Origin of the sequence: Massilia alkalitolerans DSM 17462, assembly GCF_000427785.1 — a bacterium.
GTDB lineage: Bacteria > Pseudomonadota > Gammaproteobacteria > Burkholderiales > Burkholderiaceae_D > Telluria > Telluria alkalitolerans.
The window spans coordinates 1-55,392 of the sequence record NZ_ATYR01000014.1 but is presented as its reverse complement, the minus strand read 5'-3'; the positions used below and the strand labels follow the sequence as shown (position 1 = coordinate 55,392).

Below are 55,392 nucleotides of genomic sequence, written 5' to 3'. Positions count from 1 at the left end.
GATGCCTTTTTGATACCATTTTCCACTGCTCTGTCAAACTCAGGCACACCGCTGCTTTTCACCAGGCGCACCGACATGATTTCGCCGGTCGGCAGCTGTTCAACCTTGAACACGGCCTTCGGATTGCCCGGCATCGTGGTGCTGCCGCCATAGGCGGTGGCGCTCTTGATGGCGGCGGTGATCGCGGCCACGTAGCCGGAGTCGGCCTTCGGCGCGGTCGACTTTGCGGCCGTGCCGGTGCTGCCCATGGCGCCGGCCATGCGTTTCAGGTCTTCCTGGCGCAGCTTCTCGAGCTTGGCGGCTTCGGCCTTCTCGGCGGCGGCCTTCTGTTTCTTGGCCTCGGCCAGCTTGGCGGCTTCTTCTTTCTTTTTCTTCTCGGCTTCTTCCTTCTTGGCCAGTTCCTTCTTCTGGCGCTCGGCTTCCTCTTTCTTTTTCTTCTCGGCCTCTTCCTTCTTGGCGAGTTCCTTGCGTTCCTCTTCCTTGCGCAGCTCTTCCTTGCGCTCACGCTCTTTCTTCTCGGCCAGCTCGCGCTGTTCCTTTTCCTTGCGCTCCTTCTCGCGCTGCAGCTTGATGTCCGGCTCGACCGGGGCGGGACGTTCCACCGGCGGCGGTTCTACCGGACGCGGCGGCGGAGCGGGAACCGGCGCGGGCTCGGGTTCGGGCTCCGGTTCAGGGGCGGGCGGAGGCGGGAGCGCCGGCGCGGCGGCGCTCTGGACCGACATGTCCCAGACTTCGGCCTCGACGGCGACCGGCTCGTTGCTCTGCCAGCTGATGCCGAAATACAGGAAACCGAGCAGGACGGCATGCACCGCCACTGCCAGCAGGAAGGCTGGCAGGCGGCTCGGTTCTGGCGGCACGCGGTAGGGCGCGCCGGCGGTGGCAGGCTTCATTGCAGACATGTCACTTGGTGGCCAATCCCACCCGGTTGATGCCCATCTTCTTCGCTTCGGAAATCAGCTGGATCACGTCGTCGTACTTGCTCTCGCGGTCGCCTTCGATCAGGACCGGATAGTCCGGATTCTCTTCGTGCAAGGCGCGCAGGCGGGCGAGCAGGGCGGTGCGGTCGGCCACGTCTTCCATGGCGGCCTTCTGCTTGCCGCCGACGCCGATCGACAGCTTGTTGTCGGGCTGGACCGCGACGCGGATATAGGTGTCCGGCGGCAGCGCCGACTTTTCGGCGCTCGGCAGGTTCACCACGCTCGGCGCCTCGTTGGCCGGCACCGCCATGAAGATGATGAGCAGCACCAGCATCACGTCGATGTAGGGCACGACGTTGATTTCGGATTTGAAAGCGCGTTTGCGACCACTGCGCAGGCTGCTGTTAAAGGCCATCCCGATCCCCCGTCGATCAGCGCGCCTGGCGCTGCAGGATGTTCGAGAATTCTTCGACGAAGCTCTCGAAGCGGATCGCCAGGCGATCGATGTCGTGGGTGAAGCGGTTGTACGCCACCACCGCCGGAATCGCGGCGAACAGGCCGATCGCGGTGGCGATCAGCGCTTCGGCGATGCCGGGGGCGACCACGGCCAGGGTGGCCTGCTGCACGTTGGCCAGGCCGCGGAAGGCGTTCATGATGCCCCACACGGTGCCGAGCAGGCCGATGTAGGGCGAGACCGAGCCGACCGAGGCCAGGAAGTTCAGGTGGATGTCGAGGGCGTCGAGTTCGCGCTGGAAGGCGGCGCGCATGGCGCGGCGCGAGCCGTCCAGCACCGGACCCATGTCGTTGGCGTCGCGCGCGGCCTGCTTGCCCTTGATGAATTCGCCCATGCCCGACTCGAAGATGCGGGCCAGCGGGCCGCTCTGGTCGCGCTGGGCGCTGGCGCTCTGGTGCAGGGTGTGCAGGTTGCCGCCGGCCCAGAAGCTGCGTTCGAACTGCTCGGTCTGGCTGCGCGCGGCGCGCAGGGCGAAAGTCTTGCGGAAGATATAGGTCCAGCTGACGATCGAGAGGATCAGCAACAGGGCCATGATCAGCTGCACCAGCACATGGGCATTGGAGATCAGGGCGGTCAGCGAAAGGTCTGGAGTCTCGGTCATCGGGTGGAAGTCTGTTGTCTAATATCTTGTCAAATGAATATGCGCCTACGCGGCGCGCATTTTATCAGCAGCCTGCTCGGGAAGCGAACGCGGGCGCATGGTGGCGGTGTCGACGCAGCCGACCTTGACGCTGGCGCTGGTGAGCAGCAGCTCGCCCTTCCAGGCCTGCTGGGCGAACTGGACCGATGCGCGACCGAGCTTTTCGACCGTGGTGCGAATGGTCAGCACATCGTCCAGGCGCGCCGGCGCATGGTAGTCCAGGGAAGCGCTCTTGACGACGAACGCGGCGCCCTCGGCGTCCAGCAATTCCTGCTGGCCGACGCCTGCCGCGCGCAGCCATTCGGTGCGCGCACGTTCAAAGAACTTCAGGTAATTGGCGTAAAACACGATGCCACCGGCGTCGGTATCTTCGTAATAGACCCTGACTGTCCAGTCAAAAGCTGAAGGCATTTCCCCTGCCATTTAAATGAAAATAGGAAACATTTTACGCGATTTTTGCCCTCCCTATGTACGCAAGCGAACATATGGGAAGGAAATGGTCGGGCGTGCCTATCGGTAAGGCAATGTCGGCGCGTAATAGTAGACGTGAAACATAGCCGAAAGGCCAATAACTGTAACACTTTCTCACAATTGCCGAGCGCCCGATACACGCCAGCAAGTCGAACAGTCCAGTGGACTGTTCGACAAAGGGGCGCACCCACAGATCAGCTGCGCTTGATGGCGAAAGGCGAGAAGCCCTGGCAGGTCGGCATCAGTTCGATGCTGTTCACGTTCACGTGCGGCGGCAGGGTCGCGATCCAGTAGGCGGTGGCGGCGATGTCCTCGGCGCTCAGGGGCGTCGTCCCTTCGTAGACCTTGGCCGCGGCCGCGTCGTCGCCCTTGAAGCGCACGTTCGAGAACTCGGTGCCGCCGCACAGTCCCGGCGCCAGGTTGGTGGCGCGCACGCCGGTGCCGACCAGGTCGGCGCGCAGGTTGAGGGTGAACTGCTCCACGAAGGCCTTGGTGGCGCCATACACGTTGCCGCCCGGGTAGGGGTAGTGGCCCGCCACCGAGCCCAGGTTGATGACCAGGCCACTCCCGCGCGCCACCATGCCGGGGAGCACGGCGCGGGTCATGGTCACCAGGCCCTGGCAGTTGGTGGCGATCATGGTGTCCCAGTCTTCCAGCGGTACCTCGTGCGCCGGCTTGGTGTTCAGCGCCAGGCCCGCATTGTTGATGAGCACGTCGATGTCGCGCCAGCCTTCCGACAGGCTGCTCAAAGCCGCCTCGATCGAGGCGCGGCTGGTGACGTCGAGGGTGACCGCCAGGGCGCTCTCGCCCAGTTCGCGTGCGAGCTCTTCGACGCGCTCGGTGCGGCGCGCGGCGAGGATGGCGCGGTGGCCGTTCTGGACGAAAATGCGCGCCATCGCGGCGCCGAAGCCGGCCGAAGCGCCGGTAATGAAGACGATCATGATTTGTCCTGAGGGCAGAGGAGCTGAAAATTGTAGCCGAAATGGCCAGCATCCCGCCGGCCGCCCCGAGCTTGTTAAGACGACAGCAGTTTCCTTGCCCTAAGAGGCCCGGATCACATACAATCAGCTGAATTCACGTCTCACGTAACTGGCGAAACACCGTGCGCCCGCATCCTGAAGCGGCCACGGCAAAGGTGGAGACCCACCGGGGAACCTGAGACGCCAACTCGCCGTTCGCCTGGGCAGCCACAACTGGTATGTGTCGTATCGGGCTGCCTTGCGCCGCTGGTCCCGCTGCCCGCACTGCGCTGCCGTTGTCTGGTATTTCTCTCGATTGGAGTTTTACATGTTTGCAAAAGATCATACGCTTGCCAATGTCGACCCGGAACTGTGGGATGCCATCCAGAAGGAAAACGTTCGCCAGCAAGACCACATCGAACTGATCGCTTCGGAGAACTACACCTCGCCGGCGGTGATGGAAGCGCAGGGCTCGCAGCTGACCAATAAATATGCCGAAGGCTACCCGGGCAAGCGCTACTACGGTGGCTGCGAATACGTCGACGTCGCCGAGCAGCTGGCGATCGACCGCCTCAAGCAACTGTTCGGCGCCGAAGCCGCCAACGTGCAGCCGAACTCGGGTTCGCAGGCCAACCAGGGCGTATTCTTCGCCATGCTCAAGCCCGGCGACACCATCATGGGCATGTCGCTGGCCGAAGGCGGCCACCTGACCCACGGCATGGCCCTGAACATGTCTGGCAAATGGTTCAACGTCGTTTCTTACGGCCTGACCGAGCAGGAAGACATCGATTACGAGGCCATGGAACGCCTGGCGCGCGAGCACAAGCCGAAGATGATCATCGCCGGCGCTTCCGCTTTTGCCCTGCGCATCGATTTCGAGCGCTTCGCCCGCATTGCCAAGGAAGTCGGCGCCTACTTCATGGTCGACATGGCCCACTACGCCGGCCTGATCGCCGCGGGCGAGTACCCGAACCCGGTGCCGCATGCCGACTTCGTCACTTCGACCACCCACAAATCGCTGCGCGGCCCGCGCGGCGGCATCATCCTGATGAAGGCCGAGTACGAGAAGCAGATCAACTCGGCGATCTTCCCGGGCATCCAGGGCGGTCCGCTGATGCACGTGATCGCGGGCAAGGCCGTGGCCTTCAAGGAAGCGCTGTCGCCGGAGTTCAAGGAATACCAGAAGCAGGTGGTCAAGAACGCCAGCGCCCTGGCCAACACCCTGACCGAGCGCGGCCTGCGCATCGTCTCGGGCCGCACCGAGTCGCACGTGATGCTGGTCGACCTGCGTTCGAAGGGCCTGACCGGCAAGGAAGCGGAAGCGATCCTGGGCCAGGCACACATGACCTGCAACAAGAACGGCATCCCGAACGACCCGCAGAAGCCTTTCGTCACCTCGGGCATCCGCCTGGGCAGCCCGGCCTTCACCACCCGCGGCTTCAAGGAAGAAGACGCGGTCAAGGTCGGCCACCTGATCGCCGACGTGCTGGACAACCCGCACGACGCCGCGACCATCGAGCGCGTCAAGGCGGAAGTCAAGCAGCTGACCGACAAGTATCCGGTCTACGCGAAGTAAGCAACCCTGGGGCCGCTCGCTGCGGCCCTTTTTGAATCCCCGGCGCCCATGAAATGTCCGTTCTGCCAGCATGAAGATACCCAGGTCCTCGACACCCGCGTGTCCGAGGAGGGGGACGCCATCCGCCGGCGCCGGCGCTGCGCGAAGTGCGACAAGCGCTTCACCACCTACGAGCGCATCGAATTGTCGATGCCGATCATCGTCAAGAAGAACGGCAGCCGCACCGAGTTCTCGTCGAACAAGCTGCGCGGCAGCCTGATGCTGGCCCTGCGCAAGCGCCCGGTCGCTGCCGAGGCCATCGACACCGCGGTCGCCACCATCGAGGAAAAGCTCCTGACCAGCGGCTTGCGCGAGGTGGACACCGGCTATGTCGGCGAGCTGGTGATGCAGGAACTCAAGCGCCTCGACAAGATCGCCTACATCCGCTTCGCCTCGGTGTACAAGAATTTCGAAGACCTGGCCGAGTTCCAGGAGGCTATCGCCGAAGTCGGCCAGCCCCGCAAATAAGCGCCTAACAATTCCCCTCATGGCGGCGTTGGGTCGTCTTGCCGTACTAGCGTACTGTCTTCGACGACCCGCCTTGCCCTGAGGGTTTTGTTAGGCGCTTAGCAAGCTTCGCCACCCAAGCCCGGCAGTTCCCCGAACCCGATTGCGCCAGCTCACGGCTGGCCCCGCCACGCCTGATAACTTCGCAGCTCGCAAGCGCAAGCTGCTTGCGCAGGCTATCGAGGAAGGAGGGCGCCGTGCAGGGGAAGGCTCATGGTTTCACGCTGGCCGAGGTACTGGTCGCATTGTTCGTGCTGGCGGTCGGCATCGTCGGCGCCGGCGCCACCCAGCTCACCGCCGAACGCACCCGCCAGCAGTCGGCGCTGATGTCCGAGGCGGCCCAGCTGGCAGCCTCGCTGTCCGCGCGCATGCAGCTCAATCCCGCGGTGGCAGGCCTGCCCGACGGCGCCAATCCCTACCTGGCCTTGTCCTACGACGCAGGGAGCGGCCCGCCCGTGGCCGGCGCCAGCTGCTTCGACGCCGCCTGCACGCCGGCCCAGCTGGCCGAGTTCGACCTGCATGAAATCCGCCAGGCGGTGCATGCGCAATTCCCGCGCGGCCGCATCGCGGTGTGCCGCGACAGCGCGCCCTGGGACAGTGCCCGTGGGCGGGCGCGCTGGAGCTGCGACGGCAATGCGGACGCCCTGCCGGTCGTCAAGCTGGGCTGGCAGGGTAGCGGCGATGCGCCCGGCTACGTGGGGGTGCTCCGATGATGCGCCGCGCACACCGGGAGCAGGGGATGACGATGCCCGAACTGCTGGTCGCCATGGTCGTCGGCCTGGGCGTGCTGCTTGCCGCCGCCAGCCTGTTCATCTGGGCCAACCGCGCCTTCGCCGCACAGGTGGAGACGGCTGCGATGGACGATGCCGGACGCTACGCGCTGGAGGCGGTCGCGCGCGCCGTGCGCCAGTCGGCGGCGGCCGACTGGGAAGAGCACGGCGCCGGACCGGAGCCGGACGCGCCGGCACGCCTGTCCGGGTTTGATGCCCGCCGGGTCAGCCAGACCGGCTTCGGGATCGACAATGCGCCGGTCGACGCCGTCAACGGCAGCGACGTGCTGGCGATCCGCTTCCCAGGCACCGGTGCGCCGCCCAACGGCGACGGCACCAGCCTCGACTGCGCCGGCTTCGCCGTGCACCGCAACGAGGAAGGCTGGAGCATCTTCTACGTCGCCCGCAATGCCCAGGGCGACACCGAGCTGCGCTGCAAGTACCGCGGCGCCAGCGCCTGGTCGGCGGACGCGGTGGTCGGCGCCGTCGACAGCTTCCAGGTGCTGTACGGGCTCGATGGCGACGCCGACGGCACGCCCGAGCGCTACCTGAACGCCAGCGCGCTGGCCGGGCTGGACGCGGGCCTGGTGCTGGCAGGCAGCACCCCTGCCGAGCGCGACGCCGACCTGCGCCGGCGCACCCACTGGAAGAAGATTGCCAGCGTGCGCGTGGCCCTGTTGCTGCGCGGGCCGGCCAGCCGGCTCGCCTCGGCACGCGAGCTGGTGTACGACTTGTTCGGGCGCGACTATGGCGCGCTGGCCGGTATCGACGCCGGCACGCGCCTGCACGAGGCGGCCCTGTCCGGCGACGACGGGCCGCGCTACCGCAAGGTGTTCGGCACGACGATCGCCTTGCCCGCGCGGGTGCACTGAGGCCGGATGCGCACATCCGTCCAACCGCCATGCCGTGCCGGCCAGCATGGCGTCGCGCTGCTCACGGCGCTGCTCTTGATGCTGGCGGTGCTGTTGAGCAGCATTGCGGCGGCGCGCACGGCGATCAGCGGCGCGCGCGCCGCCGGCCATGAGCGCGACCGGCTGCTGGCGCTGCAGGCCGCGATGGCGGCGCTGGCGGATGCCGAGCACGACATCGAAGGCGGCGCGGATCCGGGCTCGGCGCGCGCCGCCGCGCTGGCGCAGGCCACCCCGGCCGCGTTCGCTCCCGACTGCGGCGGCGGCAGGCCCTATGACGGCCTGTGCGCACACGCGCCGGACGCGCGCGAGGTATTCGCCCTGCTGGCGGACGACGACGGTCCGGCGGTCCTGTTCGGCGCCTTCACCGGCGCGCTGCTTCCCGCCGGAGAGGGGGCGCTGCCAGGCCAGGCGCCGCGCTACCTGATCGAACGCATGCCGTCCCCCACCGGCGCGCTGCTGTACCGGGTGAGCGCGCTCGGTTTCGGCAGCGCGGCGACGACCCAGGTGGCGCTGCAGGCCTATTACCGCAAGCTGCCGGCCGGCCCGGCGCCGCAGCCGGAGCCGGGACCAGGGCAGGCAGAAGAATCAGGACCGCAAGCGCCGGCGCCCGCGCCGCCCGCCCTGCCGGGCACGGCGGGCGGACCCGGCATCCGGGTAGGCTGGCGCGAGATCGGCAACTGGCACGAGGCCGTGGTGGCGGGAGCGGAGGGATGATGAAGCGCTGTCGTGGGTTCACGCTGGTGGAGCTGCTGGTCGTGCTGGCGATCGTCTCGATCCTCGCCGCGATCGCCTACCCGGGGTATGCGCGCCACGTGGTCAAGGCGCGCCGGGTCGAGGCCCAGCTGGCGCTGGTCGACGCCATGCAGCGCCAGGAACAGTACCGCGCCCTGCACCATACCTATGTGGCGTTCTCGGTCGCCTCTCAGGATGCGGACAGCCGCCAGTTCCGCTGGTGGCTAGGTTCGAGTCCGCAGGACAGCGCCTATGAGCTCGACGGGCGGGCCTGCGAAGGCCAGGCCATCAGCCAGTGCATCGCGCTGCGCGCCCGGCCGGGCACCGCGAACGTCGACACCGGCTTCAGCGATCCCGACTGCGGTGAGCTGCGCCTGGACAGCACCGGTGCCCAGGGCGCGAGCGGCAGCGGGCCGCGCTGCTGGCCATGAGCAGCCCCGTCCAGAGCCGCGCCGGCAGGGGCGCCACCCTGGCCGAGCTCGCCGTGGTGCTGGCGATCGCCGCCGTGGCCTTCGCGGTCGCGGCGCCGGACCTGCACGCCTTGCTGGCTTCCCAGCAGATCAGGGCGGCGGCCAGCGAACTGCATGACGCCATCCTGCATACGCGGGCGCAGGCGATCGCCCGCAACGAACAGGTCAAGCTGGCGCCGCGCGACCCGGCCGGGGCCGACTGGACGCGCGGCTGGACCGTCTTCATCGACCGCGACGGCGACCGCCAGCCGGGAACGCCTGATGAGATACTGGCCGTCCACGGGCCGCTGCCGCAAGGGCTGCGGATCGACTTTTCCTTCACCCAGTCAGCGCCGCCCCAGTACATCGCCTACAATGGCGCCGGACGCAGCTGCAGTGACAGCAACAGCGGCGCGTCGCGGCTCGGTACGCTGTCGCTGTTCCACGGCGGGCACACCCGGCGTATTAAAATCAACATGCTCGGACGCGTACGGCAGTGCAACCCGGCGCGCGACGATGGCTGCGACGGCGCCCAGGCGCCGCCCTAGTCTCCGGCTGCGGGCACGATAGCGGAACGGAATACCTTGGCAAACGACACGGCACAGATTCACAACGATACCGACGGCATGGCGCTGGCCCTGGCCTGGGCGGCCAAAGGCATGTTCATCACGGCGCCGAATCCCCGGGTCGGCTGCGTGATCGTGCGCGACGGCGTCGTGATCGGCGCCGGCCACACCCAGCCCGCCGGACAGGCGCATGCCGAGATCGAGGCGATGCGCGACGCGCGCCGGCGCGGCCACGACGTGGCCGGCGCCACCGCCTACGTCACGCTGGAGCCCTGCAGCCATTACGGGCGTACGCCGCCGTGCTCGAACGCGCTGGTGCAAGCAGGCGTCAAGCGCGTGGTAGCCGCCATGCTCGACCCCAATCCGCTGGTCGCCGGCCGCGGCCTGGCCCAGCTGGAGGCGGCGGGCATCGCCGTCACCTCGGGCGTTCTGGCCGAGCAGGCCCATGAGCTGAACATCGGCTTCTTCTCGCGCATGCGGCGCGGGCTGCCCTGGGTGCGCCTGAAGGTCGCCGCCAGCCTGGACGGCGCCACCGCGCTGGCCGATGGCGAAAGCCAGTGGATCACCGGGCCGGATGCCCGCGCCGACGGCCACGCCTGGCGCGCCCGCGCGCAGGCGATCCTGACCGGCATCGGCACGGTCAAGGCCGACGACCCGCAACTGACCGTGCGCGGCATCGATACCCCCTTGCCGCCGCGCCGCGTGATCGTCGACAGCCGGCTCGAGATCGACCTCGGCGCGCGCATCCTGCAGGGAGAGCCGTGCTGGATCGTCGCCGCCCTCGAGGTGCAGGAAAAAAGCGCCGAGAAGGCGGCGCTGCTGCGCGCGGCCGGCCATGAAGTCATCCTGCTGCCGAATGCGACGGGCAAGGTCGACCTGCCGGCCCTGATGCGCGAGCTCGGCCGGCGCGAGATCAACGAAGTGCACGTGGAAGCCGGTTCGAAACTGAATGCGTCGATGGTGCGCGAAGGCTGCGTCGACGAACTGCTGGTCTACCTGGCCCCGAGCCTGATCGGGCCGGGGCAGGGCATGTTCGCGCTGCCGCCGCTGGCGCGCCTCGCCGACCAGCGCCGGCTGCGCTTCCACGACCTGGCGCGGGTTGGCGACGACATCCGCATCCTGGCGCGCTTCATCAACACTGACATCACTACGAAGGAATAAGCCGTATGTTTACTGGAATCGTCGCCGCCGTCGGCAACATCACGTCGGTCACCCCGCTGGAGGGCGGCTCGTTCGCGGGCGTGCGCCTGGAAGTCGATGCCGGCCCGCTGGGCCTGGCGGACGTCGCGCTGGGCGACTCGATCGCCATCAACGGCGCCTGCATGACCGTGGTCGCCAAGACCGGCCAGGGCTTCACCGTGGACGTCTCGCGCGAAAGCCTGAGCAAGACCGTGGGATTGGAAGCCCCCGGCGAAGTCAACCTGGAAAAGGCGCTGACCCTGGCCGAGCGCCTGGGCGGGCACCTGGTCTCCGGCCACGTGGACGGACTCGGCACCGTGCACAGCTTCGAGCCGGTGGGCGAGTCGCGCGAACTGGTCATCGACGCGCCGGCCGAGCTGGCCAAGTTCCTGGCCTACAAGGGCTCGGTGGTGGTCAACGGCGTCTCGCTGACCGTCAACCGGGTCGAGGATGTCGAAGGCGAGGCGGGCAAGCTGTGCCGCTTCTCGATCAACCTGATTCCGCACACGATCGAGGTCACCACCCTGAAGCACCTGAAGGTCGGGTCGAAGGTGAACCTGGAGATCGACCTGATCGCGCGCTACGTGGAGCGCATGCTGTCGGCCAGGGGCTGATTCAGCCGCCCGGCGCCGCGCTGTTGGCGCCGGAGGCCGCCACCGCCGTCGCGGCCTGTTTTTCGGGATTCAGCACCACCTGCACATAGTTCTGCTGGTTGAAGTAGCGCCGCGCCGCAGCGCGGATCTCTTCGCCTGTAATCGCCTGCACCTGCTTCTCGACCTCCAGGATCGCGCCCGGGTCGGTGCCTTCGCTCAGCGCCGACTGCAGGTGCGACAGCCAGTAGCCGTTCTCGCGCAGCGAGCCGCGGTGGTTCTGGATCCAGTTGCGCTTCACCTTGTCGAGGTCGGCAGTGTCCGGTCCCTCGGCCTGCAGGCGCGCGATTTCGGCGAAGGTCGCCGCGATCACCTTGTCCACATTCTCGGGCCCGGTCGGCAGGGTAACGCCGATCGAGTAATTCCCGTACGGGATCTTGCTCAGCACGCCTGAGGCGCCGCCGCCGTAGATCAGCGCCATCTTTTCGCGCAGCACGTCGATGATGCGCAGGTTGAGCACCTCGAGCAGCGCCGCCAGGCGCAGCTGTTCGGCCTCGCTGAACTCGGCCTTGCCGGTGAAGGTCAGCGACACCGTGCTCTTCGGCTCCGAGCCGCTGCGCACCTCGCGCTTGACCACGCCCGTCGCCGGACGCAGGCCGACGTCGCGGTAGGCCACCGTCAGCTCGGGCGTCGGCAGGCTGCCGAGATAGGTCGCCAGCAGCGGCTTGAGGGCGGCCACGTCGAAGCTGCCGACCAGGATGAAACTGAGGTCGCGGGCGCTGGAGAAGCGCTGGCGGAAGATGTCGATGCTGCGATCCAGGTCGATCTGCTCGTATTCCTCGGCCTTGAGGGTGCGCGGCGCGCGCGGGTGCATGTTGTACAGCGCCGCCATCACCGCGTCGCCGAAGCGCGCGCCCGGCTGCGCGGTCTGGTTGCGCGCCTGCTCGACCTGCTTGCCGACGTAGGAGCGGAACAGGTCTTCGTCGCGCCGCACTCCCTGGAACTTCAGCCAGGTCAGCTGCAGCATGGTCTCGATGTCGCTCGCGCCCGAGGCGCCCACCACCACATCGGTGTAGTTGGCCAGGCCGACGTTCACTTGGGCCGCCTTGCCCGCCAGGATCTTGCGCATGTCGAGCGGGGTGAAGTCCTTCACGCCCATGCTGGCCACGATCGCATTGGCGAAACGAGCATTCAGGATGTCCTGGTCGCCGAACAGGCTCTGGCCGCCGAAGCGGGCGGCACTCATCAAGACCTGGTCGTTGCGGAAATCGGTCGGCTTGAGGATCACCTTGACCCCGTTCGACAGCGTCAGGCGGGTCAGTCCGAGCGCCTTGTCATGCGACTCGGCCACGATGCTGCCCGGCTTCGGCGGACGCTCCATCAGGCGCGCCGCCACCGCCTTCTCGTCATGCGGAAGGAGCTCGGCGCGCTCGGCGCCGGCCACCGCCGCCAGCAGTTGCGCGCCTTTCGGCGTGTCGGGACGGGTCACGCCGGTGTACAGCACCAGCTTGCCCGAGTCCGCCGGAATGGTACGGCGCGCGTAGGCATTGACTTCGTCGAGGGTGATGCCGGGCAGCAGCTCCCTGACGTAGCGGTATTCGGCGTCGATGCCGGGGATCGCTTCCTGCTGCAGGAAGTTGCGGATGTATTCGGCGGCATAGGTGCCGGAATCGCTCTTGGCGCGCTCGTTCCAGGCCTGCTCGTAGTTGCGCATCAGGCTCTTCTTGACCCGCTCCAGTTCCGCCGCGCCGAAACCGTAGCGGCGTGCGCGCTCGTTTTCCTCGACCAGGGCGGTGAGCGCCGTTTCGGCGCCGCGCGGTCCCAGCGCGGCCGAGGCGTTGTACGAGCGGTAGCGCGGCGTCAGCTTGCCGAGCGAGCTGCTGGCGCCCATGAAGGGCGGCTCCGGCAGCTGCGACAGTTCCTGCAGGCGCTGGTTGAGCATGGCGGAGAAAAGCGATTGCACCAGGTCGTCGCGGTAGGCGCGGATGGTGCCGGCCTCGACCACCGGCTGGACCGGGTAGCGGATCAGCACCGCGTTGCCGGTGGCCTCGTCGTCGGTGACCACCAGGGCCTGGGTCGCCTGGCGCGCCGGGATCTCGGCATAGGCGCGCGGACGCGCCGGCACCGGGTTCTTCAAGTGGGCGAAATGCTTCTTCACCAGCTGTTCGGCCTGCAGCGGATCGATGTCGCCGACCGCCACCACCGCCATCAGGTCGGGGCGGTACCAGTCGCGGTAGAAGCGGGTCAAGACGTCCGGCTTGAAGCTGCGCAGCACCTCTTCGGTGCCGATCGGCAGGCGCTCGGCGTACTTCGAGCCGTTGAAGATCGCCGGCATGATCTGCTTGCTCATCCGGTCCGAGGCGCCTTTGCCGAGGCGTAGCTCTTCCAGCACGATGCCGCGTTCCTTCTCGATCGCATCCGGGTCGAAGCGCAGGCCGTGGGCCCAGTCTTCCAGCACCTGGAAGGCCTTGGCCACGTGCTCGGGCTTGTCGGTGGGGATCGGCAGGATGTAGACAGTCTCGTCGAACGAGGTATAGGCGTTCAGGTCGGCCCCGTAGCCGACGCCGATCGACTGCAGATAGGACACCAGCTCATGCTTGTGGAAGTTGGTCGAGCCGTTGAAGGCCATGTGCTCGACAAAATGGGCCATGCCGCGCTGGGCCTCGTCCTCGAGGATGGAGCCGGCCTTGACCACCAGGCGCAGCTCGAGCTTGCGCTCGGGGCGGGCATTGCGCTGGATGTAATAGCTCAGGCCGTTGGCGAGCTTGCCCACCTTGACCTGCGGGCCGACCGGGATCGGGGCGTCCAGGCGCAGCGGCGCTGCTGCGCCGGCACTGGCCTTGGCGGCGGGCTTCGCGGAAGCCGGGGCGGCGGCATGGGCGGCCAGCGCCTGCGCACAGAGCAGCGCGGCCACGCACAGACCGCGCATGAAATTCTTGCTCATCGGGGATCCAGTTCTAGGGATGAGCACGCATTCTACCGCGCACACCCCTGGAAACTGTTGCACAGTCGTATATGTATGTCAAACCGGGCATATCAAACCGCCACGCGCCCCTTGGCCAGCAGCGCGGCCATCTCGTGCGCCGGCACCGGGCGGCTGTACAGGTAGCCCTGCATCACGTCGCAGCCGATCAGGCCCAGGAAGTCGCGCTGCCCGATCGTCTCCACGCCCTCGGCCACGACCGACAGCGACAGGCCCTGGGCCAGTGCGATGGTGGCCTGGGCGATGGCCGCGCTGCGCTGTTCGGTGGTGATGTTGCGCACAAACGTCTGGTCGATCTTCAGCTTGTCGAGCGGGAAGCGCGACAGGTAGCCGAGCGAGGAATAGCCGGTGCCGAAATCGTCCAGCGACAGCGACACGCCCAGGGCGCGCAGCTCGGCCATCTCGGTCTCGGCCACGCTGCTGTCCCCGAGCATCACGCTTTCGGTCAGCTCCACCTCCAGGTAGCGCGGCGCCAGGCCGCTCTCCGCCAGGGCCTTGCGCACGACCGTGCTCACCGAGCCGGACTTGAACTGGTTGGCCGAAACGTTGACGGCCACCCGCACCGGCGGCAGGCCGGCGTTTTGCCAGGCCTTGTTCTGGAGGCAGGCCTGGCGGATCACCCACTCGCCGATCGGGTGGATCAGGCCCGTATCCTCGGCCAGCGGGATGAAGTCGGCCGGGGAGACCGTGCCGATTTCCTCGCTGCGCCAGCGCAGCAGGGCTTCCATGCCGACCACGCTGCCGTCGATGCGCGAGACCTGGGGCTGGTAGTGCAGGGCCAGTTCGTCGCGCTCGATCGCGCGCCGCAGGCGCGTCTCCAGCGCCAGCCAGCGCAGCGCCTGGGCGTTCATCTCGCCCTTGAAGAAGCGGAAGCCGTTGCGTCCCGCGCCCTTCATCTCGGTGAGCGCCGCGTCGGCGGCCTTGAGCAGGTCGCCCGGGGCGTTGCCGTCGCGCGGGAAGATGCTGATGCCGACGCTGCCGGTAACCACCACGTCGTGCTCGCCCACCGAATGCGGCTGGGCGATGGCGTCGATCAGGCGGCGCGCGGCCAGGATGATGTCGTCGTTGTCCTTGCAATTGGTGAGCAGCAGGACGAATTCGTCGCCGGACAGGCGCGCCAGGGTGTCGGTCGGGCCGGCGATCTGGCCGACCCGGCGCGCCACTTCGCGCAGCACGGCGTCGCCCGCCGCATGGCCCAGGCTGTCGTTGATGCGCGAGAGGCGGTCGACGTTAAATAACAGCACTGCGAGCTGGCCATCGCCAAGGCGCGCGGCGGCCATTGCCTGCTGCAGGCGGTCATTGAACAGCGAGCGGTTCGGCAGCAGCGTGAGGGCGTCGTGGTTGGACAGGAAGTCGAGCTGGTGGTGCGCCGCCTTCAGCGCCGACAGGTCGGTGGAGACCGAGACGTAGGCGGTCAGCTTGCCGGATTCGTCGTGCACGGCGCTGATGCTGAGGCGTTCCGGGTAGATCTCGCCGTTCTTGCGGCGGTTCCAGATTTCGCCGCGCCACTGGCCTTCCTGTTCCAGGCAGTGCCACATGTCGCGGTAGAAGGAGGCGTCGTGCCGGCCCGAGCGCAGGATGCGCGGGTTCCGGTTCAGTATCTCGGATTCGCGGTAGCCGGTGATCTGCTCGAAGGCCGGGTTGATGGCGACGATGCGCGCCTCGGCATCGGTCATCAGGATACCTTCCTGGGTGCTGTCGAAGACCTGGCGCGCCAGCTCGAGCCGGTGCTCGCTCTCGCGCAGGGCCTTGTCGGCGTCGGCGCGCGCCAGGGCTTCCAGCTGCAGCTGGGTGGCGTGGCGCTGCACCACGTCGTACAGGTTCAGGTTTTCATAGGCCACCGCGAGCTGGGCGGCCAGCGCGGTCGCCCAACGCTCTTCCTCGTCGGTGAAGCTTGGGGCGCCCGCGCGGCGTGCGCAGTACAGCCAGCCGTGCGGATGCTGCAGGTCGTGTACCTGCAGGCCGAGGAAACCGCCCATGGGCGGATGGCAGGACGGCATGCCGCCCAGCAGGGGATCGCCTTGCGCCAGGCGCAGCGGCGCCCTGGCGCGCAGCAGCATGCCGGGCAGCCGGCCCTCGTCCAGCGCGTGCGAGGCGAGCAGTTCGGGCTCCAGCGCCCAGGTGTCGAGGTGGCGCACGCCGCGTTCGCCCCGGTCGAGCAGGCATAGCGCGGCAAAATCGGCATGCAGTACGCGCCGTGCGGCATCCAGGAAGGATGCGGCCAGGGTCTCGACGCGGCGTTCGCCGATCAGGGCCAGGCACATGCGCTCCAGCTCGGCCAGGCGCGCGCCCAGGTCGAAGGGCAGGGCGCGCTCGCGCTCCGGCGCCGGCTCCGGCACCGGCAGCGGCGGGGCGCCTTCGACCACGCCTAGCTCGAGGTTGATGGCGTCGAGGATCTGCTGCGGGTCGGCCGGCTTGGGCAGGACGGTGGCGACGCCGCTGCGCGCCGCCATCGCCTTGGTTTCGCGCTCGGCATACACCGCGGAGAAGAAGATCACGCGGATGCCGCGCAGGTCGGGATCCTGGCGCAGCTGCTGGACCAGCTCATAGCCGTCCATGACCGGCATCAGGATGTCGGTGATGATCAGGTCGGGACGCTGGGCGCGCGCCAGCGCCAGCGCCTCGGCCCCGTCTTCCGCCTCCAGCAGGCGGTGGCCGGTGAAGCCGAGCAGGGCGTTCAGGAAGGCGCGGTTGCTCGGCCGGTCGTCGACGATCAGGATCGTAGCCATTCAGCCCTGCCTTTCTTGCGAAAGCGGGTAGCGACTGAACGAATGCGGAACGACCGCCATGTCTACTCCAGGAGATGGCCACGTGGCGCCGGGGGAAGGCCTCGACGGCACATGCGGCCGCAATGTTTTTATCATAATCGAGTCGTGCTTGAACACGCTCTTTGTTGCGTGCGGGAAACTTAGCTTAACAATTCTCACCGCATGAAAATACACGAATTGTTGCATGTTGCCTTATGGCAACAGGCGTTGACGAATTCGCAGTGCTGTGATGAAGAGGATCACCAGAGCTTCGGTTGAAAGACGGTAAATCCTTTAAAATAGCGGATTACGCAAAACTCCCCCGTTTCAAGGAATCCGTATGTCTATCTCCAGCACCGAGGAAATCGTTGCCGAATTGCGCGCAGGGCGCATGGTCATTCTTGTCGATGAAGAAGACCGCGAAAACGAGGGCGACCTGGTGCTTGCCGCCGATTTCGTCACCCCGGAAGCGATCAATTTCATGATCCGCCATGCGCGCGGCCTGGTCTGCCTGACCCTGACCGAAGAACGCTGCGACGAACTGGCGCTGCCGATGATGACGTCGAAGAACGGGACGTCCTTCGGCACCAATTTCACGGTGTCGATCGAAGCGGCAGAGGGCGTGACCACCGGCATTTCCGCCGCCGACCGCGCGCGCACCATCCAGGTGGCCGTGAACAAGGGCACGACGCCGGACGACCTGGTCCAGCCGGGCCACATCTTCCCGCTGCGCGCCCAGAAGGGCGGCGTGCTGATGCGCGCCGGCCATACCGAAGCCGGCTGCGACCTGACCGAGATGGCCGGCCTGACCCCGGCCTCGGTGATCTGCGAGATCATCAAGGAAGACGGCACCATGGCGCGCCTGCCGGACCTGATCGAGTTCGCCAAAGAGCACAAGCTGAAGATCGGCACCATCGCCGACCTGATCCATTACCGCAGCCAGAACGAAAGCCTGGTCGAGCGCGTGGCCGAGCGTCCCTTGAGCACCCCGTACGGCGAGTTCAAGCTGGTCGCCTACCGCGACAAGCCGAGCGGCGCGGCCCACCTGGCCCTGGTGCACGGTGAACTGTCGCGCGACAAGGAAGCGCTGGTGCGCGTGCACCAGCCGGTGTCGATCCTCGACGTGCTGGGCGACTGCGCCTCGACCCACTCCTGGGACCTGGCCTCGGCCATGAAGGCGATCAAGGGCGGCGATTCGGGCGCCATCGTGCTGCTGAACTGCGGCGAGACCGCGGACCAGCTGTTCGCCCAGTTCGCCCCGCGCGACACCAGCGCCCGCAGCGCCCGCGCGGCCTCGATGGACCTGCGCACCTACGGCATCGGCGCCCAGATCCTGCGCAACCTCGGCGTCGGCAAGATGCAGCTGCTGGCCAACCCGCGCAAGATGCCGTCGATGACGGGCTTCGATCTGGAAGTCACCGGCTACCTGCCGCAGCCTACCGCGTGATGCGGCGCGTCCGGACATAAAATCACACTACTATATACATACCAATCGAGAAGAAGAGGTCAGCCATGACGGTAGGAACTTTTGAAAGCAATCTGGCGGGTGAAGGCCTGCGCATCGGCATCGTGCAGGCACGATTCAACGCCGACATCGGCCACGGCCTGCTGTCGTCCTGCCTGGCAGAACTGAAGCGCCTGGGCGTGGCCGACGAGGATATCCTCCACATCACGGTGCCGGGTGCGCTGGAAGTGCCGCTGGCGCTGCAGAAGATGGCCGAGACCCAGCAATTCGACGCGCTGATCGCGCTGGGCGCGGTGATCCGCGGCGAGACCTACCACTTCGAACTGGTATCGAACGAATCGGGCGCCGGCATCACCCGCATCGGCCTGGACTACGGCATGCCGATCGCTAACGCCATCCTCACTACCGAAAACGACGAGCAGGCCGAAGCCCGCATGGCCGAGAAGGGCGCCGATGCGGCGCGCGTCGCGGTCGAGATGTCGAACCTGCTGTTCGCACTGGAAGAGCTGCAGGCCGAAGACGAATAAGCAGTAAAGGAAACCACATGACCGACAAGACTACGCACGCCAACCCGAGCAAGAACCGTACGCCGCGCCACCGCGCGCGCGAGTTCGCGCTGCAGGGCCTGTACCAATGGCTGCTCAACAATGAACCGGCCCGCACGGTCGTCACCAACATCCGCGGCGCCCACGGCTTCGACAAGGCCGACGGCGAATTCTTCAGCGAACTGCTGAACGGCACCATCGCCACCTCGGTCGAGCTGCGCGAAGTCATCGCGCCGCTGATCGACCGCGGTGTGGCCGAGCTGTCGCCGATCGAGCATGGCGTGCTGCTGCTGGGCGCCTACGAGCTGAAGAACCATCCGGAAGTCCCGTACCGCGTCGTCATCAACGAAGCGGTCGAGCTGACCAAATCCTTCGGCGGCATCGACGGCCACAAGTACGTCAACGGCGTGCTGGACAAGCTGGCCTCGACCCTGCGCCCGGACGAGGTGGGAGCCGACGCGCGCCGCTGATCGGCAGGCTCTTTATTGTGATTGCAAGGCCACCGTGGCGCTGCCCCGGTGGCCTTTTTTGTTTGTTCTTGTTTCATTGTGACGGCCTCAAGTAGTCTCGACATGAGCGCTGCGGAGGTCTAGGATGAGTATTCACACGGCGTAAATACGTTTGGGGCGTCGTTCATCTCAAGAATGAAAGGGATCATGATGAAATCGACTGGAAGCATCGCTTCAGCTTCACGTTTCACTCTTGCCTTCGCACTCCTCTTTCAAATGGCCTCTGCAAGCGCGCAATTCTCACTCATCTTTAATATCAACGATCTGAAATCTAGAGAAATTGAGGCAGCTTATACAACAGGTCAAGACACGAAGGAGATCGTCTGGACGACCAGTGCAAAACCGATGCCGGAAGTGCAGAAGAATAATGACGCCTGCTCGCCTTCCAGAATATGGCCACGGGGCGATTTGTTATCGTGTTTGCGGAGGCAGTCTAGCCAGTGAGCCAGTTCGTTGGATCTACGAATGGAGACCAGCGCATCTTGGTCACGATACTCCCTGGGAGGCGTGCCTGGAAAATCAAGGTTGCAAGAGTTTTAGAGAGGAATATTATCCTGACAAAGGTCGGGGCTGTGGGCATTTTATGATCTGGAAGCCACAGAGGCCTGGCAAGCATGATCGGGATCTGCGTATAAGAGTTCAACTTAGATGAAATCAGCACCGCACTCGAACAGACCAAGTTCTTTGACGGCATTAATGGCTATACGTATGTTAAAAGCGTATGGGCCAAATTGCTTCAACCCTGCGTCCGGATATCTATGTAGTAGAGAAAGCCACTGTGGCCTCGCCCAGTGGCTATTTGTTGCGCCATACTGCGCCAGGACGTGGATGTCCTGCTGGGCAGGCCTGGGGGCAGCGGCCGGCGTGCAAAGAAAAAGCCACCGCGAGCGGTGGCCGGTGAGGAGTGTCTTGCGCAGGATTACAGGGTCGCCAGCGCTTCCGAACCGTGGTTCTCGGCCTTCGCCGGTGCAGCGGCCGGCGTCTCGGTCGGGCTGGCTGCGGGAGCCTGCTTGACCAGGGTCGTTTGCGGCAGCGGGCGCGGATTGGTGGTCGGGACCTTGTGGCCCTTGGCAACTTGCTTGAGTTTCTTGTATTCGGCCAGTACCTTGGCGCCATAGCCCGAATCGGTTTCCAGGTCGGCTGCGCCGACGTAGGTCTTCAGGCCGCCTTCGACCGAACCGGTACGCTTGACATAATCCTTCAGGATCAGGGCGCCGACCTTGATGTTGGCGACCGGATTCAGGGCCGCCTGCTGGCCGCCCACTTGTTCGAACTTGTCGTGATGGACCTTGGCCATGACCTGCATCAGGCCCTTGGCGCCCATCGGGCTCTCGGCGAACGGGTTCAGGCCCGATTCGATCGCCATCACGGCCAGGATCAAGAGCGGATCCAGCTTGACCTCGTGCGCCGTCATGTAAGCGGTCGAGACCAGCATGTTGGCGGCGTCGCTGGCGACGCGGTAGCGCTTGCTCAGCCAGGAAGTGACCCATTGCTGCTGCTTGCTGTTGCCGAGGTGCTGGGCACTGGCATGGGGCGTCTCGACGGCTTCGGCGACGTCGGCGGCGACCGGCGCCGGGGTCGGAGCCGCTTGGGCGACGACCACGACTTCGGGTTCCGGATGCAGCATGTCCGAGACGCGCTTGGCGACGTCTTCGTTGGTATAGAGCAGGGCGAGCATCGCGACTGCAGAGAGACCGAATACGGTCAGGGTGTTGCGTGCGGTATTGAATACACCGCGTGCCGCTTTGCTCACGGAAGACCACGTGACTGGCTGGCTGGCCATGGATTGCACGAACCTTGCGTTCGTGATGAAACGATGGATCATCGAATTCCCCTTGTCGCGGCGAAAAGCAGCCCTGTCACAGCGTCTCTAAGGAGATGTGCGCTGCGTCGGGTTACTGAATGCCGTGCATCAGAAATATCGTAGGTCGCCGCCTTGCGGCCGACTAACGCCGTCATTGCTTTGCTACAGCTGGCTGCTTTGAAACCCGTGCGGGTGGAACCAGTGGCTCAACAACTGTCTCGGGGGATTGGGCAGACGCCCAGTGAAAACACTCCTCAAAATGTCATGTGGGGCCCCGACCCCGTGAATGCATGAGAACAGCTAAAATCATGTCAGAAAGACTGCCTGCCTCATCAAGTAGGACGGATTCTAGTGGCTCACTTATACCAAGTCAACCCTAGCACGATCCGCTCTTATTACTTTTAGTTCTGATTTCCGAGACGAAATTTTGAAAAGTCTTGCTAAATCAGCTACTTGGCATGGTGCCTTGAACAAGCTTCTACTGACGAGATTACGATCAAAACTTGATGAAATATTCAGATTTGCGGGACTTTATGGCTCAGCTCGAGCGAATGGGCGAGCTGAAACACGTTGGCGTACCGGTGTCGCCCCACCTCGAGATGACGGAGATCTGCGACCGGACCTTGCGCGCCGAGGGCCCCGCGCTGCTGTTCCAGAAACCTGCTGGACACACTATTCCAGTGCTCGGCAACCTGTTCGGCACGCCGCGCCGGGTTGCGCTGGGCATGGGTGCCGAAAGCCTGACCGAGCTGCGCAATATCGGCCACGTGCTGGCGCGCCTGAAGGAGCCAGAGCCGCCCAAGGGTTTCAAGGACATCATGGGCCTGGGCTCGCTGGTCAAGGCGGTCTGGGACATGGCGCCGAAAGAAGTAAAAGGCGCCTCCTGCCAGGAAATCGTCTGGGAGGGGCAGGACGTCGACCTGGCGCGCCTGCCGATCCAGCACTGCTGGCCGGGCGACATCGCCCCTCTTATTACGTGGGGCCTGGTGATTACCAGGGGACCGCACAAGAAACGGCAGAACTTAGGAATATATCGCCAACAGGTGCTGGGCCGGAACAAGGTGATCATGCGCTGGCTGGCGCACCGCGGCGGCGCCCTCGACTTCCGCGAGCACGCCCTGGCCAACCCGGGCAAGCCGTATCCGGTGGCGGTGGCGCTGGGCGCCGACCCGGCCACCATCCTGGGCGCCGTCACCCCGGTGCCGGACAGCCTGTCGGAATACCAGTTCGCCGGCCTGCTGCGCGGCCAGCGCACCGTCTTGAGCAAGGCCATCGGCAGCGAACTGCGCGTGCCGGCGTCCGCCGAGATCGTGCTGGAAGGGCACATCTATCCGGACGCGAGCCACCCGACCGGCTTCGAGCACGCACTCGAAGGTCCGTACGGCGACCACACCGGCTATTACAACGAGCAGGACAGCTTCCCGGTGTTCACCATCGACCGCATCACGATGCGGCGCGACCCCATCTATCACTCGACCTACACCGGCAAGCCGCCCGACGAGCCGGCGGTGCTGGGCGTGGCGCTGAACGAGGTCTTCATCCCGCTGCTGCAGAAGCAGTTCAGCGAGATCACCGACTTCTACCTGCCGCCGGAAGGCTGCAGCTACCGGATGGCGGTGGTGCAGATGAAGAAGCAGTACGCGGGTCACGCCAAGCGCGTGATGTTCGGGGTGTGGAGTTTCCTGCGCCAGTTCATGTATACCAAGTTCATCGTGGTGGTGGACGAGGATGTGAACGTGCGCGACTGGAAGGAAGTCATCTGGGCCATCACGACCCGGGTCGATCCGACCCGCGACACGGTCATGGTCGACAATACCCCGATCGACTACCTCGACTTCGCCTCGCCGATCAGTGGCCTGGGCAGCAAGATGGGCATCGACGCCACCAACAAGTGGCCGGGCGAGACCAATCGCGAGTGGGGTACGCCGATCGCCATGACGCCGGAAGTCAAGGCGCGCGTGGACCACATCTGGGGGACGCTGGGACTGTAGGGTGGCGGAGTTCCGTGCGGCGCGTGGGGCGGAGGGCGGCTAGACTGCCCTTTTGACCACCACGCACATGGAGGCCCGATGAACATCCTGATGGTGCTGACCTCGCACGACCGCCTCGGCGACACCGGCAAGAAAACCGGTTTCTGGCTGGAGGAGTTCGCCGCTCCCTATTATGTATTCAAGGATGCCGGCGCGACCCTGACGCTGGCCTCGCCGCGGGGTGGGCAACCGCCGCTCGACCCGAAGAGCGACGAGCCCGATGCCCAGACCGAGGCGACCCGGCGTTTTCGCGCCGACCCGCAGGCCCAACAGGCGCTGGCGAATACCGTCACCCTGTCGAGCGTGCGCGCGCAAGACTTCGACGCCGTGTTCTATCCCGGCGGCCACGGCCCGCTATGGGATCTGGCCGAGGATGCCGATTCGATCCGCCTGATCGAGGCCATGATCGCCGGCGGCAAGCCGGTGGCGGCGGTGTGCCATGCCCCGGGCGTGCTGGCGCAGGTCAGGGGAGTCGACGGCGACCTCCTGGTCAAGGGCAAGCGCGTGACCGGTTTCACCAATACGGAGGAGGAGGCTGTCGGCCTCACCGGGGTGGTGCCTTTCCTGGTCGAGGACATGCTGGTTAAAAATGGTGGCCAGTACAGCAAGACGGATGACTGGCAGCCCTACGTCGTGACCGACGGCCTGCTCGTCACGGGGCAGAATCCGGCGTCGTCCGAAGCGGGCGCGCATGCCTTGCTGGCCTTGTTGAAGGATCGCGCATAGCCTTCGCAAGATCCGGCCCCAAAAACGGTGGGGTCGGGTATAATGTTCGCTGGCGGGCCCCTGCGCATTGTGGCATGGTTTACCTGGTCAGGTCGGGAACGAAGCAGCCAAAGCCGTTCACCGCAAGTGCCGCAGATCAGGCTCGCCTCCTCCTTCTCTTCCTGCAATACCCATTCATCTTGTACGAAACGCAGCAGCCAGGCGCTGGCGGCTTTGTTATGCCTCGTGGAATCATATTGTTGCCGGGCCGGCCAGGGAATGTTCGCCCCAGTCGCCAACTGCGGTAAAATCTCGGCATGTCCTATCAAGTCCTCGCCCGCAAATACCGTCCCAAGAACTTCGAAACGCTGGTCGGCCAGGAGCACGTCGTCCGTGCCCTGACCCATGCGCTCAGGACCGGCCGCCTTCACCACGCCTACCTGTTCACGGGGACGCGCGGGGTCGGCAAGACGACGCTGTCGCGTATCCTGGCCAAGTCGCTCAATTGCGTCGGCCCGGACGGGCAGGGCGGGATCACGGCCGAACCCTGCGGCGTGTGCGAGGCCTGCCGCGCGATCGATGCCGGGCGTTTCGTGGACTACATCGAGATGGACGCGGCGTCCAACCGCGGGGTGGACGAGATGGCCCAGCTGCTGGAGCAGGCGGTGTACGCGCCGAGCAATGCGCGCTTCAAGGTCTACATGATCGACGAGGTGCACATGCTCACCAACCACGCGTTCAACGCGATGCTCAAGACGCTCGAGGAGCCGCCGCCGCACGTGAAATTCATCCTTGCGACCACCGACCCGCAGAAAATCCCGGTCACGGTACTGTCGCGCTGCCTGCAGTTCAACCTCAAGCAGATGCCGCCCGGCCACATCGTCGGCCACCTGGAAAACATCCTCGGCCAGGAAGGCGTTACCTATGAGCAGCCGGCCCTGCGCCTGCTGGCGCAAGGCGCCCACGGCTCGATGCGCGACGCGCTGTCGCTGACCGACCAGGCGATCGCCTATGCCGCCGGCCAGGTCACGCTCGACGCGGTGCAGGGCATGCTGGGAGCGCTCGACCAGTCCTACCTGGTGCGCCTGCTGGACGCGCTGCTGGCGCAGGACGGCGCCGACCTGATGGCGGTGGCCGACGAGATGGCCAGCCGCAGCCTGTCGTATAACGGCGCGCTGCAGGACCTCGGCACCTTGCTGCACCGGATCGCGCTGGCCCAGTCGGTACCCTCGGCGGTGCCGCAAGACCTGCCGGAACTGAACGACATCCTGCGCCTGGCCCAGGCGTTCGACGCGCAGGAAGTGCAGCTGTATTACCAGATCGCCGTGCACGGCCGCAACGAGATCGGCCTCGCGCCGGACGAATACGCGGGCTTCACCATGACCCTGCTGCGCATGCTGGCCTTCCGTCCGGGGCAGGGCGGCGCCGAGCCGCCACCAAGCGCACCCGCCGCCGCGGCGGCACCGGGCCACGCGCGGGCTGCTGCGGTGGCCGCCGCCAGCCATGCGGCGGTGGCGCCAGCGCGTCCGGCCGCGCCGCCCCCGGCGGCACAGGCCGCGCCTGCAGCGCCCCCAGCTTCCAGCCCGGCGCCCGCCATGACTTCCGCGCGCGCCGCGATCAACGCGGCACTGGAAGCGGCACGCGCCGCCTCCGGCCGCAATGGCGGCGGCAGCGCCAGGCCGCGTCCCGAGGCCGCACCGGCGCCGGCCCCCGCGCCGCAGGCGCCGGCTCCCGCCGCGCCGCCACCGGCGCCGGGGCCGTCGGCCGCCATGGGGGCCGCTCCGGCAGGCCGTCCGGGTCCGGGATCGACGCCGCCGTGGGAACAACCGCACGCCGCCCAGCCGCAGCAGCCGCAAGTCGTCCAGCAGATGCAGCAGCCCCAGGCGCGCATGCAGGCCGCGGCAAGCGATGACGAGCCGCCTTCCTGGGTCACTGAATTTTCCGACGACACCGCGGTCGCCGCCGAAGCGCCGGCCGCCGTCATGGGCCTGGCGCATGCGACAGGCGCTCCTGCGCGTGCGCCGGCCGCGCCGCCGCATCCCTACGTCATTACGCCGGTTCCGGCCATCGGCTGGGACGGCAACTGGCCGGCGCTGGCCGCCAGCCTGCCGCTGCGCGGCGTGTCCCAGCAACTGGCCCTGCAGACCGAACTGATCGAATGCGTAGCGCACGAACAGGCCGCGACTTTCCGCCTGCGCGTACCGGTCGACACCCTGCGCGCCAGCGGCAACAGCGAGAAGCTGACGGCCGCGCTGCAGGAGCACTTCCCCTCGGTGCGCGTCAGCCTCGATACCGAGATCGGCCCGACCTGGTACACCGCCGCGGCCGAAGCCAAGGCGGCGCGCGAGGAGCGCCAGCGCCAGGCCGAAGCCCTGGTCGCCGCCGATCCCTTCGTGCAGGCGATGGAGCGGACCTTCGGCGCCTTCGTCGTGCCCGGCTCGGTGAAGCCGGCCGCAGCCTGACCTATTGAATCAACCACTTGGCACTTTTTGGAGATACCGACCATGATGAAAAACCAGCTCGCAGGCCTGATGAAACAGGCGCAAGCCATGCAGGACAACATGAAGAAGGCGCAGGAGCAGCTGGCTCAGATCGAAGTCGAGGGCCAGTCCGGCGCCGGCCTGGTCAAGGTCGTCATGACCTGCAAGAACGACGTCAAGCGCGTCACCATCGATCCGTCGCTGCTGGGTGACGACCGCGACATGCTGGAAGACCTGGTCGCGGCCGCGTTCAACGACGCCGTGCGCAAGGCCGAAGCCACCTCAGCCGAGAAGATGAGCGGCTTGACCGCCGGCATGCCGCTGCCGCCGGGCTTCAAGATGCCGTTCTAAAAGAAAGAAAAAACCTCATGTCCAGGTCGCTCGACTTCCTGACCGAGGCGCTGCGGCGCCTGCCCGGCATTGGTCCGAAGTCGGCGCAACGCATGGCTTTCCACCTGCTGCAGCATGACCGCGAAGGCGCGGCCATGCTGTCGCGCGCGCTGTACCAGGCGGTGGACACGGTCCACCACTGCGCCATGTGCAATACCTTCGCCGACACCGAAGTGTGCGATCTGTGCGCCGACGAGGCGCGCGACCGCGCGCTGCTGTGCGTCGTCGAAACCCCTGCCGACCAGATGATGATCGAGCAGACCATGACCTACAAGGGCCTGTACTTCGTGCTGATGGGGCGGCTCTCGCCGCTGGACGGCATTGGCCCGCGCGACCTGCACCTCGACAAGCTGGTCGGACGCGCCACCGACGGCGTGGTCGACGAAGTGGTGCTCGCAACCAATTTCACCAACGAGGGCGAAGCGACTGCCCATTACATCAGCGAGATGCTGAAGGCGCGCGGGCTGAAGGTCAGCCGGCTGGCGCGCGGCGTGCCCGTCGGTGGCGAGCTCGAGTATGTCGATGCCGGCACGATTGCGCGCGCCATGCTGGATCGGCGCAGCGCATAATCCACTGTAAAGACTAAAGACGACCGGTAGCGAGTTCCGCGGATGCCTGTGCGTGTGCGCAAGCCTCGTTGGCGGACCGCTGCTACTTTGGACCTTTTAGCGGATTCTGAACCTATCAGGTTCTTACATGCATCTTGTCGACATCACGATGTTCTACGCCGCCGAGGGCGGCGGCGTCAGCACCTACCTGAACGCCAAGTCGCGTTGGCTTGCGCGTTACGGCTGGGCGCGGCATACCATTTTCAGTCCCAATGTCGGCGAGGATGAAGCGCCCAGCCTGGTGCGGGTGCCGGCAGTGGCGCTGCCCGGCATCCACGGCTACCGCATGCCGGTTTCGGTGACGGCGGCGGCCCGGCGCCTGCGTGCGGCCCGGCCTGACCTGATCGAGGCGGGCGATGCTGGCCACAGTGCCTGGGCGGCATTGCGCCTGCGCCAGCAGCTCGGCATCCCGGCGCTCGCCTTCTACCATTCCGACCTGCCGCGCCTGGTGCAGAACCGTTTTGGTGAAACCATTTCCCACGGTACCTGCAAGTACCTCGCCCACCTGTACGGCGAGTTCGATACCGTGCTGGCGCCAAGCCGGCTGATGGTGCACCAGCTGGCCGACATGGGCGTCACCCATGCCCTGCACCAGCCGCTCGGCATCGACAGCGAGATCTTCCACCCGCGCCGCCGGCGCGACAGCCTACGGGCCGAGCTCGGCCTGCCGGAAGACACGCGCCTGCTGGTCTATGCCGGCCGCTTCACGGCCGACAAGAAGCTGAGCTACCTGGTCGAGGCCGTGCGCAAGCTCGGCAAGCCCTACCACCTGCTGCTGGTCGGGGGCGGGGCGCCGATGCCGCAGCATGCGCAGTTGAGTTTCCTGCCCTTCCAGCGCGACCAGTGCGCGCTGGCCGGCCTGCTGGCCAGCTGCGACGTGCTGGTGCATCCGGGCGACTGCGAAACCTTCGGCCTGATCGTGCTGGAGGCGATGGCCTGCGGCCTGCCGGTGGTGGGCACCAGCGGGGGCGGGGTGGCCGAGCTGGTGGACGAGCAGACCGGCATCCTGGCGCGTCCCAACGACGCCGACAGCCTGGCCGGCGCCATCGAAGCCATCTATCGGCGCGACCTGGTGCGCCTCTCCACCAACGCACGGCGCAAGGCGCACGAGCACTATGACTGGAGCCAGGTATTCCCGCAGCTGATGCACCGCTACGGCAGCCTGCTCGCGGCGCGCCCCGGAGCCTCGCGCGTGCTGGAGCGTGTCTTTGTCCCCGACTGACATGGACCGCCAAGCGGACGGCGATTCTACGAAAGCAGCCAGGGCGCAGCGGCCCGCCCTGTGCGTGTCGATCCACGACGTTGCCCCGGCCACCTGGGACGAATGCAGCCGTCTGGCGCAGGCCATGCGTGAGGTGGCTGAGCTGCCGCTGACCTGGCTGGTGGTGCCCCAGTACCACCGTGCCGGCGGCGAACCGGGACGGATGGAAGCAGGGCTCGAACGGGCCCTGGCGCAGGCTGACGAGCTCGCGCTGCACGGCTATACCCATCTGGATACCGCCCCGCGCGGTCCTGGTTTGAGCGAGCGTTTTTTGCGCGGCAGCTATAGCCACGAAGGCGAGTTCGCGGCCCTGCCGGCCGACGAGGCGGCGCGGCGCATCCAGTGCGGACTCGACTGGTTCGCCGAGCGCGGCTGGCCGGTGCGCGGCTTCGTGCCGCCGGCCTGGCTGATGGGAGAGGGCGCCTGGCAGGCCCTGCGCGCCTTCGATTTCGACTACACCACGACTTTCCTGCGCTTTCACCTGCTCGGCGCCGGCGCGGAAGGCAGGGGCAAGGCAGGCAGCGGCGCGGCGGTGCTGTCGCCCTCGCTGGTCTACGCGGCGCGCAACCGGACCGGCCGGCTGGCATCGCCGCTGGTGGCGGACGCCTTGACGCTGGCGCTGGCGCGCCGTCCGCTCATCCGGCTGAGCCTGCATCCGCCGGACGTGCGCCATCCGCGGCTGCTGCGCCATGCGCAGGCCACGGTCGAGCGCTTGCTTGCGACCCACACGGCCATGACCAAGGCCGCATTCGCGCACATGCTTACCAGTACGGTCCCCAGTAGCCTCCACCCCGCCAGTGGCGCGCACCCCAGCCCCCATAGTACGAGGGGGCCTGGCGCAGTTCCTCGCGCGTGCTGAGCTGCAGCACGCATTGGCGCCACTGGTCGCTGTTCTGTGCATAGCCGAGGCGCGAGCAGGCCGGACCGTAGATGGTCATCAGCTCGGCCATTTCCGCCTGCATGCGCTCGGCGCGCTGCTGTGGCGTGGAGCAGGCAGCCAGTCCCAGGGTCATTGCCAGTACCGCATACTTTGCCATTTGCATGATCGCCTCCTTCGTCCGCCGTCCTGGCGGTTCCGTTTCAGTATAGATGGGGATACGTCGTGCGTAAATCAATCGTGCGACACCCCGCATGCATGGAACAAATCCGGTTCGCCCGGAAACCCTGTTTTCTGGCAAGATACGCCCCAAAAAACAAGGAGAAACACAGCATGCGTCAGCGCCGTTGGAGGACCTGGACCCTGCGCGGGGTAGCCGGACTGGTGGCGCTCATCGTGCTGGCGCTTGCCGCCGGCTGGCTGTACTTGCGCGCCAGCCTGGCGCAGCGCGACGGCGAGCGCAGGGCGCCCGGCGTGCACGCCGCGGTGACGGTGGCGCGCGATGCCGCCGGCGTGCCCTTCATCAGCGGCGCCAGCCGCGCCGACGTGGCCTATGCGACCGGCTTCGTGCATGCACAGGAACGCTTCTTCCAGATGGATCTGCTGCGCCGCACCGCCGCAGGCGAGCTGGCCGAGCTGTTCGGCCCGCGCGCACTGCCGCTCGACCGCTCGCGCCGCCTGCACCGTTTCCGCGCCCGTGCACAGCTGGCGCTGGCGCGCCTGCCGGCAAGCGAGCGCGCACTGCTGGAGCGCTACGTGGCCGGCGTCAACGACGGCCTTGGCGCACTGCGCGCCAAGCCATTCGAATACGCCTTGACCGGGACCGGGGCGCGTCCGTGGAGCGCCGCCGATTCGCTGCTGGTCATCTGGGCGATGTACATCGACCTGCAGGGCAACCAGGAGCCGCGCGAGCTGGCGCGCGGCTGGCTGCGCGCCCACAGCGATCCGGCGCAGCTGGCCTTCCTGCTGCCGGAGGCGAGCCGCTGGGATGCGACGCTGGACGCCGGCGCGGGCGTGGCGCCCCCTGGCGAGGCGCCGCTGCCGCCCAGGGCGCCGGCCTGGTGGGGCGCGGCGCCAAGGCAGCCGGCGCAACTGGCCGGCGCCGCCTTCGTCGACTCGGTCGGCAGCAACAACTACGCGGTGGCGGGCAGCCGCAGCGCCAGCGGCGCGGCCATCGTCGCCGACGACATGCACCTCGGCCTGCAACTGCCGAACATCTGGTACCGCGTGGCCCTGCGCTTCCCCGACCCGAAGGGCGGGCAGCGGCGCCTGGCCGGCGTCAGCCTGCCCGGCGCGCCGCCGACCATCATCGCCGGCAGCAACGGCCAGGTGGCCTGGGCCTTCACCAACAGCTATGCCGACCTGGTCGACCTGGTGCCGCTCGGCCTGGATGCGGCGCGCCCCGGCCAGGTGCGCCTGCCCGGCGGTTGGGAGACCCCGGTCAGCCACGTCGAGATGATCGCCGTGAAGGGCGCGGATGCCGAGCGCGTCGTGGTGCGCGAGACCTCCCTGGGACCGATCCGCGAAGCGGGCGGGCGCCAGTACGCGGTACGCTGGATCGCGCACGACCCGGCCGCGATCAACCTCAACCACCTCAAGCTGGAGACGGCGGGCAGCGTGGACGAGGCGCTGGCCATTGCCGCCATCGACGGCATTCCGGCCCAGAACTTCGTGGCGGGCGACGCCGCCGGCAACATCGGCTGGACCATCGCCGGCCTGCTGCCGCAGCGCGCGACGGCGGCGCTGGCGACCACCTTCCCGCTGGAGGAGGGCGTGCCCACCTGGAGCACGACGCTGGCGCCGCAGCGCTATCCGCGCGTGCTCAATCCGGCCGACGGCCAGATCACCACGGCCAACAGCCGCCAGCTGATGGGCGAGGGCGCCGACCTGATCGGGGACGGTGGCTTCGACCTCGGCGCCCGCAACCGCCAGTTGGCCGACGGCCTGCGCGCCCTCGGGCCGAAGCTCGACGTGCGCCGGGCCGCCAGTGCGGCGCTGGACGACCGCGCCCTCTTCATCGGGCGCTGGCGCGAACGCGCACTAAGAGCGCTCGACCCCCAGGCGCTCGCGGGCCAGCCGCAGCGCGCCGAATTCCGCCGCCTGCTCGAGACCAGCTGGGACGGCCATGCCAGCGTCGGTTCGGTCGGCTACCGGCTGGCGCGCAACTATATGTGGGCCCTGAACGAGCTGCTGTTCGGGCGCGTCAACAAGGAACTGGCCGCGCTCGACCCGAAAGCCACGCTGGCCAGCGCCACCACCCGCTGGCCCGAGGTGCTCGCGCGCCTGCTCGATGCCCGTCCCGCCGGCTGGCTGCCGCCGGGCTATCGCGACTGGCGCGCCGTCGAGCTGGCCGCGGTCGACCGCGTGATCCAGGACCTGACGCAAGACGGGCAGGCGCTGGCGCAGGCCACCTGGGGCAAGCGCAATACGGCGGCGATCGCGCATCCGATCAGCATCGCGGTGCCCGCCCTGGCGCCGCTGCTGGGGACGCCGCCCGACCAGTTGCCGGGCGACTCCAACATGCCGCGCGTGGCGGGGCCGAAATTCGGGCAGTCGGAGCGCATGACGGTGTCGCCGGGGCGCGAAGAGGAGGGGCTGTACAACATGCCGGGCGGGCAGAGCGGGCATCCACTGTCGCCGTTCTTCCTGGCGGGGCACAAGGAGTGGGTGGAAGCCAAGCCGGTGCCGCTGTTGCCGGGGCCGGCCAAGTACAGCTTAAAGCTCGTACCGTAGGGTGGTCGGCTCTGCCGACCGCGCGTTCAAGCACACGAAGAAATAACGCGGCGTCTGTTCAAACACTGTTTGAACGCGCGGAGTGATCTGGTCCAGTGGACCAGATCACAAAAAAGCCGTCCACCCTACTACTTGGCCGGCAGCAGCAGCGGCGCCTGCAGCATCCCGGTAATCGTTTCCGCGCTCGACGGATGCCCCAGGTAGTATCCCTGCACCATGTCGCAGCCATACTGCTCGAGCAGCAGCAGCTGTTCGCCGGTCTCGACGCCCTCGGCCACCACCACCATCTTGAGCCCGTGCGCCATCGCGATGATGGCGCGGGTGATGGCCGCGTTCTCCGAATCCTGCGGCAGGCCGTTGATGAAGCTGCGGTCGATCTTCAGCGCACGCACGTCGAAACGCTTTAAATAGTTCATCGACGAGTAGCCGGTGCCGAAGTCGTCGATCGACAGGTACACCCCGATGCCGCGCAGCTGCTCCAGCGTGACCAGGGTGGCGCGCGCGTCGTCCATCAGCGTGCCCTCGGTAAGCTCGAGCTCCAGCAGGCGCGGCTCCAGCCCGGCATCGAGCAGGGCCGAGTGCACCATCTGCGACAGGTTCTCGTCCTTGAACTGCTTGGCCGAGAGGTTGACCGCCATGCGGATCATGCGCTGGGCGTGGCGCTGCCAGGACCTGGCCTGGCGGCAGGCGGTGCGCAGCACCCATTCGCCGATCGGCACGATCAGGCCGGTCTCCTCGGCCAGGGGGATGAACTCGGTCGGCGGCACCAGCCCGCGCTCCGGGTGGCGCCAGCGCACCAGCGCCTCGACCCCGACGATCTCGGAAGTGCGCACGTCGCGCTGCGGCTGGTACACCAGGTACAGCTCGTCGTTCTGCAGCGCCTTGCGCAGCCCGACCTCGAGCTTCACATGGCTCATGATCTGCATGGTCAGCGAGGAGCTGTACAGCTTCGCGTTGTTCTTGCCGCAGTTCTTGGCGTGGTACATCGCGGTGTCGGCGAACTTGAGCAGCGAGCCGCAATCGTCGCCGTCTTCCGGGAACAGCGAGATGCCGATGCTGGCGGTCACGAAAATCTCGTTGCCCTCGATCAGGAAGGGCCGCCGCATTGCTTCCTTCACACGGGTAGCAACGTTCAGCGCATGCTCGACCCGCTCCAGGTCCGGGATCAGGATGGTGAACTCGTCGCCGCCCAGACGCGCCAGGTTGGTGGTGTGGTCGGCCTTTTCGGCGCTTGAACCGCTGCTCGAGCCATCCCCGCGCGACACCAGGTCGCTCGGACGGGTGGTCTCGCGCAGGCGCTCGGACACCATCTTGAGCAGCTGGTCGCCGGCATTGTGGCCCAGCGTGTCGTTGATGCGCTTGAAGGCGTCGAGGTCCATGAACAGCACCGCGAACTTCTTGTTGCCGATCTTCGAGCGCTGCAGCTCGCGTTCCAGCGTCTCCAGGAAGGCCTGGCGGTTCGGGATGCCGGTCAGGCTGTCGCAGTAGGCGAGACGCCGGATCTGCTCTTCGGCGCGCTTGCGTTCGCTGATGTCGCGCACCAGGCCGAGCACCTGCGAGTCGCCGGTGGCGACCAGCCGCGCCTCGAAGTGCTGGGACTCGCCGCAGTGTTCGAGCTCGTACTCGACCGAGCGCACCTGCTGGATGGCCAGCACGGTGCGCATCTGTTCCAGCATGCGCGCGGCGATGGCGGGCGGCAGCACGTCGGTGATGTGCTTGCCGATGCAGGGCTGGGAGGTGGCGTGCCTGCGGTTCGGCCGGCCCCGGCCCGGACGCTCATGGCCCGGCTCGTAGTCGAGGTAGAAGCCGTCGCGGTCGAGGCGGAAGAAGGTGTCGGGGATCGCGGCCAGCACCGCACGGTTCTGGGCGTCGGCGATGCGCAGGCGCGCGATGGCGTCGCTGGCGCGCAGCACGTAGAGCACGCGGTGGCCGAGGATCGGCCAGTTGATCGGCTTGGAGACGAAGTCGGTGGCGCCGGCCTCATAGGCGCGCGTGACCGCCTCAAGGTCGTCGCCGCCGGTGACCATCACGATCGGCACGCTGGCGCCGTCGGCTTCCGCGTCGCGGATCGCTTCGCAGGCGGCGAAGCCGTCCATGCGCGGCATCTCGACGTCCATCAGGATCAGGTCGGGCGAGCGCGAGCGCGCCAGCTCGACAGCAAGCGCGCCGTCGGCTGCCTCGATCGCGTCCAGCCCGACCTGGGCCAGCATCTCGAGCATCAGCATGCGCATGACCGGGTCGTCGTCGGCGACCAGGACCGTTCCGCGCTTCGGTGGAGAGGAAGGCATGTCAGGTTTCCTTTTCAAGCATGGCGTGGAGCGAATGGCGCACGGTCTGGAATTCGTGTTCCATGTCGGTGAGGATGCGGTCCGCGCCATCGACCGTGTCGGCGCGCCCGAGCTGTTCGAGTTCCTTGCACAGCGTCGCCAGGCGCGCGGCGCCGATGTTGGCGCTGGCCGATTTCAGGCTGTGGGCGACGCGCCGCACGCTGCCGGCATCCATGCCCTCGACCGCCTCGCGCAGCGTCGCCAGGTGGCGCGGCGTGTCGCCCACGTAGGCGGCGATGACCTTGTGCACCAGCGTATCGCCGCCGTCGCGGCTGAGCGCCCGGATGTTGTCGAGCGCGACCCGGTTGACCGACTCGCGCTGGATCACCTCGACCGTCTCGGGCGGCAGGCGCGGCGGCGCATCCAGGTGGTGGCTGGTGGCGGCCAGCGGCACCGCGACCCAGCGGCCGATCACCGCCGCCAGCTGCTGCTGGGTAAAGGGTTTCGAGAGGTAGTCGTCCATGCCGGCGGCCAGGCAGGCTTCGCGGTCGCCCTGCAGCGCGTTGGCGGTGATCGCGATGACCGGCAGGGTGCGTGCGCGGCCCGCCTCGCGTTCGTGGCGGCGGATCGCGGCGGTGGCAGCGAAGCCGTCCATCACCGGCATCTGGCAATCCATCAGCACCGCATCGAAGCTGCCGGTGCGCACCGCCTGCAGCGCTTCCTGGCCGTTGCGCGCGCAGGTGGCCTCGATGCCCAGGCTTTCCAGCATCGCCTTCGCGACTTCGACGTTGACCGGGTTGTCTTCCGCCAGCAGCACCCGGCGCGCGCGCGCGCGCGGCGCCGGGCGCGGCGTGGCGGGCGCCGGTGCGGCAAGTCCGGCAGCCGGCGCCGATCCGGGCCTGGCCGGTGCCGGCGCAGGGCTTGCTGCGCCCGCGGCCGGGCCCGGCGCGCCGGTCCCGGGCGCATGCAGGCGCGCCGCACAAGCGGCCAGGCAGGCATACATGTCGGCCGCGCGCGCCGGCTTGACCAGCTGGTAGGCGACGCCGGCGGCGCGCCGCTGCACCGGATCGGCCGCCAGGCGCTCGGGACTGACCAGCACCAGGTGGGTGGCGCGCGCGCCGGCATCGGCCTTGATCGATGCCGCCAGCGCCAGGCCGCTGGTGTGGGTCATTTCCATGTCGATGACGGCGGCGTCGTAGGGGCGGCCGCTTCTGGCCGCGCTCAGCAGGCGCTCGTAGCCGGCGGCCGCGCTGGCGGCGCCATCGGCGGATGCCCGCCAGGCCCGGAGCTGCTGGGCCAGGTCTTCGCGGGGTTCCTCCTGTTCGTCCACGATCAGCACGCGCAGGCCCTCCAGCGTGTGCTGGCGGTGGCCGGGCGCATCGGGATCGACGCGGCGCTTGTCGAAGCTGACGGTGAACCAGAAGATCGAGCCGCGCGTGGGCGCGTTGTCGACGCCGATGGCGCCGCCCATCAGTTCCACCAGCTGCTTCGAGATCGCCAGGCCGAGGCCGGTGCCGCCGTAGCGGCGCGTGGTCGAATCGTCGGCCTGCGAGAAGGCCTCGAACAGGCGCGCCCGCGCTTCGCGCGAGATGCCGATGCCGGTGTCGTGCACCTCGAAGCGCAGCATGACCGACTGGGTGTCTTCGCCGGCCACGCGCACCCGCGCCAGGATGCGGCCCTCGTCGGTGAACTTGATGGCATTGCCGAGCAGGTTGGCCATGATCTGGCGCAGCCGGTTCGGGTCGCCGCAGATCGCCACCGGGATGTCGTTGGCGATGTCGAAGTCGAATCCGATGCCCTTGCCGGCCGCCTGCGGGGTATACACGTTGTGGATGTCGTCCAGCAGGTCCCACAGGTTGAAATTGATGTACTCGATGGTCAGCTTGCCGGCCTCGATCTTGGAAAAATCGAGGATGTCGTTGATGATCACCAGGAGGTGTTCGCCGGAGCGTTTGACCAGGGTGGTGTAGTTGCGCTGGGCTTCGGTGAGCGGGGTCGCCAGCAGCATCTCGGTCATCCCGAGCACGCCGTTCATCGGGGTGCGGATCTCGTGGCTCATGGTGGCCAGGAAAGCGCTCTTGGCGCGGCTCGCGGCTTCGGCGGCATTCTTGGCCTTTTCCAGCTGCTCGGTGCGCACGCCGACCTGGCGTTCCAGCTCGTCGCGGTGGTGCAGCAGGGCGGCGCCACGGTCCTCGATCTGGGCCATCATGGTGTTGAAGCTGTCGATCAGCTGCCCCAGCTCGTCGGTGCGCTGGTGGGCGATGCGCAGGCTGTAGTTCTGGCTGGTGGAGACCTTCTGCGCGGCCTGGATCAGCTTGGTCACCGGCTCGGCGATGCTGCGCTTGAAGCGGCCGGCCATGCCCACCGCGACCCCCAGCGACACCAGCATCGCCAGCCCCATCACCGCGAGCCCGGCGAGGATGTCGATCCAGGTCTCGACCAGGTCGGTCTCGATCATCACCACGCCCACCTGCAGTTCGCCCGCCATGACCGGCAGGTACAGGCGCATGCGGCGCGACAGCAGGACCTGGCCCCCTGCATTGGCGGCGCCAAGCGCCTCGGCATCGATGCCGTCCAGGGCCTCGGGCGGGACCAGGTCTTCGGTAGGGCTGTCGCTGGCGGACAGGTAGAGCGCGAAGGGCTTGCCGTTGCGGTCGTACAGGACGGCCGAGGCGATGTCGCTCTTGGCCGCCAGCGCGCCAAGCGCATTGCTGGCGCGTGCGCGGTCGCGCAGCAGCAGATAGTCGGCGCTGCTGGCCGCGATGACCCGGGCGAAGGTCTGCAGCTGCATCGCCTCGTCCTTGCGATGGTTCGCCACCGAAGTCGCGACAAAGGCTGCGAACACGAACAGCAGTGCGGTCGCGGTCGAGAGCAGCGAGATGATGGTCAGCTTCTGGTTCAGGCTGGAGCGCTCGAAGTTCGGCATTCTGATCCCGCAGGCACGTCGGAGCAGCCCGGCGCCGGACGACGCAGGGCTTCCTTTGCGGAATGCAAATTCCCGCAAGAAAAAAATATACGTTCAAGGGGGTGGGGTAGCGTTGACGGACGTCAATGTACGTAGGGCAAATCCGCACGCAGCGTGCGCGGACCGGCCACGCTTTCATCGTGCACTTCTGATCTTCACTAAGACCGGCACCGCCTTCGCGCCTAGACTCGGTTCGTTTGGACCGCTGCAGGACCGGTCCGCCACGACGACCTGGAGAACCAGCATGAACCTGACCACGCGCATCCTCGACAACCTGCAGCTTCCCCGCAAGCGGCAAGCCGACGAGCAGGGCGGCCCCGCTATGGCGCCGCAGGCCGTGGCGCCGGCGTCCCTGCCTTTGATCGACCAGATCAATATCGTTCATACGGCCCTGTTCGGCTGGCCGTGCGACGGGCTGACGCCGCTCGACGACTACCTGGCTTGCGACAATATCCACCAGGTCGCGCTCAGGATGCTCGATTCGCCCCGGTTTCGCTGGGATATCCGCGACAAGCTCGGTTTGTGGCCCCATGAAAAATGGGTCATGACCGATTACCGCGGCCTGCAGATATGGGTGAACCTGTTCGACGGTTTCGTGTCGTTCGGCGTCCTGCAAGGCAACTGGGAAAACGCCGAAGTCGACTTCATGCTGTCGTGGCTGGGCGAAGGCGACGGCGTCATCGACGCCGGCGCGAACATCGGCGTGTTTACGATCCAGGCCGCCAGGGCGGTGGGCGAGAGCGGCCGCGTGTATGCCTTCGAGCCGATGCGCACTACCTTCGACATGCTGGCGCGCAGCGTGCGGGCCAACAGCTTCGAGACGCGCTGTTCCCTCCACAACGAAGGCCTGGGTGCGAGCGAAGGCGAGGGCTCCTTCCACCTGAGTTCCCACGCGACCAATCCCGGCAGTTCCTACATCTCGGCCGATGCACGCGGCGAGCGCATCCGCATCCGGCCGCTCGATTCGGTCGACTACGAGCGCCGCATCCGCTTCCTCAAGATGGACGTCGAGGGCTTCGAGCCGCACATCATCCGGGGCGCGGCCAGGACGCTTGCCGAGCATGCGCCGGTCATCCTGACCGAGTTCTTCCCGCGCTCGCTGCGCGAGATCGGCGGCATCTCCGGCCCCGGCTACGTGGCGATGCTGGAACAGCTGGGCTATGCCATGACGGTCTTCACCGCCGACGGCAACCCCGGCGACAAGGTGAGCTCGGCCGACGCCCACCGCTTCGACGACATCACGGCGCCCATCAACCTGGTCTGCCTTCCCGCCAGGCGATAAAAGCGAAGGGACCCTGCCGGGTCCCTTCGCCATTCATGCCTCAGGCAGCCTTCAGCAGCAGGTGGCCCGCTTGCCGCCGTAGCGCGCTTCCTGGCGCTCCCGGAAGAACTCCTCGTAGGTCATCGGCGTCTGGTCCGGATGGGTACGTTCCATGTGCGCCAGGTAGGTGTCGTACTCGGGCAGGCCGACCATCAGGCGCATGCTCTGCCCGAGGTACTTGCCTGCTTCCTTGCCTGCCTCCAGCAGAGCGCCGAACATCATTGCACCTGCGGGTTGGGCATGGCGACGTACGGGGTCTCCTTCGCGGTCGGGCTGCTGCTTGCGCGCGCAGCCATGACGGTGCGCACGCCATACACCAGCACCGCCAGCACCACGAACATGAAGAAGCCCGCCAGCGTCGCGTTGACGTAGTCGTTGAAGATGATGCGCTCCATCTGCTCGATGGTCTTGGCCGGTGCCAGCACCGTGCCGGCGTCGTGCGCGGCCTGGAACTTGTCGGCGTGAGCCAGGAAGCCGACCTTCGGATCGGCGGCAAAAATCTTCTGCCAGCCGGCGGTCAGGGTGCAGGCCAGCAGCCACAGGGTCGGCACGACCGTGATCCAGGCGTATTGCGCGCGCTTCATCTTGTACAGCACGCAGGTGCCCAGCATCAGCGCGATACCGGCCAGCATCTGGTTGGCGATGCCGAACAGCGGCCACAGGGTATTGATGCCGCCCAGCGGATCGACCACGCCCTGGTACAGGAAGTAGCCCCAGGCGGCCACGCACAGGCCGGTGGCCAGCAGGTTGGCCGGCAGCGACTCGGTGCGCTTGAGCGACGGTGCAAAGGCGCCCAGCAGGTCCTGCAGCATGAAGCGGCCGGCGCGGGTGCCCGCGTCCACCGCGGTCAGGATGAACAAGGCCTCGAACAGGATCGCGAAGTGGTACCAGAAGGCCATCATGGCCTGGCCGCCGACCACGTTCGACAGGATGTGGGCCATGCCCACGGCGAGGGTCGGGGCACCGCCGGCGCGCGAGATGATGGTGTTCTCGCCGACGTCCTTCGCCATCTGCTCCAGCGTTTCAGGGGTGATCACGAAGCCCATCTGCGAGACCGCCGCGGCGGCCGATTGCGCGGTGGTGCCCAGCACCGCGGCCGGGCTGTTCATCGCAAAATACACACCCGGGTCGATGGTGGACGCCGCCACCAGCGCCATGATCGCGACAAACGATTCCATCAGCATGCCGCCGTAACCGATGAAGCGGGCGTGGGTCTCGTTCTCGATCATCTTCGGGGTGGTGCCCGAGGAGATCAGCGCGTGGAAGCCCGACACCGCGCCGCAGGCGATGGTGATGAACAGGAAGGGGAACAGGTTGCCCGACCAGACCGGGCCGCTGCCGTCGATGAACTTGGTCACGGCCGGCATGCGCAGCTCCGGGGCGACGATCACGATGCCGATCGCCAGCGCCACGATGGTGCCGATCTTCAGGAAGGTGGACAGGTAGTCGCGCGGCGCCAGCAGCAGCCACACCGGAATGACCGAGGCGACGAAGCCGTAGCCGATCAGCATCCAGGTCAGCTGGGTGCCGGTGAAGTCGAACATCGGGCCCAGGGTCGGCGAGTCGTGCACCCACTGGCCGCCGATGATGGCCAGCATCAGGAGCACGAAGCCGATGATCGAGACTTCGCCGATGCGGCCGACGCGCACGTAGCGCGAATACAGGCCCATGAACAGCGCGATCGGGATGGTGGCCAGCACGGTGAAGCTGCCCCACGGCGAGTGGGTCAGCGCCTTCACGACGATCAGCGCCAGCACCGCCAGGATGATCACCATGATCATGAAGGTGCCCAGCAGCGCGATCAGGCCCGGGATCTCGCCCATTTCGGACTTGATCAGGTCGCCGAGCGAGCGGCCGTCGCGGCGGGTGGACATGAACAGCACGATGAAGTCCTGGACGGCGCCGGCGAAGACGACGCCTGCCAGGATCCACATCATGCTCGGCAGGTAGCCCATCTGGGCCGCCAGCACCGGACCCACCAGCGGGCCGGCGCCGGCGATCGCGGCGAAGTGGTGGCCGTACAGGACGTACTTGTTGGTCGGGACATAGTCCAGGCCGTCGTTGTACTTGTAGGCGGGGGTCTGGCGCTTCGGATCGAGTTGCAGCGCCTTGTAGGCGATGAACTTGCTGTAGAAACGGTAGGCGATCAGGTAGACGCAAACTGCTGCTGCGACGATCCAGATCGCGTTGATGGTCTCGCCCTGCTTGACGGCGATGAAACCGAGCGAAAATGCGCCCAGGACCGACAATGCGATCCAGCCGAGCGCGCTCGACATGCTTTTCATGGTGCTCCTCCGAGGTGGATTGACTACTTCTTGTGGCCGGTCGCGGACTGTATCGACCGGCGGTTTTTTGGACAGCGTACCGGAGAGTATGTTGCACGAATATCAGCGCCACAAGCGCACCATTACGCAGTGACTGCGTAGTACTACGTAGAAGGCGGCCCCGGCAGCCGTTCCGTTTCCCCTTTAAAATGCTGGCCTGATTTGTTGGGAGAAACAGGATGCGCTTGAGGCAGAAGGTCATCGTGCTGGCGATCGGGCCGCTGATCGTGGCCCTGTGCGCCATCGCCCTGTTCGTGCGCCAGCAGGCCGCCGAGCTGGCCCGGCAGCAGCGCGCCACCATCCAGCGGGCCTACCTGGCCAGCAAGGAAGCCGAGTTGCGCCATTACGTGGCCCTGGCCACGCAGTCGATCGGCCACCTGGTGCACTCGGGCCGCACTGATCCGGCCACCCAGGAAGAGGCCAAGCGCATCCTCGGCTCGCTGAGCTTCGGCGAGGACGGCTATTTCTTCGTCTACGACATGCAGGGCCGCAGCCTGATGCACCCGCGCCAGCCCGAGCTGGTCGGCACCGACATGTGGAACTGGGTCGACGCCAACGGCGTGCCAACCATCCAGCGCCTGATCGAACGCGCCCGCGCCGGCGGCGGCTTCCACCGCTACACCTGGGCCAAGCCAACCTCAAGCCGGCAGGCGCCCAAGCTCGGCTACGTGGTGCCGGTGGCGCACTGGGGCTGGATGATGGGCACCGGCATCTACCTGGACGACGTCGAGGCCGCGCTGGCGCAGGTCGATGCCCAGCAGTCGCGCAACATCGGCGAAACGCTGCTGTGGATCGCCGGCCTGGCCGTGCTGGCCTCGCTGGCGGTGGCGAGCGGCGGCCTGGTGCTGAACCTGCGCGAGCTGCGCGTGGCCGACGCCAAGCTCAAGGCGCTGGCCCAGCGCGTGGTCGAGTCGCAGGAAGAAGAGCGGGCACGCCTGTCGCGCGACCTGCACGACGGGATCAGCCAGGCGCTGGTCTCGGTCAAGCTGCAGCTGGAGGCGGGCATCATCCGCCTGGACGGCGACGCGGCACAGCAGCGGCAGGCGCGCGGCGCGCTCGAGCGCACCGTGGAGCAGGTGAAATCGGTGCTGGGCGAAGTGCGCCGCATCTCGCACGACCTGCGCCCGGCGCTGCTGGACGACCTGGGCCTGGCGCCGGCGCTCGACTACCTGGCCAGCGAGTTTGGACGCCACAGCGGCATGCCGGTGCGCTTCCGCGCGGAAGGGCCGATGGACGCGCTGCCCGAGATGGCCGGCACGGTGCTGTTCCGCATCGCCCAGGAGGCGCTCACCAACGTCGAGCGCCACGCCGGCGCGCGCCAGGTGGAGATGCGCCTGGTGCGGCGCGGCCGCTGCCTGAGCCTCGAGATCGCCGACGACGGCGGCGGCTTCGACGCCCACGACATCGCCCAGCACCCGCAGCGCGGCATCGGCCTGCGCAACATGATGGAAAGGATGGAAGCGATCGGCGGGCGGCTGGCGATCGATTCCTCGCCGCTCGGCACCCGTGTGGTGGCCAGCATCGATGTGGAAGAGCAGACATGAGTGAAGCTTCGGAAATCAGGATCCTGCTGGTGGACGACCACCCCCTGGTGCGCGACGGCCTGCGCGCGCGGCTGGAAGCCGCGCCCCGCCTGCGCGTGGTGGGCGAGGCCGGATCTAGCCAGGACGCCATCGAGCAGGCCGGCGCTTGCCGGCCCGACCTGGTGCTGATGGACATAAACATGAAGGGCGGCAGCGGCATCGAGGCCACCGCGCGCCTGCTCCAGCACTATCCCGGCGTGGCGGTGCTGGTGTTGTCGATGCACGACAAGCCGGAATACGTCACGCAGGCGATCCAGGCCGGCGCGCGCGGCTACGTGCTGAAGGATGCGCCGGGAAAGGACATCGTGCTGGCGATCGACACCGTGATGGGCGGCGGCATCTACTACAGCGCCGCGCTGGCGCGCCAGCTGGCCAGCCCGGCGGCATCCGGCGATGTCCTGACCGCGCGCGAGCAGGAAGTCCTGGAACACATCGCCGGCGGCCAGTCGAACAAGCAGATCGCCCGCGCGCTCGAACTGTCGGTGCGCACCGTCGAAACCCACCGCCTGAATATCAAGCGCAAGCTCGGCATCGAAGGGCAGGCCGAACTGATCCGTTTCGCGGTCCAGCGCGCCGAAAACCGCGGTTACCCATAAAGAGATACATTAAGTATCCATAAAGAAATAAAAGATGTTGCTTTCTGATAATCCGTCGAATAAGATTGATCGAATATCACTCAGAGCCTGAGCATTGAAAGCATAAAGATGGCCGAGCCGGACCCCAACTCGTTTCCGCTGGTAGCAATCGACCCGGTCGCCAATGGGCAGAACGAGTGGGTAGCGCTTTGCCTGCGGCTCGAAGGCGGCGCGGACCTGCCGCAGCGACTGCAGGCCGTGTTCGGCACGCCCGACCTGCTGGCCGCGATCGCGCCGCTCGACGGGCTCCTGATGGTCGACCATCCGGCCGCCTTGAGCCCACCCGTGCTGGCCATGATGCCGGCCAACCGCATCGGCTTCGTCATCGCCGCCCAGGCCCTGCTCGACGATGGCGCCGCGCGCCGCCTCACCGAACTGCACGAACTCGGCTACCGCCTCTGGCTCGACGGCACGCCTCCCGACGGCGTCAAGGCGCCGCCGGCGCTGCGCACCATCGCACGCGACTGCGCCCGCGATCCGGCGCCGGCAGGGCGGCTGGCCGCGCTGTTCGGCCCGCACCTGGCGCGCCGCGTCGACAGCGCCGCCAGTTTCACCCAGAGCGAGATGGCCGGCTTCGACTGGTTCAGCGGCGACTACCCCTACGATCCGCTGCTCGCCGGCGACGACAGGCCGGACGGCAGTTCGCGCCGCCGCATCCTGACCCTGCTCGGCCTGCTGGCGCGCGACGCCGATTCGCGCGAGCTCGAGCAGCAGCTCAAGCAGGACCCGACCCTGTCCTACCACCTGCTCAAGCTGGTCAATTCGGCCGCGTTTGCCGTCAGCACCCAGATCACCAGCTTCAACCAGGCCATCAACCTGCTCGGCCGGCGCCAGCTGCAGCGCTGGCTGCAGCTGCTACTGTACGCGCGCCAGCAGGCCGACGGCCTGCCGAACCTGCTGCTGCCGCTGGCCGCGCGCCGTGCAGCGCAACTGGAGGCATTGTGCAAGCAGGGCGGGGGAGAGCGTGACGACTGCGACCTGGCCTTCATGACCGGCGTGTTCTCGCTGCTCGACCGGCTGCTGCACATGCCGATGGCGGACATCGTCGCCGACCTGAACCTGCCGGAGCATGTCTCCGGCGCGCTGCTGGCGCGCAGCGGCGAACTCGGCGCCTGGCTGCGCCTGACGGAAACCCATCCCTCGCGGGAGGCGCTGGACGCGGCGGGCATCGACCCCGCCGGCTGGTGGAACAGCCAGTTGAACGCCTATCACTGGGCCATCCAGGTGGGGCGGAATGTCTGACATGCAGGCGCTCGTCGCGATTGACGCATCACTCGACGCATCAATCGATTTCCTCGGCGCCACCACCGCCGCCAGCGACGCCGTCCTGCGCCTGCGCGGCGCCTCCCTCTACGATGAACTGGGCCGCATCGCGGGCGCGCTGCTGGGCAGCCCGGTCGGGCGCTTCCTGCCCGGCGCCGGCGTCGGCGGCCTGCAGGGCAACTTCCAGGTGCTGCGCCAGGTGGTGGCGGGGGCGGCGGAACAATTCGGCGTCTATGAAGTGGCGGGCCGCGACGCCTACACGAGCGACGATGCGCGCCGGCTGGCCGGCCTGGCGCACCTGACCGCCTCGCTGCTGCAGGTGCATTCGCTGGCGGTGCGCTCGACCCATGCCTACGCGCAGATGGAAGCCCAGCTCGCGCACCAGTCGCAGATCCTCGACCAGATCCACGAGTCGGTGCTGACCATGGACCAGATGGGCTACATCACCAGCTGGAACCGCGGCGCCGAGGAACTGTTCGGCTATACCGCGCTGGAAGCGATCGGCCGCAACATCCTGTTCCTGTACGCCGACGAGGACGAGGGCTTCCACGACAGCTTCGCGGAGCAGGGCGGGCGCATGATGGAAGTCCGGCGCCGCAAGAAATCGGGCGAGGTGTTCTGGGCCAGCCTGTCGCTGTCGCCCTTGCGCGACCTGGCCGAGCGCCCGATCGGCCTGATCGCCTACCTCACCGACATCACGGAACGAAAACAGGCCGAGGAGCAGCTGCACCACCTGGCCTACTACGACGAACTCACCGGCCTGCCGAACCGCACGCTGTTCGCGCGCCTGGTCGACCAGGCCCTGATGGTCGCGCAGCGCAACGAAGCCGCCGGCTGCGTGCTGTTCATCGACCTGAACCGCTTCAAGCGCATCAACGATACCCTGGGCCGCAGGATCGGCGACGAACTGCTGCGCCAGGCGGCCCAGCGCTTCCGCGCTACCCTGCGCGACGAAGACGTGGTGGCGCGCCTGTCCGGCGACGAATTCGCGGTCGGCCTGTTCGACATCCGCCAGCACTTCGAAGCCACCACGGTGGCGCAGAAACTGCAGGCGGCCCTGGATGCACCCTTCCTGATCGGCGGCCACGACCTGCGCGTGGGCGCCAGCATCGGCATCAGCGTCTACCCGCAGGACGGCAGCGAGGCCGAGACCCTGCTCGGGCTGGCGGATATCGCGATGGAGCGGGCCAAGCAGCTGGAAGCCAACCCGGACCGCAGCGTCGCCTTCTACAGCCAGGACATGAACCAGGGCATGCAGGAACGCATGCGGATCGAATCCGGGCTGCGCCAGGCGTTGGGCAACGGCGAGCTTACCTTGTACTACCAGCCGAAGTTCGAGCTCGGCACCGACCGCATCGTCGGCGCCGAGGCGCTGGTGCGCTGGGTGCACCCGACCCGCGGCATCGTGCCGCCCGGCGAATTCATCCCGCTGGCCGAGAGTACCGGCCTGATCGTGCAGGTGGGCGAGTGGGTGCTGGAGCAGGCCTGCGCCCAGGCCGCGATCTGGCAGCGCGCCGGCGTGGCGCCGCTGCGCCTGGCAGTGAACGTATCGGCGCGCGAATTCACGCCATCCTTGCCGGCGCGCGTGGCCGAGACCCTGGCGCGCTACCAGCTGGATGCCTCGTGGCTGGAGCTGGAGATCACCGAGAGCACGCTGATGCACGACTTCGAGCGCGTGACGGCGATCATGGACCGCATCCACCAGCTGGGCGTGGCGCTGTCGCTGGACGATTTCGGTACCGGCTATTCGAGCCTGTCCTACCTGAAGCGCTTCCCGATCGATACGCTCAAGATCGACCGCTCGTTCACCTTCGGGATCCCGGATGATCCGAGCGATTGCGCGATCGCGGGGACCATCGTCAGCATGGCGCAGCAGCTCGGCCTGCGCGTGATTGCGGAGGGCGTGGAGACGCTGGAGCAGCTGGCTTTCCTGCGTGCGTCGGGCTGCGACGAGGTGCAGGGTTACCTGTACAGCAAGCCGCTGCCGGCGGGGGAGTTCGAGCGGTGTTTGCGGGAGAACTGGCTGCTGGTGGCTGAGGGAGTGAGCAGATTCGCTGCCCGGCATTGATGGATTATGTATAATGCCGGTTCTTCATAGGAAGCGTGGCCGAGTGGTTGAAGGCAGCAGTCTTGAAAACTGCCGACGGGGGAACCCGTTCGTGAGTTCGAATCTCACCGCTTCCGCCAAGCATTCCGAAGCAGAGCTCCAACCCCTGGAGCTCTTTTTCGTTTACCGCATGGCGTTCACGCCCCGTGCGGCAAACCCAGGTTCTGGTTGGCCGGCACCGCCACGTCGATCAGCTTCGGCCTGGGCAGATTGAGTTCGCCCATCAGGCGCACGAAGTCCTCGCGGCTGCGCTCGGACAGGCGCGCGTTATGCCGCTTTTCCCAGCCGATCGTCGATACCGACTGGCCCTTGTAGTCGTGACCAGGCCATATGCGGGTGTCGTCCGGCAGCGTGAACAGCTTGGCATGGACGCTGTCGTATAGCGCATCTGCGCTGCCGCTCTGGAAATCCGTCCGTCCGCAACCGTCGATCAGCAGGGTGTCGCCCGTGAACACGTTGCCGCGCCAGGCATAGCTCATGCTGCCGGCGGTATGGCCCGGCGTGTGCAGGACGCGGATCTCTTCTGCCTTGCCGAAGCGGATCAGTTCACCGTCGTTCAGTTGCAGTTCGGCCGGCAGGATGCCGCAGCCGCTCGGCGCCGCGGCCAGCGCGCCGGTCTTTTCGCACAAACGGCCGGCGGAAGTGACGTGGTCGGCGTGGGCGTGGGTTTCAAGCACGTAGCGCAGGCGCAGGCCCAGACGTTCGAGGTGGCGCAGGTCGCGTTCCCAGTGGCGCTCGACCGGATCGATGATCACCGCGTCGGACTCGCCGGGCGCGACCAGGATGTAGGTGAAGGTCGAGGATTCGGTATCGAACAGCTGGATGGGGTTGATGTTCATGGCGTTCTCCTTACGGATAATGAATCAGATAAAGGCCTTGCCGATCATCCCGAGGGCGACCAGGGCCGAGAGCAGGGCAAAGCCCTTTTGCAGCAGGGGCCCGGCAATGCGCGCCGCCAGCGAGCGGCCGCCGAGCATGCCGGCCAGCGCGCCCGCCGCGAAGGGCGCCGCGGTCGGCCAGTCGATGGCGCCCTGGGCGGCCGCGGTGGCCACGCCGGCGCTGGAAATGATGGCGATCACGGCCAGCGAGGTGGCGACCGCCGACTGGATCGGCAGGTCGGTATAGCGCTGCAGGGCGGGTACCATCACGAAGCCGCCGCCGACGCCCAGCAGGCCCGACAGGAAGCCGGCGGCGGCGCCCGACAGGCCCAGGGCGCGCGCGCACGGACGGGTCCAGACGAAGCGGCCGTCCGCCGTGCTGCGCACGCACGGAGCCTGGCCCCGGGCGCTGGCGCCGGATGCGGGCGCGGCGGCCTGGCGGTAGGTCCTGAAGGCCACGTACAGCAGCGTCAGTGCGAACAGCACCCCCAGCCAGCGGGCGTCCGCCGAGCGCGCCGCCCACAGTCCGGCCGGCGCGAGCAACACGCCGGCGGCGGCGATGAGCATGGCGGCGCGGTAGCGCACGATGCCGGCGCGCAGGCCCAGCACGGCGCCGAGCGCGGCCGCCATGCCCACCGCGAGCAGGCCGATCGGGCCCGCTTCGGCGACGCCGGCGCCAGTGCCGAAGACCAGCAGCGGGACCGCCAGGATACCGCCGCCGGCACCGGTCAGCGCCAGGATCAGGCCGACGACCAGGCCGAGCGCGGCGGCGGTCAGCATGACGGCCTCCGCCGAACACCTGCTGGCCGGATGGGGGCTGGCGCAGGCATGGCTCAGGCGCTCCGGGCAATGCGGCTGGCGCGGGCCCACTCGACCAGCTCGAAGATCGCCATGCCGGCCACCATGGCGATCGTGAACACGAGCGGCTTCGAGCCGCCGGTGGCGAGCGAGGCCAGTGCCGGGCCCGGGCAATAGCCGCCCAGGCCCCAGCCGGCGCCGAAGGCGAGCGAGCCAAGCACAAGGCGGCGGTCGATCCGGGTCGCGGTGGGAAGGCGCATGGGCGCGCCCAGCAGCGCGCGCTCGCGCTTGCCCGCAAACCAGAACGCCGGGGCGCTCACCAGAATGGCGCCGCCCATGACGAAGGCGAGCGAGGGATCCCAGTTGCCGGCGAGGTCGAGGAAGCCGAGGACCTTGGCGGGATCGCTCATGCCGCCCACGATCAGTCCGATGCCGAAGAGCAGTCCGATGAGCAGTGATGTCAGGATGTGCATGGTGATTCTCCTTATCCGAGCAGATGGCGTACCACGAAGACGGTGGCGAAGCCGGCCAGCATGAAGGCCGCGGTGGCGGCCAGCGAACGCGGCGAGCGGCGCGACAGGCCGCATACACCGTGGCCGCTGGTGCATCCGGCGCCGTAGCGCGTTCCTACGCCGACCAGCAGGCCGGCGGCGACCAGGGTGAGTTCGCCGGCATCGACGGTCGGCACCGGCAGGGTGTGCAAGGCGCCGTAGGCGAGCGGCGCGGCGATCAGGCCGAGCACGAAGGCGATGCGCCAGCCGACGTCGCCGCCGGATGGCCGTAGCAGGCCGCCGAGGATGCCGCTGATGCCGGCGATTCTGCCGTTGAGCAGGATGAAGGCCGCAGCGGCGGCGCCGATGGTCAAGCCGCCGGCGAGCGAACTCCAGGGGGTGAAATGGACCCAGTCGATGTTCATGGTTTGACTCCTTGGTTTGGCAGGCAGAACTGCTCGTAGAGCACCTGAATGAGCGCCAGCGCTGCCTCGCTATCGATCCGGTAGAAAACCTGTTTTCCTTCGCGGCGGGTGTTGACCAGCTGTTCTTCGCGCAGCACGGCGAGCTGCTGGGACAGGGTGGGCTGCGTAATGCCCACCAGGGTCTCGAGCTCGCCGACTGCGTGTTCGCCCTGGCTCAGCTGGCACAGCAGCAGGAGGCGGTCGGGATTGCCCAATACCTTCAGGAGCGCGCAGGCCTGGGCGGCGGCATGGCGCATCTGCTGCAAATCAAGTTGTTGCGTGTCTGGCATGGAAGCACCTCAGTCAATCTACTGTTTTACATTATATCTACAGACAATATATATTTCAATATACTGTAGTCTTCTTTTTTGATCCCCTGGAGGACAGCATGAACATCCGTTATCTCTGCAAGGACTACGCCGTCGCCGCGCAGATCGCGCCTGCCGACGTCGCGGGGTTGAAGGAGCAGGGCTTCGCCACCCTGGTGTGCAACCGGCCGGACGGCGAGGCCGGCGACCAGCCGCCGTTCGCAGCGATCGCCGCCGAGGCTCGCCGTCACGGCGTCGAGGTCGTGCACTTGCCGGTAGTGCCGGGGCAGATCACGGACGCCGATCGCGCGGCCTTCGTCGCGCTGTACGCGGCCGCGCCCAAGCCGGTCCTGGGTTTTTGCCGCACCGGCATGCGCGCCGAGACGCTGTTCAAGGACACGGAAAATGAACCCGGCGGCGCCTCGCGCTAGCGCAGCGCTGCGCCGGACGGCGTGCTGGCGTCTTATACTTCGCCGATCGGATGGCGCCCCCGGGGCGCCTTGTGAAAGCAAGGCTCAGCCCTGCATGTCGAGGAGAAACGCATGATCTTCCGTCAGCTTTTCGAACCCTTGTCGAGCACATATACCTATCTGATCGGCTGCCCCGAAACCGGGCAGGCAGTCCTGGTCGATCCCGTGATCGTGACGGTGGAACGCGATCTGGAGGAGTTGAGCCGCCTGGGCCTGACGCTGGCGTACAGCATCGACACCCATGTCCACGCCGACCACATCACGGCGGCGCTGGAACTGAAGAACAAGGTTGGGAGCAGGATTGCGGCGCCAGCGGCGGAACGCGTCGACTGTGCGGATGTTCAGCTGGAAGAGGGAACGCCGTTCAGGGTGGGCTCCATGGAATTTCGGCCCCTGCATACGCCGGGCCACACGTCGGGACATTTTGCTTACGTCCTGGGCGACCGTGTATTCACGGGCGACGCCTTGCTGATCGAGGGATGCGGGCGCACCGACTTCCAGCAGGGCGATTCCGATGCGCTCTATCACAGCGTGCGCGGAAAGCTGTTCGCACTGCCTGACGAAACACTCGTCTACCCGGCGCACGACTACCAGAAAAGGTGGGTGTCTTCGGTGATGCAGGAAAAGCAGCGCAATCCCCGTCTCGGTGGGGACCGCTCGGTCGAGGAGTTCCGGCAGATCATGGCGGAACTCGAGCTGCCGTACCCTAAATTTATCGATTACGCGGTTCCCGGCAATAAGCAATGCGGGGTGTGCCCGACTGATCTGCCGGAAAACCTCGTCAAGTACTGCCAGCAAATGACCGAGAGTCCGCAAGGCTAGCCGGCCGGCTCCTGCGGCTTGCCCCTGTTACCTCTGGCTGTAGGAGGGTTCGGGCGCAGGCGCCAGCACCATCCGTTTGACGAAGCGCCGCAGCCGGTAAGTATGTGCTTCGAACGGCAGGTGGAAGAGGTAGGCGAACACCACGATGGCGACGAACAGCCCTGCGTAAACAAGCAGGGACGCAGGATTGCTTGTCGACAAGGTCTGCGTCCCGATCGGGTCATGCAGGAACTCGGCCAGGTAGATCAAGGGGTAGTGGATCACGTACAGCGTGAATGAGAACGGGGCCAGTAGTCCGGCAAGGTTCGCCAGCCGGTTGCCGATGCGCGCACGATCCGCGGGAAACTGCAGGCTCGACAGCAGGCAAAGAAAGAGCACGCTGAACAGCAGGTCTTCGGCAAACGTCGCCGCAACCAGGGTGCCGATACTGCCGCTCATCCGGAAATGGACGGCAAGCGCAAGGATCACGACGATCAACAGAAGGCGCGCGGCGCGGCCCAGTTCGATGCGGATCCGCGAGAACAGCACACCGAGCAGCCAGATCAGGAAATACAGCATCAGGTCGAACAGCAGCAGGTAGCCGATGACGGCGCAGGCGGCCAGACCGGCCACTTTCGTGATGCCCCGTTGTCCGATGACTGGCAACAGCAACAGGGGGAAGAGGGCGTAGTACCACATCTCGTTCGCCAGGCTCCACAGGGAGAAATTGCCACCGAAGCGAGGGACGGCCATCCCTTGTAAGCCGAACAGATTGCCCCAGAACGTGCTCCACGAGTATTCATTATCCGGCGCATAGCTGACCCGTCCAGGGTCGACCGTCTGCGTGAGCGTGCCGATCGCCAGCGTGAGCACGAAGGCCGGCACCAGGACGATCCACATGCGCGTGAGCCGGTCGATCGCATACGACATCATGCAGTTGGGCTCCCCCAGCTTGTTCAGCAGACTGCCGCCGACGAGCCAGCCGCTCAGCAGGAAGAAGATGACGACGGCAATGTGCGAAAACCCGGTGAAGAAGGCCAGTCCCTGGTACCAGAGCGATGGGTCCGCCACTGTTTTCAGGCTCGGAAACAGTTCTCCACGGAGATGGGCGGCGACCACTTGGAGGGCGGCAATGCTGCGCAGGGCCGATATCAGGATGGAATGCTGGTAGCTTTCGTTCAGGTTGGTCCTGTCCAGCAGGCATATGCGCACGGCGCATGCAGGATGCATGGTCTCCTCCTGTTGTAAGCTAAACGTCTGGATCGTAGCCCCTCATTTGCTCGTTCGGTTTGAGAGTGCACAGGTCTGCCGTGCCTTGCGCGCGTTATCGCTTGCAGCTCACATCGAGCGCAGCTTCGTCGGCCAGCCTGGACACCTGCTCGATGAGTGCGCGCATCTTGGGCTGGTTCCGGGTGCGCATCGGGAGATAGAGAAAAAGGCCCGAGGTATCGGGGACGAACTGCGTCAATACCCGCACCAGGCGTCCGCGCCGCACGTCCTCCTCGATTTCCAGGTCCGGCAGCCAGGCGATGCCCAGGCCCTGGCGCGCCCACTCGGCGAGCATCTGGGTGTCGTTGGCGGTGAGGAGGGCCTCGGTGTCCAGCAGGAGCTCGCCGTCAGGGCCGGCCAGGCGCCAGGGCGGCAAGCGGGCGGAGGTTTGAAAGCGGTAGCGCAGCGTCTGGTGGCGCAACAGGTCCTGCGGCTGCTGCGGAACGCCGTGCTGCTCGAAGTAGCCGGGCGCCGACACGATCGACCATGACAGCGGGCGGCTGAGGCGGATAGCGACCATGTCCTGGGCCACCGCCTGCCCGAGCCGGATGCCGGCATCCATGCCGGCTGCCACCAAGTCGACCAGGCCGTCGTCGAGCGAGAGCTCGATCGTGATATCCGGATAGGCCGCCCGCATGCGCGGCACCAGGGAGCGTGCGAGCAGGAAGCCGAAGCTGCGCGGCGCGGTGAGCCGCAGGTGGCCGGACGGGCGGCTCCGGAACTGCGCCAGCTCGTTGAAGGCGTCCTCGATCTGGCCGACGGCCGGCTTCAGGGCGGCCAGCAAGCTCGCCCCGGCTTCCGTCAGCGCGACGCTGCGCGTGGTCCGGACGAACAGCGCGACACCATGCTTCTTCTCGAGCGCGCGCACGCCCTTGCTGACCGCGGTCGGGGTGATTTCCAGGTGCCGGGCCGCCTGGGTGAAAGAGCGGTCCTCGGCAACGGCCAGGAACAGTCGGATCAGGTCGAGGGAACTCATGTCAAACCATTTTGAACTGTTGGTTCATGGTGCATGTCCATTCTGGTGCTTTTTCTTCATGATGCCCGAATCTAGACTTGGCTGCACCAACAACAGGAGGCCGACATGAACACATTACCGAACCCCATTGCAGGCTATGTCGAGGCAGCAAACGCGCAGGCGCCGGAGCGCCTGGCGACATGTTTCAATCCGGACGCTATCGTCCATGACGAGGGACTGGTGCGGCGCGGGCGCGGCGAGATCGCCGCATGGGCCCGCGACACCGCGCTGCGCTACGGGGCCACGATCGAACCCGCGGGCCTGGACGAAGCCGCCGGCCGCCACAGGCTGCGCGCCCTGGTTTGGGGGAACTTCCCCGGCAGCCCGATCACGCTGCATTTCCACTTCGAGCTCCGATCCGGGGCGATCCAGTCGCTGGAGATCAAGCCATGAACGCCTATCCATTTGCGGGCAAGCATGCGCTCGTCACCGCGGCACCAAGGGCATGGGCGAAGCCATCGTCCGCAGGCTGGCGCAGGACGGCGCCACGGTCATCGCCACGGCGCGCAGGCAGCCGGCCGAAGCGCTGGCAGGCGTGCGCTACCTCGAGGCAGACGTGGGAACGGTCGAAGGTGCAAGCTTCGTCGCCGACACCGTCGTGCGCGAATTCGGTCACCTCGATTTCCTGGTGAATAACGTCGGCGGTTCTGCCGCCCCCAGCGGCGGCGCGCTTGCGCTGACCGACGCGATGTGGGAGGCGGCGCTGCAGGTCAACCTGATGTCGGCCGTGCGGCTTGACCGCGCCCTCCTGCCTGCCATGCTGGAGCGGCGCAGCGGCGCCATCCTCCATATCACCTCGATCCAGCGGCGCCTGCCCCTGTTCGAGTCCACCGTGGCCTACGCCGCCGCCAAGGCGGCCCTGGCCAACTACAGCAAATCGCTGGCCAACGAGTTCGGGCCCCGTGGCATTCGAGTAAACAGCATCGCGCCCGGATTCATCGAGACCACGGCCGCCCAGGCGCTGGTCCAGCGCATGGCGGCGCACCGCGAGGGCAGCGAAGACGAGGCGAGGCGGCAGCTCATGGACTCGCTGGGCGGCATCCCGATCGGCCGTCCCGGCAAGCCGGAGGAGGTGGCCGAGCTGGCGGCGTTTCTCCTGTCGCCGCTGGCGGCGTCGGTGCATGGCGCCGAGTTCGTGATCGACGGCGCGAGGATCCCGACGGTTTAGACGCTCGATTTGGAAGTGCTGACTTGGAGACTTACACTGCTTTATAGTACTTATTCAGCAGGGTTTCCTTCTTTTGCTTATATTGTTCGCGCAGCCATTTGATAGCAGGACGGTCGATAAAGATCAGTAAAAGATAGGCGATGGTGACGGTTCCCAGAATACTAACGGCGATTGCAATGTTTGCGCTCAGTCCCATCGCCTCAAGTCTCCGAATCATGGCATAGCCAACATTCTGGTGCATTAGATACCAGGGATAGGAGATCGCGCCGAGCCAAACCAGCCAACGGCGGTTCAATGGCAGCCGACCCACCGCAGCGCCATACAGCACTGTGATGCAGAGAATCATAATGGCCCCAAGCCTATAGCCCTCGACAACCGTTGTCAGCGCCACTGCGCAAAATAAGACTCCCAAGTCTAAATTTCGAGTGCTGCTGCCCATCACCAGCCGGTAAATCATGATCCCTGCGCTGAACCAGGCAATATAGTTCAGTATTAGCAGATGTGAAATAATTATCGGGAGCTCGAGCTGAAAGTACCGGTGACACCAAAAATAGATGAGCCGGATGGAAAACAGAACCGCGAGCAATAAATGGATTCTGGAAAGCCAGCCCAGGCTGAAGGCGATTAAGGCCCAGCAGTAAAACAGCATTTCGATTTCGAGCGTCCAGTACACCCCGTCGACATGAGGGATACCGAACAGGTTGTGGATCATGCTGAAGTTTGCGATCGTGTCTGGCAGTGAGACTTCGCGGTCAGGCAGGCCGAGCATACTGATAACCAGGCTCGTGACAATGATCGCTGCCCAGTAAGTTGGAAAGAGGCGGCTGAGTCTGGAAACAACGAAGTCGAGCGCAGTCCGCGTCCGGTCGAGCGACATGAAAATGACGAAGCCGCTGATCATGAAAAAAAGGTTGACCCCGTAGTGTCCCCACGGCAGCGAGACAAGCGGTGCAGTCGTATGTCCGTAAATCGAATCGTATCGCGTCGAAAGGTGGAATAGGACAACCAGCAAGGCAGGGCAGCCTCTAAAACCAAGTGCAACACCCTTTGCTGTAAGGTGCTGCCATGCCGAAAAACTACACCCATCTGACGACACAGGAGCGGGCCGTCTTGATGACCATGCTGGACGACCAGTGCAGTATCCGAGCCATTGCTAAACGCCTTGGCCGTGCCCCTAGTTCGATCAGCCGCGAACTTCGCCGTGCGCCCGGTGTGGGTGCTTACGACGCCAACCTTGCCCATTTGCAGAGCGGCGCCCGTCGCATTGCACCGCGCCGCGTACCGAAGCTGCACACCGATGGCGCGTTG

The 55,392-nt window shown here is 66.7% G+C and carries 52 protein-coding genes, 1 tRNA gene, 1 other RNA gene and 1 riboswitch (1 of these 55 only partly in view); of the genes, 33 read left to right on the top strand and 21 right to left on the bottom strand.

Annotation, left to right across the window (positions count from 1 at the left end; translation table 11 throughout):
* From tolA to YWC_RS0115380, 5 genes are all read right to left on the bottom strand, one after another.
* Positions 1 to 899, bottom strand: partial view of a cell envelope integrity protein TolA gene (tolA, locus tag YWC_RS0115400; protein ID WP_027866187.1) — the 5' portion only. The gene continues 76 nt to the left of window position 1, outside the view; only the first 899 of its 975 coding nucleotides appear in the window; the start codon lies at positions 897 to 899; its stop codon lies beyond the left edge, outside the window.
* 1 nt (position 900) lies between these two features.
* Positions 901 to 1,332 (bottom strand): biopolymer transporter ExbD, encoded by a 432-nt coding sequence (locus YWC_RS0115395; RefSeq protein WP_027866186.1) that lies wholly within the window; start codon positions 1,330 to 1,332, stop codon positions 901 to 903.
* Positions 1,333 to 1,348: 16 nt separating this feature from the next.
* Positions 1,349 to 2,032 (bottom strand): protein TolQ, encoded by a 684-nt coding sequence (tolQ, locus tag YWC_RS0115390; RefSeq protein ID WP_027866185.1) that lies wholly within the window; start codon positions 2,030 to 2,032, stop codon positions 1,349 to 1,351.
* A 45-nt stretch (positions 2,033 to 2,077) separates the two neighbouring features.
* On the bottom strand, positions 2,078 to 2,482 hold the full coding sequence (gene ybgC, locus YWC_RS0115385; protein ID WP_027866184.1) for a tol-pal system-associated acyl-CoA thioesterase: 405 nt from the start codon (positions 2,480 to 2,482) through the stop codon (positions 2,078 to 2,080).
* A 254-nt stretch (positions 2,483 to 2,736) separates the two neighbouring features.
* The gene (locus YWC_RS0115380; RefSeq protein ID WP_027866183.1) at positions 2,737 to 3,483 is read right to left on the bottom strand and encodes an SDR family oxidoreductase; all 747 of its coding nucleotides are present in this window, start codon (positions 3,481 to 3,483) and stop codon (positions 2,737 to 2,739) included.
* A 134-nt stretch (positions 3,484 to 3,617) separates the two neighbouring features.
* Positions 3,618 to 3,734: riboswitch (ZMP/ZTP riboswitch) on the top strand.
* Positions 3,735 to 3,829: 95 nt separating this feature from the next.
* Here YWC_RS0115380 and glyA point away from each other — a divergent pair.
* The 9 genes from glyA (at position 3,830) to YWC_RS0115335 (ending at position 10,844) form a co-directional block, all read left to right on the top strand.
* Positions 3,830 to 5,077, top strand: coding sequence for a serine hydroxymethyltransferase (gene glyA / locus YWC_RS0115375; protein WP_027866182.1), 1,248 nt, complete (start codon positions 3,830 to 3,832; stop codon positions 5,075 to 5,077).
* Between the two features lie 48 nt (positions 5,078 to 5,125).
* The gene (nrdR, locus tag YWC_RS0115370; RefSeq protein ID WP_027866181.1) at positions 5,126 to 5,584 is read left to right on the top strand and encodes a transcriptional regulator NrdR; all 459 of its coding nucleotides are present in this window, start codon (positions 5,126 to 5,128) and stop codon (positions 5,582 to 5,584) included.
* A gap of 236 nt (positions 5,585 to 5,820) precedes the next feature.
* Entirely contained in the window at positions 5,821 to 6,336 is a 516-nt protein-coding gene (pilV, locus tag YWC_RS0115365; RefSeq protein WP_027866180.1) for a type IV pilus modification protein PilV, read from the top strand.
* Between the two features lie 26 nt (positions 6,337 to 6,362).
* Positions 6,363 to 7,265, top strand: a complete 903-nt coding sequence (locus YWC_RS0115360; RefSeq protein ID WP_229413118.1) for a PilW family protein — start codon at positions 6,363 to 6,365, stop codon at positions 7,263 to 7,265.
* A 6-nt stretch (positions 7,266 to 7,271) separates the two neighbouring features.
* Positions 7,272 to 8,018, top strand: a complete 747-nt coding sequence (locus YWC_RS29545; RefSeq protein ID WP_051306488.1) for a pilus assembly protein — start codon at positions 7,272 to 7,274, stop codon at positions 8,016 to 8,018.
* Positions 8,018 to 8,467, top strand: coding sequence for a type IV pilin protein (locus tag YWC_RS0115350; RefSeq protein ID WP_211238974.1), 450 nt, complete (start codon positions 8,018 to 8,020; stop codon positions 8,465 to 8,467). Before YWC_RS29545 ends, YWC_RS0115350 begins: the two co-directional genes overlap by 1 nt.
* Positions 8,464 to 9,033 (top strand): GspH/FimT family pseudopilin, encoded by a 570-nt coding sequence (locus tag YWC_RS0115345; RefSeq protein ID WP_027866177.1) that lies wholly within the window; start codon positions 8,464 to 8,466, stop codon positions 9,031 to 9,033. The genes YWC_RS0115350 and YWC_RS0115345 overlap by 4 nt, the downstream gene beginning before the upstream one ends.
* Before the next feature lie 78 nt (positions 9,034 to 9,111).
* The gene (gene ribD / locus YWC_RS0115340) at positions 9,112 to 10,212 is read left to right on the top strand and encodes a bifunctional diaminohydroxyphosphoribosylaminopyrimidine deaminase/5-amino-6-(5-phosphoribosylamino)uracil reductase RibD (protein WP_027866176.1); all 1,101 of its coding nucleotides are present in this window, start codon (positions 9,112 to 9,114) and stop codon (positions 10,210 to 10,212) included.
* Positions 10,213 to 10,217: 5 nt separating this feature from the next.
* Positions 10,218 to 10,844 (top strand): riboflavin synthase, encoded by a 627-nt coding sequence (locus tag YWC_RS0115335; protein WP_027866175.1) that lies wholly within the window; start codon positions 10,218 to 10,220, stop codon positions 10,842 to 10,844.
* A gap of 1 nt (position 10,845) precedes the next feature.
* Here YWC_RS0115335 and YWC_RS0115330 read toward each other — a convergent pair whose 3' ends face one another.
* Together YWC_RS0115330 and YWC_RS0115325 are read right to left on the bottom strand one after the other, a co-directional pair.
* Complete coding sequence (locus YWC_RS0115330) at positions 10,846 to 13,764, bottom strand: M16 family metallopeptidase (RefSeq protein WP_027866174.1); 2,919 nt, start codon at positions 13,762 to 13,764, stop codon at positions 10,846 to 10,848.
* 92 nt (positions 13,765 to 13,856) lie between these two features.
* The gene (locus YWC_RS0115325) at positions 13,857 to 16,532 is read right to left on the bottom strand and encodes a two-component system response regulator (RefSeq protein WP_027866173.1); all 2,676 of its coding nucleotides are present in this window, start codon (positions 16,530 to 16,532) and stop codon (positions 13,857 to 13,859) included.
* Between the two features lie 358 nt (positions 16,533 to 16,890).
* On the opposite strand from YWC_RS0115325, the gene ribBA reads away from it, so the two are divergent.
* The 4 genes from ribBA to YWC_RS32840 all read left to right on the top strand — a co-directional run bounded on the left by ribBA (position 16,891) and on the right by YWC_RS32840 (position 19,513).
* Positions 16,891 to 17,997: a bifunctional 3,4-dihydroxy-2-butanone-4-phosphate synthase/GTP cyclohydrolase II gene (gene ribBA, locus YWC_RS0115320; protein WP_027866172.1), complete on the top strand. Its 1,107-nt coding sequence runs from the start codon at positions 16,891 to 16,893 to the stop codon at positions 17,995 to 17,997.
* Between the two features lie 65 nt (positions 17,998 to 18,062).
* A complete protein-coding gene (gene ribH, locus YWC_RS0115315; RefSeq protein WP_027866171.1) occupies positions 18,063 to 18,542 on the top strand; it encodes a 6,7-dimethyl-8-ribityllumazine synthase in 480 nt (159 codons plus the stop codon).
* Positions 18,543 to 18,559: 17 nt separating this feature from the next.
* Entirely contained in the window at positions 18,560 to 19,030 is a 471-nt protein-coding gene (gene nusB, locus YWC_RS0115310; RefSeq protein ID WP_027866170.1) for a transcription antitermination factor NusB, read from the top strand.
* A gap of 186 nt (positions 19,031 to 19,216) precedes the next feature.
* Positions 19,217 to 19,513, top strand: a complete 297-nt coding sequence (locus tag YWC_RS32840; protein ID WP_156923692.1) for a hypothetical protein — start codon at positions 19,217 to 19,219, stop codon at positions 19,511 to 19,513.
* A 475-nt stretch (positions 19,514 to 19,988) separates the two neighbouring features.
* Here YWC_RS32840 and YWC_RS0115305 read toward each other — a convergent pair whose 3' ends face one another.
* Positions 19,989 to 20,852, bottom strand: a complete 864-nt coding sequence (locus YWC_RS0115305) for a transglycosylase SLT domain-containing protein (protein WP_051306497.1) — start codon at positions 20,850 to 20,852, stop codon at positions 19,989 to 19,991.
* A gap of 527 nt (positions 20,853 to 21,379) precedes the next feature.
* Between YWC_RS0115305 and ubiD the strand changes: the two genes are divergently transcribed.
* The 8 genes from ubiD (at position 21,380) to YWC_RS29540 (ending at position 29,206) form a co-directional block, all read left to right on the top strand.
* A complete protein-coding gene (gene ubiD / locus YWC_RS0115300; RefSeq protein ID WP_027866168.1) occupies positions 21,380 to 22,864 on the top strand; it encodes a 4-hydroxy-3-polyprenylbenzoate decarboxylase in 1,485 nt (494 codons plus the stop codon).
* Positions 22,865 to 22,942: 78 nt separating this feature from the next.
* Positions 22,943 to 23,629: a type 1 glutamine amidotransferase domain-containing protein gene (locus YWC_RS0115295; RefSeq protein ID WP_027866167.1), complete on the top strand. Its 687-nt coding sequence runs from the start codon at positions 22,943 to 22,945 to the stop codon at positions 23,627 to 23,629.
* A gap of 51 nt (positions 23,630 to 23,680) precedes the next feature.
* Positions 23,681 to 23,779: signal recognition particle sRNA small type (gene ffs, locus YWC_RS32110), an RNA gene on the top strand.
* A 146-nt stretch (positions 23,780 to 23,925) separates the two neighbouring features.
* The gene (locus YWC_RS0115290) at positions 23,926 to 26,070 is read left to right on the top strand and encodes a DNA polymerase III subunit gamma/tau (protein WP_027866166.1); all 2,145 of its coding nucleotides are present in this window, start codon (positions 23,926 to 23,928) and stop codon (positions 26,068 to 26,070) included.
* 42 nt (positions 26,071 to 26,112) lie between these two features.
* Positions 26,113 to 26,439 carry a YbaB/EbfC family nucleoid-associated protein gene (locus tag YWC_RS0115285; RefSeq protein ID WP_027866165.1) on the top strand — a complete coding sequence of 109 codons (327 nt, stop codon included), beginning with the start codon at positions 26,113 to 26,115 and terminating at the stop codon, positions 26,437 to 26,439.
* Positions 26,440 to 26,456: 17 nt separating this feature from the next.
* A complete protein-coding gene (gene recR, locus YWC_RS0115280) occupies positions 26,457 to 27,047 on the top strand; it encodes a recombination mediator RecR (RefSeq protein ID WP_027866164.1) in 591 nt (196 codons plus the stop codon).
* 127 nt (positions 27,048 to 27,174) lie between these two features.
* Positions 27,175 to 28,308, top strand: a complete 1,134-nt coding sequence (locus tag YWC_RS0115275) for a glycosyltransferase (protein ID WP_027866163.1) — start codon at positions 27,175 to 27,177, stop codon at positions 28,306 to 28,308.
* 1 nt (position 28,309) lies between these two features.
* A complete protein-coding gene (locus YWC_RS29540) occupies positions 28,310 to 29,206 on the top strand; it encodes a DUF2334 domain-containing protein (protein ID WP_051306487.1) in 897 nt (298 codons plus the stop codon).
* Here YWC_RS29540 and YWC_RS32105 read toward each other — a convergent pair.
* The gene (locus tag YWC_RS32105) at positions 29,109 to 29,390 is read right to left on the bottom strand and encodes a hypothetical protein (RefSeq protein ID WP_229413117.1); all 282 of its coding nucleotides are present in this window, start codon (positions 29,388 to 29,390) and stop codon (positions 29,109 to 29,111) included. The genes YWC_RS29540 and YWC_RS32105 overlap by 98 nt on opposite strands.
* Positions 29,391 to 29,557: 167 nt before the next feature.
* Here YWC_RS32105 and YWC_RS0115265 point away from each other — a divergent pair, with 167 nt between their 5' ends.
* Complete coding sequence (locus YWC_RS0115265) at positions 29,558 to 31,957, top strand: penicillin acylase family protein (protein WP_027866162.1); 2,400 nt, start codon at positions 29,558 to 29,560, stop codon at positions 31,955 to 31,957.
* A 128-nt stretch (positions 31,958 to 32,085) separates the two neighbouring features.
* On the opposite strand, the gene YWC_RS0115260 is transcribed toward YWC_RS0115265, so the two are convergent.
* Together YWC_RS0115260 and YWC_RS0115255 are read right to left on the bottom strand one after the other, a co-directional pair.
* The gene (locus YWC_RS0115260) at positions 32,086 to 34,245 is read right to left on the bottom strand and encodes a putative bifunctional diguanylate cyclase/phosphodiesterase (RefSeq protein ID WP_027866161.1); all 2,160 of its coding nucleotides are present in this window, start codon (positions 34,243 to 34,245) and stop codon (positions 32,086 to 32,088) included.
* Between the two features lies 1 nt (position 34,246).
* Complete coding sequence (locus YWC_RS0115255) at positions 34,247 to 37,150, bottom strand: hybrid sensor histidine kinase/response regulator (RefSeq protein WP_027866160.1); 2,904 nt, start codon at positions 37,148 to 37,150, stop codon at positions 34,247 to 34,249.
* A gap of 283 nt (positions 37,151 to 37,433) precedes the next feature.
* Here YWC_RS0115255 and YWC_RS0115250 point away from each other — a divergent pair, with 283 nt between their 5' ends.
* The gene (locus YWC_RS0115250; RefSeq protein WP_027866159.1) at positions 37,434 to 38,471 is read left to right on the top strand and encodes an FkbM family methyltransferase; all 1,038 of its coding nucleotides are present in this window, start codon (positions 37,434 to 37,436) and stop codon (positions 38,469 to 38,471) included.
* A gap of 51 nt (positions 38,472 to 38,522) precedes the next feature.
* Here the strand turns inward: YWC_RS0115250 and YWC_RS0115245 are convergent, their stop codons facing one another.
* Both YWC_RS0115245 and YWC_RS0115240 read right to left on the bottom strand, forming a co-directional pair.
* The gene (locus YWC_RS0115245) at positions 38,523 to 38,729 is read right to left on the bottom strand and encodes a YbdD/YjiX family protein (protein WP_152571087.1); all 207 of its coding nucleotides are present in this window, start codon (positions 38,727 to 38,729) and stop codon (positions 38,523 to 38,525) included.
* The gene (locus tag YWC_RS0115240; RefSeq protein WP_027866157.1) at positions 38,729 to 40,795 is read right to left on the bottom strand and encodes a carbon starvation CstA family protein; all 2,067 of its coding nucleotides are present in this window, start codon (positions 40,793 to 40,795) and stop codon (positions 38,729 to 38,731) included. Before YWC_RS0115240 ends, YWC_RS0115245 begins: the two co-directional genes overlap by 1 nt.
* Positions 40,796 to 41,013: 218 nt before the next feature.
* Between YWC_RS0115240 and YWC_RS0115235 the strand changes: the two genes are divergently transcribed.
* From YWC_RS0115235 to YWC_RS0115215, 5 genes are all read left to right on the top strand, one after another.
* A complete protein-coding gene (locus YWC_RS0115235) occupies positions 41,014 to 42,378 on the top strand; it encodes a cache domain-containing protein (protein ID WP_027866156.1) in 1,365 nt (454 codons plus the stop codon).
* Entirely contained in the window at positions 42,375 to 43,013 is a 639-nt protein-coding gene (locus tag YWC_RS0115230) for a response regulator transcription factor (RefSeq protein ID WP_027866155.1), read from the top strand. Before YWC_RS0115235 ends, YWC_RS0115230 begins: the two co-directional genes overlap by 4 nt.
* 108 nt (positions 43,014 to 43,121) lie before the next feature.
* Positions 43,122 to 44,294 carry an EAL and HDOD domain-containing protein gene (locus YWC_RS0115225; RefSeq protein WP_027866154.1) on the top strand — a complete coding sequence of 391 codons (1,173 nt, stop codon included), beginning with the start codon at positions 43,122 to 43,124 and terminating at the stop codon, positions 44,292 to 44,294.
* Positions 44,287 to 46,383, top strand: coding sequence for a putative bifunctional diguanylate cyclase/phosphodiesterase (locus tag YWC_RS0115220; RefSeq protein WP_051306485.1), 2,097 nt, complete (start codon positions 44,287 to 44,289; stop codon positions 46,381 to 46,383). Before YWC_RS0115225 ends, YWC_RS0115220 begins: the two co-directional genes overlap by 8 nt.
* 29 nt (positions 46,384 to 46,412) lie before the next feature.
* Positions 46,413 to 46,502: transfer RNA gene (locus YWC_RS0115215), tRNA-Ser, on the top strand.
* Positions 46,503 to 46,559: 57 nt separating this feature from the next.
* Here YWC_RS0115215 and YWC_RS0115210 read toward each other — a convergent pair.
* The 5 genes from YWC_RS0115210 to YWC_RS0115190 are packed head-to-tail and all read right to left on the bottom strand — an operon-like array spanning position 46,560 to position 49,343.
* On the bottom strand, positions 46,560 to 47,261 hold the full coding sequence (locus tag YWC_RS0115210) for an MBL fold metallo-hydrolase (RefSeq protein ID WP_027866152.1): 702 nt from the start codon (positions 47,259 to 47,261) through the stop codon (positions 46,560 to 46,562).
* Between the two features lie 24 nt (positions 47,262 to 47,285).
* On the bottom strand, positions 47,286 to 48,080 hold the full coding sequence (locus YWC_RS0115205; protein WP_027866151.1) for a sulfite exporter TauE/SafE family protein: 795 nt from the start codon (positions 48,078 to 48,080) through the stop codon (positions 47,286 to 47,288).
* A 53-nt stretch (positions 48,081 to 48,133) separates the two neighbouring features.
* A complete protein-coding gene (locus tag YWC_RS0115200; protein ID WP_027866150.1) occupies positions 48,134 to 48,571 on the bottom strand; it encodes a YeeE/YedE family protein in 438 nt (145 codons plus the stop codon).
* A gap of 11 nt (positions 48,572 to 48,582) precedes the next feature.
* The gene (locus tag YWC_RS0115195; protein WP_027866149.1) at positions 48,583 to 49,014 is read right to left on the bottom strand and encodes a YeeE/YedE family protein; all 432 of its coding nucleotides are present in this window, start codon (positions 49,012 to 49,014) and stop codon (positions 48,583 to 48,585) included.
* Positions 49,011 to 49,343, bottom strand: a complete 333-nt coding sequence (locus YWC_RS0115190; protein ID WP_027866148.1) for an ArsR/SmtB family transcription factor — start codon at positions 49,341 to 49,343, stop codon at positions 49,011 to 49,013. The genes YWC_RS0115195 and YWC_RS0115190 overlap by 4 nt, the downstream gene beginning before the upstream one ends.
* A gap of 98 nt (positions 49,344 to 49,441) precedes the next feature.
* Here YWC_RS0115190 and YWC_RS0115185 point away from each other — a divergent pair, with 98 nt between their 5' ends.
* Complete coding sequence (locus YWC_RS0115185) at positions 49,442 to 49,792, top strand: protein tyrosine phosphatase family protein (protein WP_027866147.1); 351 nt, start codon at positions 49,442 to 49,444, stop codon at positions 49,790 to 49,792.
* Positions 49,793 to 49,903: 111 nt separating this feature from the next.
* Positions 49,904 to 50,653: an MBL fold metallo-hydrolase gene (locus tag YWC_RS0115180; protein ID WP_027866146.1), complete on the top strand. Its 750-nt coding sequence runs from the start codon at positions 49,904 to 49,906 to the stop codon at positions 50,651 to 50,653.
* Between the two features lie 27 nt (positions 50,654 to 50,680).
* Here YWC_RS0115180 and YWC_RS0115175 read toward each other — a convergent pair whose 3' ends face one another.
* Entirely contained in the window at positions 50,681 to 51,862 is a 1,182-nt protein-coding gene (locus tag YWC_RS0115175; protein WP_027866145.1) for an acyltransferase family protein, read from the bottom strand.
* A 94-nt stretch (positions 51,863 to 51,956) separates the two neighbouring features.
* Positions 51,957 to 52,877 carry a LysR family transcriptional regulator gene (locus tag YWC_RS29535; RefSeq protein ID WP_036214520.1) on the bottom strand — a complete coding sequence of 307 codons (921 nt, stop codon included), beginning with the start codon at positions 52,875 to 52,877 and terminating at the stop codon, positions 51,957 to 51,959.
* Between the two features lie 105 nt (positions 52,878 to 52,982).
* Here YWC_RS29535 and YWC_RS0115165 point away from each other — a divergent pair, with 105 nt between their 5' ends.
* Positions 52,983 to 53,309, top strand: coding sequence for a nuclear transport factor 2 family protein (locus YWC_RS0115165; RefSeq protein ID WP_027866144.1), 327 nt, complete (start codon positions 52,983 to 52,985; stop codon positions 53,307 to 53,309).
* A gap of 52 nt (positions 53,310 to 53,361) precedes the next feature.
* Positions 53,362 to 54,084 carry an SDR family oxidoreductase gene (locus YWC_RS29530; RefSeq protein WP_084416448.1) on the top strand — a complete coding sequence of 241 codons (723 nt, stop codon included), beginning with the start codon at positions 53,362 to 53,364 and terminating at the stop codon, positions 54,082 to 54,084.
* Positions 54,085 to 54,115: 31 nt separating this feature from the next.
* On the opposite strand, the gene YWC_RS0115155 is transcribed toward YWC_RS29530, so the two are convergent.
* Positions 54,116 to 55,180, bottom strand: coding sequence for an acyltransferase family protein (locus tag YWC_RS0115155; protein ID WP_084416447.1), 1,065 nt, complete (start codon positions 55,178 to 55,180; stop codon positions 54,116 to 54,118).
* Between YWC_RS0115155 and YWC_RS32835 the strand changes: the two genes are divergently transcribed.
* Positions 55,150 to 55,392 (top strand): helix-turn-helix domain-containing protein (locus YWC_RS32835; RefSeq protein ID WP_036214514.1); only part of this gene is annotated, 243 nt, incomplete at its 3' end. The two genes, YWC_RS0115155 and YWC_RS32835, sit on opposite strands and share 31 nt — an antisense overlap.

Excerpts from the sequence above, each read along its gene's own strand:
- YWC_RS0115220 (WP_051306485.1), top strand. The coding sequence starts at position 44,287 with ATGTCTGACATGCAGGCGCTCGTCGCGATTGACGCATCACTCGACGCA.
- YWC_RS0115290 (WP_027866166.1), top strand. The coding sequence starts at position 23,926 with ATGTCCTATCAAGTCCTCGCCCGCAAATACCGTCCCAAGAACTTCGAA.
- glyA (WP_027866182.1), top strand. The coding sequence starts at position 3,830 with ATGTTTGCAAAAGATCATACGCTTGCCAATGTCGACCCGGAACTGTGG.
- YWC_RS0115345 (WP_027866177.1), top strand. The coding sequence starts at position 8,464 with ATGAGCAGCCCCGTCCAGAGCCGCGCCGGCAGGGGCGCCACCCTGGCC.
- YWC_RS0115185 (WP_027866147.1), top strand. The coding sequence starts at position 49,442 with ATGAACATCCGTTATCTCTGCAAGGACTACGCCGTCGCCGCGCAGATC.
- YWC_RS0115175 (WP_027866145.1), bottom strand. The coding sequence starts at position 51,862 with ATGCATCCTGCATGCGCCGTGCGCATATGCCTGCTGGACAGGACCAAC.
- YWC_RS0115360 (WP_229413118.1), top strand. The coding sequence starts at position 6,363 with ATGACGATGCCCGAACTGCTGGTCGCCATGGTCGTCGGCCTGGGCGTG.
- YWC_RS32840 (WP_156923692.1), top strand. The coding sequence starts at position 19,217 with ATGATGAAATCGACTGGAAGCATCGCTTCAGCTTCACGTTTCACTCTT.
- YWC_RS29530 (WP_084416448.1), top strand. The coding sequence starts at position 53,362 with ATGGGCGAAGCCATCGTCCGCAGGCTGGCGCAGGACGGCGCCACGGTC.
- YWC_RS0115350 (WP_211238974.1), top strand. The coding sequence starts at position 8,018 with ATGAAGCGCTGTCGTGGGTTCACGCTGGTGGAGCTGCTGGTCGTGCTG.
- YWC_RS0115240 (WP_027866157.1), bottom strand. The coding sequence starts at position 40,795 with ATGAAAAGCATGTCGAGCGCGCTCGGCTGGATCGCATTGTCGGTCCTG.
- YWC_RS0115165 (WP_027866144.1), top strand. The coding sequence starts at position 52,983 with ATGAACACATTACCGAACCCCATTGCAGGCTATGTCGAGGCAGCAAAC.
- YWC_RS0115225 (WP_027866154.1), top strand. The coding sequence starts at position 43,122 with ATGGCCGAGCCGGACCCCAACTCGTTTCCGCTGGTAGCAATCGACCCG.
- ribBA (WP_027866172.1), top strand. The coding sequence starts at position 16,891 with ATGTCTATCTCCAGCACCGAGGAAATCGTTGCCGAATTGCGCGCAGGG.
- YWC_RS32105 (WP_229413117.1), bottom strand. The coding sequence starts at position 29,390 with ATGCAAATGGCAAAGTATGCGGTACTGGCAATGACCCTGGGACTGGCT.
- YWC_RS29545 (WP_051306488.1), top strand. The coding sequence starts at position 7,272 with ATGCGCACATCCGTCCAACCGCCATGCCGTGCCGGCCAGCATGGCGTC.
- YWC_RS0115295 (WP_027866167.1), top strand. The coding sequence starts at position 22,943 with ATGAACATCCTGATGGTGCTGACCTCGCACGACCGCCTCGGCGACACC.
- nrdR (WP_027866181.1), top strand. The coding sequence starts at position 5,126 with ATGAAATGTCCGTTCTGCCAGCATGAAGATACCCAGGTCCTCGACACC.
- YWC_RS0115325 (WP_027866173.1), bottom strand. The coding sequence starts at position 16,532 with ATGGCTACGATCCTGATCGTCGACGACCGGCCGAGCAACCGCGCCTTC.
- YWC_RS0115330 (WP_027866174.1), bottom strand. The coding sequence starts at position 13,764 with ATGAGCAAGAATTTCATGCGCGGTCTGTGCGTGGCCGCGCTGCTCTGT.
- YWC_RS0115305 (WP_051306497.1), bottom strand. The coding sequence starts at position 20,852 with ATGGCCAGCCAGCCAGTCACGTGGTCTTCCGTGAGCAAAGCGGCACGC.
- YWC_RS0115230 (WP_027866155.1), top strand. The coding sequence starts at position 42,375 with ATGAGTGAAGCTTCGGAAATCAGGATCCTGCTGGTGGACGACCACCCC.
- YWC_RS0115275 (WP_027866163.1), top strand. The coding sequence starts at position 27,175 with ATGCATCTTGTCGACATCACGATGTTCTACGCCGCCGAGGGCGGCGGC.
- YWC_RS29540 (WP_051306487.1), top strand. The coding sequence starts at position 28,310 with ATGGACCGCCAAGCGGACGGCGATTCTACGAAAGCAGCCAGGGCGCAG.
- ybgC (WP_027866184.1), bottom strand. The coding sequence starts at position 2,482 with ATGCCTTCAGCTTTTGACTGGACAGTCAGGGTCTATTACGAAGATACC.
- YWC_RS0115200 (WP_027866150.1), bottom strand. The coding sequence starts at position 48,571 with ATGCACATCCTGACATCACTGCTCATCGGACTGCTCTTCGGCATCGGA.
- YWC_RS0115190 (WP_027866148.1), bottom strand. The coding sequence starts at position 49,343 with ATGCCAGACACGCAACAACTTGATTTGCAGCAGATGCGCCATGCCGCC.
- YWC_RS0115380 (WP_027866183.1), bottom strand. The coding sequence starts at position 3,483 with ATGATCGTCTTCATTACCGGCGCTTCGGCCGGCTTCGGCGCCGCGATG.
- YWC_RS0115260 (WP_027866161.1), bottom strand. The coding sequence starts at position 34,245 with ATGCCTTCCTCTCCACCGAAGCGCGGAACGGTCCTGGTCGCCGACGAC.
- nusB (WP_027866170.1), top strand. The coding sequence starts at position 18,560 with ATGACCGACAAGACTACGCACGCCAACCCGAGCAAGAACCGTACGCCG.
- tolQ (WP_027866185.1), bottom strand. The coding sequence starts at position 2,032 with ATGACCGAGACTCCAGACCTTTCGCTGACCGCCCTGATCTCCAATGCC.
- YWC_RS0115265 (WP_027866162.1), top strand. The coding sequence starts at position 29,558 with ATGCGTCAGCGCCGTTGGAGGACCTGGACCCTGCGCGGGGTAGCCGGA.
- ubiD (WP_027866168.1), top strand. The coding sequence starts at position 21,380 with ATGAAATATTCAGATTTGCGGGACTTTATGGCTCAGCTCGAGCGAATG.
- YWC_RS0115250 (WP_027866159.1), top strand. The coding sequence starts at position 37,434 with ATGAACCTGACCACGCGCATCCTCGACAACCTGCAGCTTCCCCGCAAG.
- YWC_RS0115395 (WP_027866186.1), bottom strand. The coding sequence starts at position 1,332 with ATGGCCTTTAACAGCAGCCTGCGCAGTGGTCGCAAACGCGCTTTCAAA.
- YWC_RS0115285 (WP_027866165.1), top strand. The coding sequence starts at position 26,113 with ATGATGAAAAACCAGCTCGCAGGCCTGATGAAACAGGCGCAAGCCATG.
- YWC_RS0115195 (WP_027866149.1), bottom strand. The coding sequence starts at position 49,014 with ATGAACATCGACTGGGTCCATTTCACCCCCTGGAGTTCGCTCGCCGGC.
- YWC_RS29535 (WP_036214520.1), bottom strand. The coding sequence starts at position 52,877 with ATGAGTTCCCTCGACCTGATCCGACTGTTCCTGGCCGTTGCCGAGGAC.
- YWC_RS0115180 (WP_027866146.1), top strand. The coding sequence starts at position 49,904 with ATGATCTTCCGTCAGCTTTTCGAACCCTTGTCGAGCACATATACCTAT.
- ribD (WP_027866176.1), top strand. The coding sequence starts at position 9,112 with ATGGCGCTGGCCCTGGCCTGGGCGGCCAAAGGCATGTTCATCACGGCG.
- YWC_RS0115335 (WP_027866175.1), top strand. The coding sequence starts at position 10,218 with ATGTTTACTGGAATCGTCGCCGCCGTCGGCAACATCACGTCGGTCACC.
- YWC_RS0115210 (WP_027866152.1), bottom strand. The coding sequence starts at position 47,261 with ATGAACATCAACCCCATCCAGCTGTTCGATACCGAATCCTCGACCTTC.
- ribH (WP_027866171.1), top strand. The coding sequence starts at position 18,063 with ATGACGGTAGGAACTTTTGAAAGCAATCTGGCGGGTGAAGGCCTGCGC.
- YWC_RS0115205 (WP_027866151.1), bottom strand. The coding sequence starts at position 48,080 with ATGCTGACCGCCGCCGCGCTCGGCCTGGTCGTCGGCCTGATCCTGGCG.
- YWC_RS0115235 (WP_027866156.1), top strand. The coding sequence starts at position 41,014 with ATGCGCTTGAGGCAGAAGGTCATCGTGCTGGCGATCGGGCCGCTGATC.
- YWC_RS0115255 (WP_027866160.1), bottom strand. The coding sequence starts at position 37,150 with ATGCCGAACTTCGAGCGCTCCAGCCTGAACCAGAAGCTGACCATCATC.
- recR (WP_027866164.1), top strand. The coding sequence starts at position 26,457 with ATGTCCAGGTCGCTCGACTTCCTGACCGAGGCGCTGCGGCGCCTGCCC.
- YWC_RS0115245 (WP_152571087.1), bottom strand. The coding sequence starts at position 38,729 with ATGTTCGGCGCTCTGCTGGAGGCAGGCAAGGAAGCAGGCAAGTACCTC.